Below are 57,128 nucleotides of genomic sequence, written 5' to 3'. Positions count from 1 at the left end.
GTTCCTCGGTCGGTTCGGATGGCTCGACGTGAACGTGTTCGAGCGGGAGGTCAGACATACCTGCCGCTAGGCGGTCGCGCCGCTTCAATCCACGAGTGACAGGAGGGTAACCGGGTGACAGCAGGACTGCCTAGTCTCGAACTCGGACACCCAGTGTCGCGCCGCACCCTTTGCACAGCCAGAGGTCGTTCGGTTGTCTACCGACCATCACGCTCCGTTTCCTAATCGACCGAATCTCGGGCACCGAGTCGCCGCGGACGATGTCGTCTGCACCTCTGATTGGTTCACCACAGCCGGGACACTCGGTCAACTCGATTTCGTCTGCCGGTTCGTGGCTGTGTTCATGGCTGTGTCCGTGGCTGTGTTCGTGGTGGTCTGCGGGTTCGTTGTGTCCGTAGTAGTCGTGGTGGTCGCTGCTGTCGTGTGTGTCGGTATTGTCTGCCATGGATTTCGCTAGACGCTCTCGCCGGGAAGGCACTCCGGGGCTTGGTGAGGCTGGCGCACAAGGGGCGACGGGGTAGCGATTTGAGGTGTGGAGCCGACAGTCGAAGGCCGAAAATTCGCCGCGTGTGCGGGTATGTGACGCCCAAGCGTGGGGAAGCGCCGTCGTTATACATCTCCATCGGTAAGGGTGGTCCAATGAGTCAGGACGCCTCCTCGGAGGGGGACCTTCGAAACACCGGGATGTCGCTGAAGCACGACCGGGAGTGGGACTACGAACTCGAACAAATCGTCGACGCCATCGAAGAGCGCGACGCCAAGCGCGTCGGCCTCCAGTTCCCTGAAGGCCTCAAGCGCCGCGGCCCGGCGGTCGCAGACGACCTCCGAGAACTCTGTGACGACGACGTGACGTTCATGCTCTCGGGACAGCCGTGTTACGGCGCGTGCGACCTCGACACCTACCTCATGCGCCGGACGGACGTGTTCGTCCACTTCGGTCACTCCCCGATGAAGGAGTCTGACAAAATTATCTACGTCCCGCTGTTCTCCAACGTCGACCCGTTCCCCATCATGGAGGACGCCCTCGACGAAATCGAAGGCGACGAAGTCGGACTCGTCACCACCGCCCAGCACATGAACCGCTTCGAGGACATGTGCGATTGGCTCGAAGAGCGCGGCTACACCGTCCAGACGCGGAAGGGTGACGACCGTCTCACCTACGAGGGGCAGGTCCTCGGCTGCAACTACGCCTCCGCGGACATTCCTGCCGACAACGTCCTCTACGTCGGCGGCGGCAAATTCCACCCGCTCGGCCTCGCGATGGAGCACCCCGAAAAGAACGTCATCATCGCCGACCCCGTCAACAACGTCGTCACGCTGGCCGACACGCGCAAGTTCATGAAACAGCGCTACGCCTCGGTTCACAAGGCGATGGACGCCGAGAAATGGGGCGTCATCTTCTGTACCAAAATCGGGCAGGGACGCATGGAAATCGCCGAGAAGATTCTCGAAGACAACGAGAACGCCTATCTCATCACCATGGACGAGGTGACGCCGGACCGCCTGCGCAACTTCGACATGGACGCGTTCGTCAACACCGGCTGTCCGCGCATCACGACCGACGACGGCCCGCGCTTCCACAAGCCGATGCTCACGCCGCAGGAGTACCGCATCGCCGTCGGCGACGAACCCCTCGACTCGCTCTCGTTCGACACCTTCCACGGAACCTGGTAACGCGCCGCCGACTCCCCACTCTCGAACTCTCTTCTCTTCACTCTCGAACTCTCTCTTCGCGACACCACGCGGGTGGCGTCTCTCTTTGCGTACTCGTTTTAGGTACGTTTGCAGACTCGTTTTACTACGTCTCTGGCCGGAACGCTGCCGCCCGCAATCCGAGAACTGTCGTTCAGAAAACCTTTGTCGCCTGAATCTGCTAGGCTACCTATGGTCCCCCCTCGAAAATCGACCTCGATAGGGCTGACGCTCCTCAGCGTGCTCGCCCTCTCAGGTGTCGCCTCCGCACAGTCCGTCGAATCGACCCCACAGTTCTCTCCTGTGGTTCAAGCGGCCGGGTCGTTCGCCTTCAACCTCGTCGTCGGCGGCCTGCTCGTCGCTGCGGCCCCAAAGTTCACGCGAAACATCATCGACGAGATACGGTCTGACCCCGGTGAGTCGTTCATCTGGGGGCTCCTCGTCGGAATTGGCGGCCTCATCGTGCTCCTCATCCTCGCCGTTACCATCATCGGTCTCATCGTGGCGATTCCGGGATTCATCGCGTTCTTCATCCTCGCAATCGTCGCTGGGGGCATCGCGACAGTGCTCATCGGGTCGCTCGTGGTCGGCATGACGACCAGTGATTCGCCGTCACTCGGCATCTCGCTCGTAGTCGGCGCACTCATCACCGGCGTGTTGTCCGCTATCCCGTTCCTCGGTGGACTCGTGCTTTTCATCGCGAACACCCTCGGACTGGGCGTTCTCGGTCAGAAAATCTACGAATCGCGGTCCTGACGCTCGCCCGGAACAATTCACCACAACATTGACGGCATCTACCGAGAATCGGTGAGACAGATGCCGACGACCCACCTCTCCATCCTCGGACGCGACGTCCAGCGGGTCGTCACCCCGCTCGAAGATGGCGACTTCGACGCTGACCGTGTTCGTCTGGTCCGTGCCGAGTCTGACCCCGAGCAGGGTCGCGACCCGGACGACTGCGCTCCCGGCACACCACAGCTACACGCTCGTGTCGCCCGCACAGCAACTGAAGCGCTCTCGACCGCGCTCGACGCTCCCATAGACGAGGTCAGACTCCCGTTCGACTCGTCGTTCCCAGCGTTGTACGCCGCGACGACAGACCTCCTCCGTGAACTGGCGGCTGACGGCACTGTCGACGTGAACCTGTCGAGTGCCTCGCCGCACGTCGCGGCCGCGTTCTATGCGGCCCGAACCGCCCTCGTCGACGCTGGCGACGTCGAGACAGACGCGATTACGCTCTTTCACGTCCCGGCGACCGAGTCGCTCGACCTCGACGTAGTCTCTGACCTTCGGGCTGTCGTCGCCGACGTTGAGATGACTCGCTCGGCGCTCGACGGGTTCGAGCGCGTTGCTGACGGCCCCGGAGCAGCCGCCGTAGTTGAACCTCTCCGAATCGCGCTCGAAGACCTCCGCATCTCTCTCGCCGACGCGAGCGGCGACACCTCGACAGCCCGCCAGCTTCGTTCTGCGCGCCCCTCACCGAGGCGGGGTCAGAAAGGATTGAACGCCGTTCTCGGCCGCGCACGCGAACAAATTGCCGACCTCGTCGAGTCCGACCAGCAGATTCCAGACCCGGCGGAGACACGCGACCCGGACGCCGTCCTCGACGCCATCGAGGCGTGGGTCGATAGCGAAATCGGACTGCTTTCGGACGTCGAAGAAGACCCGCGTGAACTGGTCACTCGGTTCCGCGAGAGCTGTGAGGCCCGTTTCGGGAAGTTCGAAGACGAAGCGACCGTCTCGCTGTTCGAGTCACTGGGCCGCTTCGAACGCCATCTCGACGCGTATCTCGACGCGCGCGAACACCTCGGTGCGGCGTACGAATCGGTTGCGACGCGGATGGCAGAACTCGACGAACGTGCCGACACGGCGTCAGACCGACTGGCCGCCCTCGACGAGTCCGGTGTCGCCCGCGGGTCGGGGACGTACACCCTAGACCGGCACACGCTCGCGCCGCTCGACGACCTCGAAGCGCTCGTCCTCAAGATACTCTCGACCGGCCCACCTCGGTCGCGCCCGCGAACACGCCGAGCGGTCGCGTCGGAACTCCGCGAGCGGGCCGAACACCACGGAATCGTCGCTGCTGCCCGTGACGGCGGGCCGAAGTCGTCCTTCGAGGCGTTCTGTGTCGGTGTCGCTCGCAACGCCACCGAAGGCGAGAGCTTCGAGAAACGACTCTCGAACGACCTTCGCGCGCGTCTCGACGTCGCGTTGGAAGCGCTGACCGCAAACGGCTACGTCACCACGGTCGAGCGTGAGGCGGGGCGCGACGCCGTCGAGCCGACCGACGCGGGCCGCCTCTGGGCGGAGACGACCGATTGGGAGACGTTCCGCGACGAAGTCGTCGACGACCTGCTTCGTGACTGCGTGGAACGGGAACTCGACTAAGGAGCTAGCTCCGACGTTCCTGTTCGACGTATGCGACCGCTTCTTCTGGTGTCGAGCAGGTCTGAAACCCGTCGAGTCCGTCGATATCGTGCGTTTCGAGACCGGCGATTGGTCGGTCGAAGACGTGGCCGAAGCCAATCTCTGAGAGCGTGCCACCCGCGCCGTCGATGGCGATGACGGCGTCGCCGTTCATCACGACGAGCGCGTTGCGCGCGTGACGGAGTCCGGTCGCGATGGGCACGTCTATATATTCGTTGGCGTCGGTTCGGTGCTCGCTGGGAAGAATGCCGATAGTCGTTCCGCCGCCGTCTTTCGCCCCGCGGCACACTGCTTCCATGACGCCACCCAACCCGCCGCAGACGACCGTGTGGCCGCGCTGAGCGAGTCGTCGCCCGACTTCGACCGCTATCTCTTCGGCATGCTCGGAGGTCGACCCGCCACCGATGACGCTTACGCGCACGACTGGCCTCCGTCCGGTGAGTGGTCACTGACTGCGTTCATGGTCGTCTGCACTTTGCGCCAGAGCATAAGCTCCCGGGCGTGAGAAAATCGAGAGAACAAGCGGGTAACGAATGCGGGGACGTGAGTCGCGTCGGTGCGGCTGTCAGTACTCGTCTCGTCCGAGAGCGTCGTCTTCGAGCGGAGACTCTGGCTCCCACGTCCCGCACGCGCGCATCGCCTGAGCCATCGACGAGAAATTCGCCGTTCGTTTGTGAGTGCCTGACATTGTGAACTACATGACGTTGGTATACGATAAATATCTTATCCGGGTAGCACCTTATATTCCAAATACCTAGGGGTAGTCTATTGTGATATACCGTATCAGGACGGATAATTGGGCAATTGTCCGCCGGATATTTGTTCGACGGCTGGGCCGGACGATACGGGGACGCAACTCGGATGCGGCGGCTTTCGGAACCTGGTGAGAGTGACGAGAGCGCAACGCTTAGCCCCCCCGCGCGAAGACTGGTGTCTATGACGGTAAGCGACTGGAGTGACTGGCTTCCGCGCGCGGTCGAGTCGGCCGACCCGGAGACAGTCGCAATCTGGTATCTCGGGTGCAACGGCTTCGTTCTCAAGGGAAGCGACGGAACGACGGTGTTCATCGACCCCTACGTCGGTCTCGGCGACCCACCGCGGACGGTTCGGATGGTCCCGGTCCCGTTCGACCCCGAAGACGTGACCGAGGCGGACGCTGTCCTCGCAACCCACGAACACACAGACCACGTCNTGCGACCCACCGCGGACGGTTCGGATGGTCCCGGTCCCGTTCGACCCCGAAGACGTGACCGAGGCGGACGCTGTCCTCGCAACCCACGAACACACAGACCACGTCCACGGCCCGAGTCAGGCCCCGATTCTGGAGAACACCGGTGCCACATTCGTTGCCCCCGACGACTCACTTACGGTCGCCTACGACGACGAAGCGTGGCTCGACGACTACGACCTCTCGGAGGACCAGTTCGAGGAAGTCTCCGAGGGCGACACCATCGAAATCGGAGAGTTCACGGTTCACGTCGAACCCGCGTACGACGCCGACGCGACCCACCCGGTGTCGTACGTCTTCGAGCACGAGTCGGGAACGTTCTTCCACGGCGGCGACACCAAACCTTCCGACGAGTTCACCGACATCGGCTCGCGCTACGACATCGACCTCGGCGTCCTCGCGTTCGGAACCGTCGGCAATATCGCCGACAAGGAGACTGGCGAACCCGTGCGGACGAAGTGGTACAACGACGAAAACCAGATTGTCGAGGCCGCGAGCGACCTCGACCTCGACCGTCTACTCCCGTCGCACTGGGACATGTGGAAGGGAATGACGTCGGACCCGAAGGTGCTGCACCACCACGCGAAGAGTTTCGCGGCCCCGCGGTCGCTCGAACTCGTCGAAATCGGCGACCGAGTCGACCTGTAACCGTCGAACCCCGACTCGCGAATCGCAAGACAGCGCCGAGGTGGGTGGTTCCTCCCCGGTTGTTTTATAATGTATGTCGCGGAAGTGGCGGCCATGAGCCGCGAGTCTGATGGGGTCGTCACAGTCTCGGACGGCGAGGTAGCTGTCGAAAAGACCTTCGCCGCCGACGAGTTCCCCGTCCCAGCTGTCAAGTTTGTCATCTCTTCTTCCCTCGACGAACCGACTCGGATTCGAATCATCGACCGAATCCCCGAGTCGTTCCCGATGGAGAGTGTGGGCTTTCACCCCGACTACGAAAGCGAGAATTGGACCGCGTACAAGGACAACCGCGTCGAGTACGAGCGAACGCTCGACCCGGACGAAGAGGTCGTGACAGTCTACGGAATCAGACTCACGAACGGCGAAGACCCCGAGTCGTTCCTCGAAGAGCCGACGCTCGAACGCATCCCGGTCGATGGCGGCATCGACCCGGGCAACATCGACGACATCCTCGGCGAAGACCGGAGCCAGCTCGTCCGCGACGTGCTCGCCGGAAACCGAAGCCCCGGCGACGAGCCCGCGGATGCTGACCAGGACGTGCCGACAGACGTCGGAGAAGGTGGACCGTCCGACGACGACCTCGCTGCCGCGTTCGACAGCGACGAGTCCGACGCCGACGACTCAGCGCCCGAGCCCACCGACGAGGACGCGGTCGTCGCGGCCGCAGCAGCCGACTCGGACGCGCAAGAAGAGCCCGAACCGGCTCCCGACGCTGACGTCCTCGACGACGATGAAACGGAGACTGAGCCGCACGCAGGAGACGAGGATGCACCCGCCGCTGTAACCGAACACGTCGACGAACCTGCTGTCGGTGACGCCGCCGAGGAAGCCGACGTTGACGCCGATTCGGACACGGCAGTCGAAGCCGAGCCAGAGCCGGAAGGCGAAGCAGAACCAGCCGAGACCGACGCAGAANGAGGGGACGGCACTCGACGACGCCGCAGTCACAGCCAGCGCCGCCGCAGCCGAAGCTGACACGCGGACTGCCCCTGACACGCCCGCAGAGGGACTCGCCGCAGCCCTCGCCGACGAAATTCGCTCGGGGTCGGTCGAGGACGACGACCTCGACGTCCTGCGCGATGCCCTCGATATCGACACTCGGCGGAGCACCGAGGTTCGTATCCGACGGCTCCAATCGCAGGTACAGGACCTCGAAGCCTACTCTGACGCGCTCGAATCGTTCATCGACGAAGAGGGAACCGGCGAGGAACTCATCGCCGACTTCCGCTCCGAAATCGAGGACGTCCACGAGGACATCGACGCGCTCGACACGATGGTCGACGACGCGGTCGAGAAAGTCGACGATACCGTCGTCCGCCTCGATTCGGCAGAAGAGACGCTGGCGACCGTCGACGACCGAAGCGACCGACTCGCAGGACGTGTCGGCGATGTCGAAGGTCGCGTCGACGACCACGGCGAACAACTCTCCGAGCAGTCCGACCGGTTCGAGGCCGTCGGCGAACGCCTCGAAGACTTCGACGGGCGACTCGAATCCGCATCGCGTAACATCGACGCGGGTGCCGCGCGCCTCGACGACGTCGAAGAGACCGTCACAGCCCACGGCGACTCGCTCGACCAAATCGACGCTCGCTTCGGCGACCTCACCGACCGACTCGACGAGATTGCCGGTCGCATCGAGAGCGTCGAGGAAGACGCGGCGGCGGCGACCCAGACCGCCTCGAACCTCGACGACGAAATCGGCGAGATTCGCGAGGACATCGCCTCGCTCGACGGCGACGTGGTCGACGTTCGCGACGCGATGGAAGCGCGACTCACCGACCTCGAAGCGAGCATCCAAGACGTCTCCGTGGAGGAGGAACTCGAACCGCTCCGGAGCGATATCGACGACCTGAACGACACCGTCGAAGAACTGGAGACCTTCCGCGACCGACTCGCCGGTGCGTTCGGAACCGGAATGGGCGGAAACGGCGGCAATGGTGGAAACGGTGGAAACGGTGGAAACGGTGGAAACGGTGGAAACGGCGGCGACGAACACGAAGAATAAGCCACCAGCCCACGGCGACCCGTTTTTATTGGCTACACGTTTTCCCGAAGCGCAACCTGTTTAGCGGCCCGCCACAACCTTCCGATGATGACAGAGACGGTGCGCGTCGCCGTTCCGCGGAAGGGACGCCCCCTCGAAGCGGTACTCGAACGATTCGCTACGGCCGCCGACTTCGCCGAGGTCGCCGACGAGATAACCTCGACCCTCAGGTTCGAGAAATCCGTGACGAAGGGCCATTCACATCCCGACCAGAACGTCTACGAGCGACTCGCCGCCTACAGCGACCTCGACGCGGCGAGCGCACCGGAATACACGCTCCTCCGAGACGACCGCGAAGGGATGCCCCGTCGAATCGTCTTCGACAGCGTCACCTTCGAAACCGACGACGTGGAAGTCCACCTCGTCGGCCGCGAAGAGCCTTTCCGGGCGCTTCGCACCCACGAGTTCGCACTCGGATTCGACAGCGCCGACCTCGTCCTCGAAGAGGTCGTCCAACTGCAACCTGACGGCCTCGGGAGTATCGAGGACGTCAACGCCCGTATCGACCCGATGGACACCGACGTTCGCGTCGTCTCGGGACTCGGCGACACGGTGTACCACACGCTCATGGCCGACCCCGAACTGCTCCCACCGGGTGCCGACCTCGACCGCGACTTCGTCGCCGACTACGCAGGCGACCTGTGTATCTCGCCGCGATACGAGCGACTGGTCGAAGCCGTCCTCGGGACGCGCTGTCTCGACGACGTGACGTTCGCCTATCCCACCGAAGGCCCAGAAGAGGAAGCCGCAATCGCGGACACCGGACTCGGCGTCTATCTCACGATGACCGGGTCGACAGCCCGCGAACACGGCCTCGTACTCGGTGAGCACCTCTTCCCGAGCGAGACGGTGCTCATGGAGAACGTCGCGGAGACACAACCCGCCGCAGAGGCGGTCAAGGACATCGTCGCGTCGCCGGACCTCGAAACCGAACTTCGCGTCTGACTGGGCCTTCGGGCTCACGCCGACGACATTCGTTCCTTTTGTACCCCGTACTCTCTCACTGTTTCCGACACACCCAACGACGTTCTCGAAGTGTGAAATGTGTAGATACGTTGATGATTGTTCAGTGATAAATGTTAGCACATGGACTTCGGCGAATTCACTGGACAGGTGACGCACCGACTCGAACTCCCTGGTACCGGGAAATCAGTCCGGGCGATTCGCGCGACGCTGATGACGCTCGGCCAGCGAATTCAGAAAGACGAGGCCAAGGACCTCGCAAGTTCGCTCCCGATGGAAATCGACTGGTACCTGACGGGCGCGGTCCGAGAACACGGCGAGCGCTTCGACTGGCACGAGTTCATCGACCGCGTCAGCGAAATCGAGGGAATAGACCGGTCGAAAGCGGCGTATCACGCACGAGTCATCATCGACCTCGTCGCCAGCATCGTTCCCGAATCGGAGATTCAGCAGGTTCGAAATCAACTCCCCGAGGGTGACGACGGTGAGAACTGGGACCAACTGTTCTCTCTCGTCGACAGCGGCGGGTGGGGAGACGCACAGGAAGCACAGACCGGCGGCGGCCCGCAACCGACCGACGAGAGCGGAGGCGACGCGAGCGCCTGAGACGCCGTCAGTCGGGAGCGCGGTCGAACCTACTCCGGTTTTTGACAGGCCATCAGCGTCGAGGCCGTCGCCGACGTGAGACCGCCGGTGTCGTCGAGTGAGATGGTAGTCTTCGAATTGTTGCAGTCGAACACCGACTGGTCGAGAGAGACCGTCTCCTCGGTGTCGCTATCGAGTCGCACCACTCGTGCGACCAGTGCGCTCTGTTCTGTCACCCGAACGTCGACTCGGGCGTCCGATTCGAGTCGGTAGCGACCACCGAAGGCGACTCGACCCTCGTCAGTCTCTATCGCCACGTCGACCAGCGTCGTCTCGTCGGTCGCGTTTCCGACCGACACCGCGTGGGGCTTCGTGTACGACTCACCGGAGAGCGAGCCATCACCGACTGTCACCGAGAGCGCGTCGTCTCCGGCGATTGTCGGCGGCGCGCAGGCCATCCGCGTCGATGCACTTGCGACAGCGATGTCGTCGCCGTCGGGCGAGAACGCGGTCCACGACTGGTTGCAGTCGAAGTCGTCCGGCGACAGCGATTTCGTCGCCGTCGCGCCGCTCTGTTCGTCCGTGACACGCACGTCGTAGTCTGCTGGCACTCGGAGCACGACCGACACCTCGGCGTCAGGGGCGAGTTTGTACGTTCCCGCGTGGGGGTGTGCGAGCGTCGGCGTCACTTCGATTCGGGCGACCCACGGCTCTTCGCTGTCGTTCGTGAGTCGGAGTCGGTGCGGAACGAACCCACTGTCGCCGTCCGGTTCTGTTCCGACGACCGCAGTCACCTGTTCGCCCGCGTCGACCGCCACGGAGTCGTCCGAGCCGTCGGTGTCTGGCTCGTCGGTCGTGGGCGGCGCGTCAGTCGTCTCGTCGTCACCGGTAGAGCCACCGTCGTCGGCGCTTGCCAGACAGCCAGTGACCGATGTGAGTCCGATTCCAACAGCAGAGAGGAAGGCTCTTCGTTGCACACAGTACCCGACGGACTACCGTATCATCTCCCTATGGTTGGCTCAAGCGCGTCTTTGAGTCCATACCATCGCAAGGGTCACTGCGAGGACGAGGGCCGCGCCGACTGCGAGAACGACAAGTCCCGGCCCGTCCAGATATGCCGAGAGGAACGTCGGCGGCGTCGGTTTGGGCTCGGCCCGGGCAACGAACGTCCGCACCGGTGGCTGCCGGGTCATCCAGACTGCTTGTACGGCGAGACTCGCGACGACGGTCCCGGCGAGTCCACCGACGAGCGTTCGCAGCCCAGACGAGAGTCGAGGCTCGGTCTTCTCGGCCCCAGCAAACAGCACGACAGCCGTGTTCGTCGGCCCGTAGACCGCCATCTCGCGCCCCTGCGCGGAGAGCCACGTCGTCACCTCCTCGACCAAGTCGGCGTCTTCGAGGCGTTCGAGGTGATAGCTCACGGTCTGAAGCGTGGTGTCGAGCGCGGACGCTAACTCGGAGGCCGGACGCGGTTTCTCGTAGATGGTGGTGAGGATAGTTCTCGCAGTCGACGACGAGAGTGCCGAGAGGATGTCGTCGGCGGCGGGGTCGTCGAGTGCGACGAGAAGCGGGTCTATCTCCCGGTCGTGAATCGATTCGGCGGCGGGTTTCAACGGTAGCAACGAACTCACGGTCTCGCGCCACGTTCTCGCCCGATTAATAAAGGGCTGTGCAAGAGTCAAATGGTCGTTGTAGTTCTCTGGTGGTCCCCCGTGGTGTACACAGCTTTGCCGCCCAGAGTCGTCTCACTCCTCATGGGAACTGTTCCCGACGAGGCGGCGAGACTCGTCACGAGCGAACCGCTGATGGCGCATCTGGCGACGTGTCGCGACGGCCGCCCACACGTCGCGCCGGTGTGGTACGTCTACGACGAGTCCAACGCGGTTGTCGAACTCGTCACTACCGGCCGAAAGCTTGCGAACGTCCGGCAGAATCCGCGTGTCGCCCTCTCGATTCAGAAGGACGTAGCGGGGCAGGCACAGTGGATGGTCTCGATGCTCGGCACGGCGACTGTTGTGGACGACGACGACGCGACACGTGACGCGACGAGACGAATCAACGAGAAATACGGTGCTTTGGAGTCAGCGTGGTCGGAAAACGTGCTGGTCAGCGTCGCTATCGGGTCGGTCTCGTTCCGAACGTATTGAACGAGGTGGGCTGTGAACGAAGGAGGATGCGAACGAGGTGAACTGTGAACGGAGGAGACCGACTGGCCGCCCAGTTACTTGCTGCCACCTCGTCCGAAGAGGACGTAGATGGAGACCCCTGCGAGCGCGACGAGCAGGAGCAGCATGACGAGTGGTCCGCTTCCGCCGTTGTTCTCACCGGGTGCGTCCGGGTTTTCGACAGTCGTCGCTGCGGCCTGCTCTTCGGCCTGCTCGGTCACGATACGCAGTTTCCCGACGGACTCTCCGTCGACAGTTAGTTCGTACGTTCCAGCTGATTCGAACGCTGCACCGAGTGAGACGGTGCGTTCTTCGCCAGCATCGAGCGTCACGGTCTCGGTGGCAATCGTCGTTCCATCGCTGCGCAGTTCGAGCGTGTGCGTGCCCGCTGCACCGCCGAGGTTCGAGAGCGTCACGTCGACGATTGCATCGTCGCCGACGACCACTTCGTCGTTCGACAGCGCCGTCTCCGTCACTTCGAATGTCGGGGCCGTCGCGCCGATGACGAACTCTGAGAGGCCGGGCGATTTGGCCTCGAAGACGTACTCCGTCTCCGTCTCGCCAACGAGCGTTGTCGACAGTTTGTTCCATCGGACCGTCTCGTTGCGGTACAGTGCAACCGAGTCAGCTGTCACCCGGGTCGAGTCGAGGTACGCCTTACTCACGCGGAACGTGAACGTCACGTCGTCGATGCTGTCGTCAGAGAGGTCGTCGTGGTCGACGATGACGTACCCTGCTGGTCGCGCACCGGTCTCTTCGAGGAATTTGCGGTCGGTGTCGGACATGCCGCGCGTCGTGTTCGACGGTCCTGTCGAGTCGGCTTGAGCCGTCGTCTCTTGTGCGCTGCCATCCGCTTCCGAGTTGGACGCAACCTCTCTCGTCGTGACGTTCAACGAGAAGTCTCCAGACCGGCTGACGTTCATCCTCATGTTCGCCACGGAGATGTTCGACGGACGCTGGCGGTCGGTCGCGTTCGCGGTTTCGTTCCCGACGTCGGAGGCCGTCTCGTTGCCAGTACTCGTCTGGTTGATCGTGGCTGTGCTGTTTTCGAGGTCGGTACTCGACGTGTTGTTCGCGCGGTCTCCAGTGTCAGAGTCCGCTGTCTCATCAAACGTGATTTCGACGGTGACGCCGGGCGTCACGTTCTCGACTTTCACGTCTGCGGATTCGCTCTTTTCTTCGTTCGAACCGGACTTGCGTTCGACACTTACCTTCGTTCCGCTGCTCTCACCGGCCGGTTCGTCGTTCGAATCGTCCGTTTCCGGTGCGGTAGTGTCCGAGCGTTCTGATTCCGAGTCATCGTCGTCGGAATCGCTGCTCCCAGAGCTGCCACTGCCAGACCGATTCTTGTCCGGGTCGACGACGGTCACGACGAGGGTGTCGTTTTCGCTGTTTCCGGCGGCGTCAGTGGTGGTGAGCGTGACGGTGTAGGTCCCGGGATTATTGTATGCGTGTGCGGCGCTCTCGCCGATTGCGCTGTTTCCATCGCCGTAGTCCCATTGGTAGCTGACGATACCGACATTGTCGGTGGAGTCACTCGCATTGAACTGCACAGGTCTGTTCTTGCTTATCGTCTGGTCGGTCCCGGCGTCCGCAGTCGGGTCGGTCGTGTCGTTGACGGTGACCACGAGGGTGTCGGTGTCGTTGTGGCCAGCGGCGTCGGTGGTCTCGACGGTTGCGGTGTAGGTGCCGGGCTGCGTGTAGGTGTGCGAGACGTTTTCGCCGGTGGCGTTGGAGCCATCGCCGAAGTTCCACTCGTATGAGTCGACGCCGACGTTGTCGGTGGAATTACTCGCGTTGAACTGCACGACTGTGTCTTCGTCGACAGTCTGGTTCGAGCCAGCGTCGGCGACGGGAGCAGTCGTGTCGTTGACCGTGACGACGAGGGTGTCGGTGTCGGAGTTCCCAGCCGCGTCCGTGGCGGTCACCGTCACGGTGTAGGTGCCGGGCTGGGCGTAGGTGTGCGAGACGTTTTCGCCGGTGGTGCTGTTTCCGTCGCCGAAGCTCCACTGGTAGGAATCCACGCCGACGTTGTCGGTGGAGGAACTTCCATTGAACTGGACGGCGGTATCTTCGTCGACAGTCTGGTTCGACCCAGCGGCCGCAGTCGGGTCAGTCGCGTCCTCGACGGTCACGACCATCGTGTCTGTGTCGTTGTTTCCGGCTGCGTCAGTGACGTTCAGCGTGACAGTGTACGAACCGGGTTCCGTGTAGGTGTGCGAGACGTTTTCGCCAGTTGCGTTGGTGCCATCACCGAAGTCCCATTCGTAGGAGTCGATGCCGACGTTGTCGGTCGAGTTGGTGCCGTTGAACTGGGCTGTCGTGTCTTCGTCGACTGTCTGGTCCGCCCCGGCATCTGCCGTGGGTGCGATGCTGTCGACAGTGACTGCGGCATCGCCCTCGGAGTAGTGGATGTCGAACTCGACGTACGCGCCACCGCCCGAGACGGCTGTGATGGTCGTCGCCCGAGAGGCACCGTTCAGTTCACCGGCGAGTTGGTTCGCACTCACGCCCCAGTCGTCGAGGAGTTGCTGCGGCAGGAAGGCCTCGAAGAAGCCGGTGTTGTTCGCGCCGCTTGTCGTGAAGTGCGGTGCCTTCACGCGCAGTTCGACCTTGTCGTTCGTCCCAGAGGTGTTGTACTGCGGCGACCCGAACTCCTGTGCGTCAGTCACCATGACCGAGCCGTTGAGTCGCTCGCGGTGCGTACTCGATAGCACGCCGAGGTCGTCGACGGCGAAGGTGAGTGCGGCCGTCTGCGACTCGTTCGCCTGAATGGTCCCCGGCCACGAACTCGGCGAGGAGCCGTTCGCGTAGAAGAACGACTGCACTTCGGCTGGCGTGCCGGTAATCGAGAGCGTCCACGTGCCGTTTTGGTTCTGGGTCCGCGTCCAGTTCACGTCGTGGGCGCTCCCGATGAGTGCCCGCGGGGTGTATCCCTGCACGGTCACGTTCGTCCGAAGGACTGTCGTCGAGTCGGCTCCGAGTCCGGCGAGTTCGTAGTCAGCTTCGGTGCTGAAGTCCGAGATGTTCGCCGTGGCGTTCTTCGCTTGCAGTTGGAGCAGGCCACTGCTGAACCACGCGTCTAACGTGACGTTGCTCATGTCGGGTTGCGACCCCGAAACGTACTCGATGCTGCTCGAAACGACTGCGGTCCCAATCGAGGCGCTCGCCGACTCACTGGACGCACCGTCGTTGTTGAAGGCGTCCATCGCCGAATCGAGCGTCGCAGTGTAGGTCCCGTTGCTAGAGCCGTCGTATGTGGCTGTGTAGGTGTACGGGCCACTACCGGTCTCAGTGAAGTTTTCGAGCGAGAGCGTCGTCAACTCTGGCCCGCTGAGAGAGACCTGCGTACTTCCCAGTTGCTCGCTCGAATTGAACGAGATAGTCACGTTCTGCCCCGACGACTCCGTGGCACTGAAGTTCGTAATCGTCGGCGGCGTGGTGTCGACGACGACGCTGTCGGAGTTTCCTGACGCCTTGTTGTCGCCACTGCTGTCGTTTGCGACGGTGAGCGTCGCGGTGTAGGTGCCGTCGGAACTCCCCACGTAGCTTGCGCCGTAGGTGTAGGTTCCGTCGCCGTTGTTCATCTCCGTGAAGTCGTTCTCGGTGAGCGTTGCCGACTCGGCACCGCTGAGTGTCATCGATATATCGACGATTTGGTCGTGGGTGTCGAACGTGATGGTCACGTTCTGACTCGATGGGTTCGAGACGGCGAAGTTCGACACGCCCGGCTCTTTGAGGGCGTGGAAGTGGCTGCCAGAGCCGTAGTAGAGGGTTCCGTTCCACGCGAGGGGTGTCGGGTAGAGGACTGATATCGGCGAGTCGTACTGCCACAGTTCGGTCCCGTCGGTCGCGTTGAAGGCATGAACGGTCCCATTTCCGTAGTCGGAGATGTAGAGAACGTCGCTGGCGACGACGGGGGCACCGCGGAAGCTGGCCCCCGAAACGTTCCAGATTTTGGTCCCATCTGCGGCGTTCAGGGCGACGAGGTCGCCGCCGCGACTACCAGCGTAGAGTGTGCCATCGGCGTAGACCGGGCTGCCGTCGACATCGCCAGTCAGGGTGTAGTTCCATCGCAGCGACCCATCAGTCGCGTTCAGGGCGTAGACCTGCCCGTCTCCGCTTGTCTCCCCTGCTGTGCTGTCGCTGCCGACGAAGACGGTGTTGTTGGCGACCGTCGGGTCCGACTGGCTCTCGTCGATTAGCGTGTAGTTCCAGAGTTTCTGGCCGGTCGTCGCGTTCAGCGCCGTCACGTTGTCGTCATCCCCTGTGATGTAGACGACGCCATCGACGACTGCGGGATTCGATTCGACGAGAACAGGCTGATGCATCGTGTAGTACCAGAGTTCCTCGCCGGTGGTGGCGTTCAGCGCGGTCACGTTCCCGTCGTTGCTGCCGAAGTAGACGACGCCGTCGACGACTGCGGGAGCAGAGCGGACGTTAGTCTGCGTGGAGTAGTTCCAGAGTTCGGTTCCGTCGGTCGCGTTGATGGCATGGAGTTTGTGGTCGTTCGAGCCGAGGAAGAGAACTCCATTGGCGTAGGCGGGTGTCGTCCACGTCGACCCGGAGATTCCACCCGGTGTCGCGTTCCATTTTTCCTCGCCGGTCACGGGGTCGACCGCGTAGAGTTTTCCGCCATCGTGGAAGGCGAAATAGAGCGTATCGCCGACGATTGTCGGTTGCATCACCATCGGCGTCCCGCCCGAGATGTTCCACGCCTCGACGGGTGCAGACGTTGGGCCCGTCTCGTTCGGGTAATACCCGAGGTTCGACAGGCTTCCGTGGAAGTTCGCGTTCGCCGATTGGACAGTCACGACGACTGTGTCCGTGTCTGTGTTCCCGCTTTGGTCGGTGACAGTGACGGTTGCCGTGTAGGTCCCGACCGCCCGGTAGGTGTGGTTGTGAACTGCGCCAGACGCGGTGGTTCCGTCACCGAAATTCCACGCGTAGCTCGACACGGTGTTCGCGTCAGTCGAACTGCTCGCATCGAGTGTCGCCCAGCTTCCGAGATACAGTGTCTGATTCGTTCCGGCGTCGGCAGTCGGGTCGGTGGTATCGACGAGGACGCTGTCAGACTCTCCGTTCGCGCCGTCCTGTGCCTTCGTGTTCGCCGCGGTGTCGACCGTCGCCGTGTAGGTCCCGTCTGAGCTTCCTTCGTAGGTGGCAGTGTAGGTGTACGGCCCGCTGCCGGTCTCTGTGAAGTCGCTCTCAGTGAGCGTCGCGGACTCCGGCCCGCTGAGCGAAACCGCGATGTCGAACAATGATTCGCTCGAATTGAACGTAATCGTCACGTTCTGGCCCGACGGGTTGGTCGCGTTCACGTTCGAAACCGTCGGTGCGGGCTCCTTGATTGCGTAGAAGTGGCTTCCAGAGCCGTAATAGAGGATATCGTTCCACGCGAGAGGCGTCGGGTAGAGGCTCGCTACCGGCGAGTCGTACTGCCACAGTTCGCTTCCATCGTTGGTATTGAACGCGTAGACCGTTCCGCTTCCGAAATCGGAGATGTAGAGGACGTTGCCAGCGACGACAGGCGCACCGCGGAAGCTGGCCCCCGAAACGTTCCATACCTTCGTTCCGTCAGCCGCATTCAGTGCGACGAGGTCACCACCGCGACTGCCAGCGTAGAGAGTGCCATCGGCGTAGACCGGGCTGCCGTCGACGTCGCCAGTCAGGGTGTAGTTCCAACGCTCGGTGCCGTCGGTGGCGTTCAACGCATACACCTTGCCGTCTCCGCTTGTCGTCCCTGCCGTGCTGTCACTCCCGATGAAGACGGTGTTGTTGGCGACTGTCGCGTCGGACTCGATTTGGTCGATAACGGTGTAGTTCCAGAGTTTCTGGCCGGTGGTGGCGTTCAGCGCCGTGACGTTGTTGTCGTACGCACCGAAGTAGACGACACCATCGACCACCGCCGGGTTTGATTCGACGAGAACAGGCTGATGCATCGTGTAGTACCAGAGTTCCTCGCCGGTGGTGGCGTTCAGCGCGGTCATGTTGCCGTCGTTGCTACCGAAGTAGACGACGCCGTCGACGACTGCGGGAGCAGACCGGACGTTAGTCTGCGTGGAGTAGTTCCAGAGTTCGGAGCCATCTGTCGCGTTGATGGCGTGGAGTTTGTAGTCGTTCGAGCCGAGGAAGAGCACTCCATTGGCGTACGCGGGCGTCGTCCACGTCGACCCGGAGATTCCACCCGGTGTTGCGTTCCACTTCTCCTCACCAGTCATTGGGTCGACCGCGTAGAGCTTTCCGCCATCGTGGAAGGCGAAGTAGAGGGTGTCGCCGACGATTGTCGGTTGCATCACCATCGGCGTCCCGCCCGAGATGTTCCAGAGTTCAGTGGGTGTCGAGGTCGGTCCCGACTGGTCTGGGTAGTACCCGAGATTCCCCGGCCCACCGTGGAAGTTCGCGTTCGCCGATTGGACTGTCACCGTTTGGCTGGCGAGTCCTCCAACCGAGACGTCGCGGCCGCCGGTGTCCCAGAGCGTCTTCGTGAACGAAACGGTCGTCGTCTCGCCTGCGCTCAGACTCCCTGTCTTGGAGGCGACGACCGACCCGTCGACAGCCACAGTTGCGTTGTAGTCCTGTTGGGAACTCCCCGTGTTCTCGACGGTGACGGTGGCGTTGATAGCACTCCCAGTGTACAGTGTGTCGGGTGTCACGGACGCGGAACTGTATACGATATCCGGTCCGTCCACCACGGCGAGCCGCGCAAGCCCCGCGAGTGACTCTGTTTCTTGTATATCCCCGCCCGCGATTCGATGCTGATACTCTGGCGTTGCGCCGACTGCGGTCGGATAAAAACCAGCAAAAGTAGCTGTGGACGAAACGACTATCAATAACGTGAAAATGAGCTTCCAATTTATCTGATTATCATCATTCATGACGTATCAACTGACGAACCATATACCGTTGTCTAGAATATAATTTGACCGGTTGGTATGTGCTGGTGGTATTCTGAAACAACCTCTCCTGTCTGTAGTGTGGATATATCCAATATTCGGTTGTGTAGACGGGAAAGCCTCTATTACCCACTGTGTGGATGTCCGGGTGAGTGGCTACTAGCCGACGGTTACCAGACCCCACAAGCTTTGAAAATATATTGGTATGTACGTCTTCAAAAATAACCAAATACCTTGACACATAGGTCACCGCCGTGTCTCGGTTTCGAATGGACAGTCACCAACTCCCGCGAGGCGCTCGTCCGTTGTTCGAGCCAGGTTCTGATTTCGTCGATGTTGTGGTACTCCGACACCGGGCCGAGGACGAGTAATACGTCCGGGTCGGCTTCGAGAAGGAGTTCGTAACCCAGTGTGATGTTCCGGCCATCGTCCTCGTCCCCCGGACCGACGGCAGTTGGGCAGTAAGTCACCGCGGTGCGCCACAGTGCGGACACATCGGCGGCCCGGATTCCGGCAACGCGACGCCACAATGAGGGCATTCCTCGTCACTCTTGGGTGAACTAATCGCATCGACGGCTTCACTCGTCGTCCTTCGTACGGACTCGATGGTTCCGAACTCGTCACAGTCACTCTCCAGCGTCCCACTTCTCTCCTGCGCCCCACTTTCTCGTACCGCGTCGAGAGCGAACTGTACGCGGTCGCTGACGAACGAGCCATCGTCGCCGTCGGGTGCTTCGAGCGTCGCCTCCAGCGACGACTCCTCGTAGACTCCCTCACGAGCAAGCACACCGAGAGCTTCGGCGGCCCGGCCTCTGACGTGAGCGTTCTCGTCACCCAGTCGCTCCGCGAGCGCGGCTGTGACACCGCTGAGGCGCTCTGGGTGTTCGTTTCCGACTGCGACGAGTGCTGTCGTGAGATGGTATCGAACGAGTTCGTTCTCGTTGTCGAGGTGCTCGCTGAGCCTCGATGCGTGGTGGCGAAGTCGCTCTGGTTTCCCCACGGCGACGTATTCTATCGCTTTCGCCAGTTTCTCTTTGACTTCGGACTTGTCGAACGACAGGCCGACGCGAAGGTTGGCGAGGACTTCCGGTGAACTGACCTCGTCGGGGTATTCGAGTGCAACGTATCCGAGAACCTCGGCAGCACGGGCCCGTACGTAGTAGAACTCGTCTTCGTCCGCGAGACGGGCTGCAACTGACTCGACGACCGGGACGACTGCGTTCGGGTTCGATTCTGCGATAGTGACGAGTAGCCTCGCGGTCGTCAACCTGATAGACCGCTCGGAATCGGTCAGAAATGGAGTGAGTGCCGGAACGACGCCGTCGAACACGCCCATCTGCTCCTCTGCAAGGCTTCGGAGTTCCCGGAGAGTACGCTTTCGGGCCTCAGGTGCTGCGGCTTCTAACTCCTCCAGTGACTTGACCACCCGACCGTACTCACCAGCGGTGATGAGCGAAGTGAGGGAATCAACTGAAGATGACTGGCTGGCGTCTTCCATCGGCAGTTCAGTATGTCAGGAATGTTTCTCGTCTACAATGAATCCGGTGGTTTGTGGTGTGCTGTCGCACACCTGTTTCATTCTTGGATATCGATGTAACTTCCCCTGACAATCACTGAGACAGTAGACTAGTTTGTACAACGCAGAGTGAGATATCGACCCGAAAAGCAATATTTTCGCGGTCTACGACGTGTCTACTCGGCGAACATCTTCAACACACCCTGCGGCAGTAATTACTGCAGAGACGGTCTCTTCGTCCATTGAAAACTGGACCTCCACTTCCAGTGGGTTCTCTGAGGTCGTCCGAACCTCTGACGAATCGAGAGCACGCCATACCTGCGTTGGGTGTTGATTGTGGGTCTCAAGCCCATATTCACGAAAGAATCCCTCAACGACCGGGTGAAACGTCACTAATGTCGCTCCAGACACCGTCGCGCTGGCACCGCAGCGGCGACAGTCAAACCGAACGACCGACGGCGTCGGCGCATCGGCTTCGGGGTCGACTCCCTCGACGAGTCGGCGGTCTGTTTGGCTCGAACAGCGGTGACAGAACCCAGCACGGAGCTGTTGTATTCGACTCCGATACCATTGGATAAGGGTTGTGGGGAGGTTCTCTTTCGAGGTCGAATCCACTGCACTGGGTGGAACCGAGATGGTACTCCCAGACTCGCAGGTATCGCACCGGAGATGAGCGCGCGTATCGACACACCTCACAGTAAAGTCCCCTCCACATTGGAGACACTCCCAATTGGTTGGAATCGGTTCTATCGAGAGGTCAGCATCGAAGGTCCCCGCCACCAGTGCGCCGAGGATTGCCGTGCCAGTTGGTGTGATTTTGTAAACCCCATCGTGCTTCTGTACGAACGACCCGGTCAATTGGGTGAGATGGTAGTTGAAATTCCCTGTATCGTCGATAGGGACGGCTTCGTACAGTTGCGAAAACGATAGTCCGACGGGCGCATCTGCGAGTACATCGAGGATGGTGAGTCGAGTCTCGTTGGCGAGCGAACTAAACGTTGAGACAGCCGACTGCCGATCAACTGTCGGCATGTCACAACCTGTCGAATTAGAGCTGTCCATGTGTCATCCCGTTGCCTGATGAGCACCGCGCAAAGAAAACTCACAGTGTCTCCCGCACAGCCATCCAAGAGACGTTAGCTTGACTACTGTAATCGATTGCTGAAAAATCATTTCTGTCGACTGGGCCACAGTGTTGTTATGTTAGACGATAGCAGTGACGAGGAACAAGCACGGACCTGGTGGAATGCGTGGTCTGAGGATTTTCAGGAAGCAGGCGGTCATTCGATTGCGGTCGCGTTTGGGCCTGGTGCCCCGGAAGGAGATGACTTAGGATTGCTCGGTGACGTATCGGGACGAGACGCTATCGAACTCGGCTGTGGCGGTGGGCAGTTCGGTATTGCTCTCGCACAGCAGGGAGTGACCGTCACGGGGGTCGACATCTCCGAGGAGCAACTCGACTATGCCCGAACCCTCGCTGAGAAACACGATGTTGATGTCGAGTATCTCCACCGGAGCGTGACGGACTTATTCGACATTCCAGACGACGCCTTCGACCTCGCTTTCTCTGCGTTCGCGTTCCAGTGGGTCGAAGACTTGGGAGCCTGCTTCACCGAGGCGGCGCGAGTTCTCCGAGATGGTGGCCGACTAGTGTTCAGTGTTGACCATCCGTACTACAAGATTGTCGACACCGATAGCCACGAGGTCATGCGGAGCTACTTCAGCGACGAACCACGTCGAGAGTACAGTGAGTCGCTCAACGCTGAGATGGTGGTATACTCCCGAGGAATCGGGGAGACGGTTCAATTGTTGACCGAAGCAGGATTCACCGTCGAAACGATTCGGGAGCCGGGATACGAACAGCCTGAGAACTACGAGTCGGAGTTCGGTAGTTTCGATGCAGACCTCATGGCGAAGGTCCCTCCGACGGTTGTGTACGCTGCCCGGCTCTAAAGACGCGCATCCGATATTGGGCCTTGAGGGAGGGTGACCGCGCGGAAACTCTCCAAATGGACGTATTCAGAATAACCCCTGCCGTCTCGTGCATCCTAGTGGTCTATCACCTGCGTCGTCGCACCTCGGCAACCACTGATTGAATATAGCGATATACAATTTATGAGTTGGCGCTCGGACAGAGTATTCACAACTCAGAGTAGTGAATAGATATTCGATTCGTACGTTTTGCGCACTCTATCGCCCCAATTGTGGGTGTAGGTGTCGATGATGTCGCCGCCGACGTCGCCACGGAGGTACTTGACGATACCTCTGTCACCGGTTCGGTCTCGGAGGTGTGTCGTGAAGAAGTGCCGAAAGTAGTGGGGCGTGACGTTCTCTTCTCGGTCGCCACCCTTGCGGTACCACCCGAAATCGGCGGCGTGAGCGGTGACGACGTGGTGGACTGCGTCCGGCGTCAGTCGCTTTCCCCACCCGGACGCAGTGCCGAGGAACAGTGGTTCCGCAGGCGAGGTCGTATCGGGGCGAATCGCCAGCCAGCGTAGCAGCACAGTCTCTAACTCGCCGTCGACGGGGACGACTGTCGAGCGCTTCCGTTTGTTGGAGGCCGTTCGCTCTTCACCGTTCGAGGTAGCTCCAACACTCGGTTCTGCCGAGACGTATATCGACGGGCCGCGACCGTCGAGTGCCGCCCGAGTCGATACATCGGCGAGTGGTTCATCGACTGAGAGTGAGATGTCACGAAGGTCGAGGTTACAGAGTTCGCCGACACGCATCCCTGTCTTGAGCAGTGTGACGACCAGTGCGTGGTCCAGTGGATGCCGTATCTGGTGGACGAACCCCCGCATCTCGGGCACCGAAACCTCCCTTCGCGCCGGGTTGGTATCGATTCGCTCGTCCATCTCCTCGACGACGAGGCTCATCGGATTCGAGTCGAAGACACCGATTTGGGCCATGTAGGCGTAGAACCGGTGCAGGTAGGAGGCGTACGTCGCGACCGTGCTGGGTGCGACGTCACGATTTCGGAGGGTGTGAACCCACGCCATACAGTCGCGATGGCTCGCGTCTTCGACCGCCGTCGCCGACCCGGTGGGATTCTGCGATGGGTTCCCGAGGAATGCTTCGAATTCCCGGAGGACGCGCTCGTACGCATCGCGGGTTCGGTCGGACTTTCCGTGATAGGTCATATCTTGGAGGAAGTACCCGACGGCGTCCTCGACTTCGGACGGTTGCTCAGCGGCCATCGTCCTCCGCTAACGTGTACCCGCCATGGCGGCCACTGTACACGACTCTCCCCGACGACTGGAGCTCTTGGAGGGTCGATTCGAGTCGGTCTTCGATGTTCTCGGTGAGCGTCGAAACGAGGTCGTCCCACGACTGATACGATTGGGCTTCTAACGCGTCGACGACGCGGTCCGAGAGCCCACTATTATTTCCGCTACTCTCTTCCTGATTTGAACTACCGTTCTGAAGGGGTGTTTTCGCCCCATCAACCCCAGGGGTTGCGGCCGCTTCATCGCCTCTCTCAGGAACGTCGAAATTCGCCCGGCCAGCCTGTACCATGGTTCTGACAAATTCGCTCTGACTCATCCCGAGTTGGTCGGCGTGCTCCTTCCAAATGTCCTTCTGGTGAGACGGTACGTAGGTTTGGACGGTCGTTCGGTCGCCCTCGTCGCTCATAGTCGGGTCGACTCGGGGGGTGATATTCAATTTACCGGCACTGTCGCGGATAAGGGAATTTATCTGAATATGTGCTAGTGCAAACCGCAGCGAAATATCGGATTATGCTGAATTATGGGGGCGTCAAAATCGGTATCTGATTGCACTATCCAGGATATATAAAATCGCTCGAAACGCCTGAATTCGGCGTTTTCGAGAGGTTTGATTTGAGAGGGAAATTGGATTGCTCCAGAAACAACAAATTAATTCGAAATGATCCTCATATCTGGTATGCAACTCACATTTTGGATGGTGGTGTTGTGTGCGTTTACCCTTGGAGTTTAGATGCGAAAATGTCCTTTCACGGGGTTCGTTTTTCCACAGAAAGTATTTCTGAACTATTATACGTTGGCTAACGATGCCTACTCCGGCCGTGATTAATTTCGAAACGGAGACTTGCGAATAGTATTTGGTTAATTTCTGTCCTGATATAATTGTTATTCATAGGGTTGTGGTTGCACATAACTGGTAAAAACCGATGGATATATTCAATCTATGTGGTGTGAAAATAGTAAATAGAATGTAGTTTTGTCTTCTCTGAAATTATGTTAGTAGTTGTCTTTTGTTCCGATATGACTGTTTCAAAATAATATTCGCCAGTCACGTCCTAATTAATGGGGAGAGCGTTGTCGATTCAAGACACAATATGCCGGTGGACGCCGATTAGATTTCTCAGAATACATCTCCAAATATAGCGATTTCTAGTGAAAAATTACTATCTGATTTCCATTGGGTGATCAACTCACCAATCAAAAAAGAAATGGTCTACGTCGATGCCGACTCATCGACCGTCACGCTACTGGAGTCGTCGGAGTTCGAATTGCTTCGCCACCGAAGGAACGCGGCACCGACGAGGAGTCCCCCGCCGGCAATGAGCAAAAACGGCTCGGCTCCGAGGACGATTCGAGTCACGCCGCCGTCGTGAGTCGGGACCTCGGTGTAGAGCTCCGGGCTGCTCGTCCACTGAACGATTGCTCGGAGGGGGTAAAACAGGACGATAGCCCCAGTCACGGCTGGAACAACTGCCAGATGTCGCCACCGAAGTGCGGCAACACTCCCGACTGCACCGAGAGCACCGAGTCGTGCCAGCAATCGCTCTTCGTGATTGAGGCTGCCGCCCCATCCCGTCTCGATTGTTCCGTCGTACATCTGGGCAACGTGCAGTGCGTCTTGGTATATCCCGAATACAATCGCTCCGAACCCGGTCACGGCGAGGGCCGCAGCGACGACGTGCTGTCGATTCATACTCTCTATTTCGTTGACGAATTGAATAAATCTCTTGACGGCGTGCTGGCTCGGGAGATGATTCCTCGCCAGAGGCGTTGCTGTGCCACTCTATACTTCGAGTACACCAAACTCTCCTCGGTCCTACTCGGTGACGAACGAGCGCTCAGACGCCGTCTGCGGCGCTTGAGTCCCTTCGATAAGAGTTCGATGGGAACGGTGTAATTGTCCTTCAGAGCGCCGTGTGGCGCGCAGGACTACCAGTGGTGAAGTAGTTTGCCGCGTGTTGCTCCGACCAGCCGGAGTAGTTCAGTCTCAACAGTGTGAACTCTCGCCAAAACTCGCTAAGAGTGGTGTTTTCGTGGGTATTCGGTACTCTCTGGTGTCTCTTCGCCCTGTTCGACACCGTTCGGTGCCAAACTCGTAAATCACATGCTGCTATACACAACTGGTGGTACTGAGATGTGGCCCGAAACGAATCTGTTGGTGAGTCTCACTCGGCAAGCACGACGACGCGCGGGGAATCGAGTGACACGTCTCTGCCAGCGAACCCACCGAACAGCGAGATATCTTCGAATCCGGCTCGTTCACACATCTCCCGGAGTTCGACGGGCGCGTACAGTCGTGGCTGGAATTCTATCGTGTCGAGATAGTCGTACTCGGAGCCCTCGGACTCGAACACGTTGACTGTGGTCTCGAATCGCCCCGTCTCCACGTCGAAGTGCTTTCGTTCGGCGTGGAGTTTGTCGCCCACTTCTTGGACGTTCGAGGCCTCGAAGTCGCGCACGTAGAACTCCTTGTTGCTCGTCTCGATTGCTAACACGCCGTCTTCCGAGAGAAGACGCTGTATCTCTGACAGCATCTCAACGTCGGTCTGTTTGTCGTAGTACCCGAGGGAGTTCCAAATGATAGTGACGAGGTCGAACGGCCCCTCGAACTCCTCTAACTCCCGCATGTCGTGGACGTGGAACTCGGCCTGTCCGGTGAGCTCTTCGTCACTGGCTCGCTCTTGGGCTTCCCGAATAAACTCCGGGGAGAAATCCAGCCCCTCGGCGTTGCACCCCTCCTCGGCGAGTGCCAAGACGTGTCTTCCGACGCCACAGGCGACGTCCAGGGTTCGCTCCGGGCGCACTCCTCGCTGGTCTTCGACGAGTCGGAGAAGCTGTTCGACTTCCTCCGATGCCTGTTCGAATCGTCGTTCGAGTATCTCACCGAACGTCTCTGCGTTCTCGATAAAGAGCTGCTCTGTCCAGTGTGTCATCCCGATATTGAAATATAATTGTCAACATCTGGGAAAAGTATAGTGGCTGTTACAGCGAGGGATTCTGTTTCGGGTGCAAAAATGACCGGTCGCTCGCGTGCTCGGCTATTCGCGCACTCGAATGCCGGGCCGCGAGGTGTGTTCTGTCTGGCTTCCTTCCGGCGTCGGCAGTTGCGGCTCGACAGGCTCTCGTTCGCGTAGGAGGTCGTTCAGCGTGTATTCGCTGAAGCTCCCCGACTCGCAGACGAGACACTCTTCCGGTGGTGTCGAAGACGCGGTCCCGTGGACGACCCCACAATGTCGACACACGTGCAAGTGATTTCTATCCCCCATCGCGTCTTCCTAGTCGAGCGAGAGACGCTTGGGTATAGTCCGTGATACGGCTGATTGTGTTGATTAAGCTGATTTAGACGACGACCATCCCAGATTGTCGTTTGTCTCGAATCCCGGTGGGTCGAAATTCTATTTCTGCTCGCGTCTCCCGGTTTCACACGTCGACTGGTTCGATGAGGTCTCGGCCGTCGTTTGCAGGGCTGTTCACCCGCGTCGAGACGGGATAGGCAGTCATCTCGTCGCCGGGATACGTATCGAGCAACGGCTCGACCTCGTTGATGTCGCCGTGGAGCCACGTCTCTTCTTCTTCGGGTGCGAGGACGACAGCCATGCGGTTGTGGAGGTCGGAGATGAGGTCGTTTGGCTCGGTCGTGATGACGGTGAACGTCTCCAGCGGTTCTTGCTCGCGGGATGGGCCGATCTCCCCGAAATCACCGAGTCCCGTCTGCTTCGTCTCCGGCGTCCACCGCTCCCACAGGCCAGCCATCGCAAACGGGCGGTCGTCCTCGAAGGCGACGCGATACGGTTGTTTGGAACCGTCGCGGTCGACCCACTCGTAGAACCCGTCGGTGGGCACGAGACAGCGGCGCGACTCGTACGCGTCGGCGAAACTCCGCTTTCGGTCGACCGTCTCGGCGCGGGCGTTGATGCGGTCGTTGCCGACGCTCGCGCTGTCGGCCCACGACGGAACGAGGCCCCACTTCAGGAAGTGAAACTCGTCGGGGGCGTCGTTCGTCACCACGGGGAGTTCTTGACCGGGCGCGCAGTTGTACCGGGGTTCCATCGGCCGCGTTGCGGTCGCCCCGAATCGTTCGCGGAGGTCCTCGGGCGACGTAAAGAGCGTATACCGGCCACACATGTCCCTGCGTTCGTGCTGTGTGGGTAAAACGCCGACGGCGGCGGCCCTCGCCGACACATGTGTCGAAACCGACACTCCCCCACGACGACGGATTTAGGGTTGCCACCGCCTCCACCTCTGTATATGCGAATCGAGAACAGTTTCATTCCCGTTCGCGGTGTGGGTCCGCAGACGGAGCGAAATCTGTGGTCGTCGGGCGTTACTCACTGGAACGAGTTTGACCCCTCATTCGTCGGCGAGAAGACGGCCGACCGAATCGAGTCGTACGTTGCCGAGGCCGCCGAGCACCTTGACGACGGGAACTCGCGGTTCTTCGACGACTCGTTTCCGTCGGGCGAGCGCTGGCGTCTCTACGAGAACTTCCGCGACGAGACGTGTTATTTCGACATCGAGACGACAGGCCTGTCGCCCGAGCGCGACCAAGTAACGACGGTCTCGTTCTACCAAGGGGGCGAGACGACGACGCTCGTCAGTGGCGAGGACTTGACTGCTGATGCGCTCCGAGAGCAGTTCGTGGACGCAAAACTCGTCGCGACGTTCAACGGGGCAAGATTCGACATTCCGTTTCTCGAAACGTCGTTCGACCTCGATATCGACGTTCCGCACGTCGACCTCATGTATCCCTGCAAGAAACTCGACTTGACTGGTGGGCTGAAGCAAATCGAGCAGGACGTCGGCATCGACCGGGACCGCCCGGATATCTCTGGCCGCGATGCGGTTCGCCTCTGGCGCGAGTACGAACGCGGCGACGACGACGCCCTCGACACGCTCGTATCGTACAACCGCGAAGACACCGTAAATCTGGAACGCCTCATGGAGACTGTGACCGGCAGCCTGCACGACCGAGTCTGTGACGGCCTCGACGCTGACTTCGCTTGAATCGACGACGGAACCACCTTCTTTTTCACCCCCGAAAGCGACGCGCCGCACATGGCCGACGACTCCGAGGCCGATGCCGACGCGACGCTTGAGGGTGAGATGGACGAACCGACTGACGACGAGGTGGAAGATTCGACCGCTGATGCTGAGCATCTCGAAAACGGCCAGCAGGCCGCCGCAGGGGAGGGACCAGACCACGCACGCGGTGACGAGACAGTTCCGCACGTCGAACTCGAACTGTACGAACTCTCTGTTCGTGTGAGTGGACAGTCCACCGACGGCCTCGACGAGGTCGAGGAATCGGCGACTCGACTCATGGACGTGCTTATCGAACACGCCAGACAACTCGAAGACGAACCCGACACGCGCGGCCTGGGCTAAGGCTTCATTTCGGCGAATTGGCACTGTTTTTGGCAAACCTAAAAGCTCAAGGGCAGCGGTCGACAACCCCGCGCAATGAGTTCGTACACGTTCGACGACCTCGCGGTCGTAATGGGCACCTACAACGAGGAGCAGGCTATCGGGTCTGTCATCGCAGATATCGACCGCATCACCGACGGTCGGGCCGAAGTCGTCTGTATCGACGGTTCTGACGACCGAACGCCCGAGATTGCCCGGAAGATGGGCGCACGAGTTATCGAACAGGAGCCACAGGGCTACGGTGTCGCGGTCGAGGAAGCCGTCCTCACGCCCGACCGTCCGGTCGTCGTCACCACCGACTGCGACGACACCTATCCAATGGAGTACCTCCCGAAGTTCCTCGACCTCATCAACGATGGATACGATGTCGTCTCCGGCGACCGAATCTCGAAGGGGGCCGAGACGATGCCGACGCTCAACCGCTTCGGAAACAAGGCGTTCGCCCGGATAGCGAGTTCCCTGATGGGCGCGACCGTCCACGACACGACCACGGGGATGCGAGCCTACCGACGCGAACTCCTCCACGACATCGACTGGACGGAGAACACGGGCCTGTCGGCCGAACTGCTTATCCGCCCCGCGATGCGCGGGTACAAAATCGCAGAAGTTCCCATCCCGTACCGCGAGCGCGCGGGCGAGACTAAACTTGACCCCTTCGCTGGCGGCGCTGCCATCGCGAAGTCCATCGTGAAAGTCTGCCTCGAAGAGCGCGCGCGCTGGTAGGCGACTGTCACACGAAACCGGGATTGTACACTTCCGGCACCGGTCGTGCACCACGCCACCAGACCGCATGGAGTTCATGCGTCGGTCGAACGAATCACTGCTATGGACCGACGCCGCTTCCTCGTCGCACTCGGGGGTGTCAGTGCGCTTTCCGGCTGTCTGGAGGGTGGCCCACCCACGGCGGACGGAAACACACGGGGGGACACAGACGACGCTGGAGGCTCGACAGCCGGCGGCACGACGACTCCGTCGCGAGCGTCGGCGTTCGACCTCCCGATTCCGAAAGACGAACTCCGGCGCGGGGCACCAAAAGACGCCATCCCGGCTATCACCGCGCCTGTCTTCTCCGACGACTGGACCGGATTCGACGAGGTGAACGTCACCCTCGAAGACTCCTTTGAGGTCGTCGGCGTCGAAATCGACGGTATCGCCCGGGCGTACCCACTCGCCATCCTGAACTGGCACGAAATCGTCAACGACACGTTCGACGGTCGGCCTGTCGTCGTCACCTACTGCCCACTCTGCGGGAGCGCCGTCACCGCCGACAGACTCGTGCAGGGCGAACCGACGTACTTCGGCGTCTCGGGATTCCTCTGGATGTCCGACCTCGTGATGTACGACGACCGCACAGAGTCGCTGTGGAGTCAGGTGCTCGCCACCGCCATCCGTGGTGAACTGACCGGCGACACGCTCTCGCTTATCCCTTCGACTATTTCGACGTGGGGCGAGTGGAAAGCGTCGCATCCAGAGACAGAGGTACTGGTACCGCCACCGGTCTCCGGGACGATTAAAGGACGACAGACCCGCCGGTACGGCGTCAACCCCTACAGAGGCTACCAGCAGTCCGGCGCTATCGGCATCGGATTCAACGAGGAAGTCGACGAGCGACTCCACCCGAAAACCTCTGTCATCGGCATCACGTCCGGCGGTGTCGCGCGGGCGTACACGCTCTCGACTGTCAACGACGAGGGCGTCGTCAACGACGAGGTCGGCGGGCTTCCGGTCGTCGTCGCGTCGTCGAAAGACGGGACACTCGTCGCCTACGTCCGCCGGGTCGATGGCGAAGTCGTCGAGTTCGAGCGCGACGGCGGCGACCTCGAAGCGGCCGGGTCGAAGTGGGACCTCGTCACCGGGCGCGCACTCGACGGCCCACACGAAGGGACCACGCTGACGCGCGCGAACGACCGCTCACCGATGTTCTGGTTCGCGTGGGCCGACTTCAACCCGGAGACGGAGATTTACGGGCGATAGACCCCGTGGGGCTTCGTTTCCGGCGCTCCGGTGACGGACTCTACTGAGTGGCACTGTTTGACAAGAGACTTATCGCAGCACCTGCGACCTCTGCGCTACAGTGTCTTCGCAATCACGTGCCCTCCTCGTGTTTCTCCTCCTGATTGGAACACTCGGAACCGTCGCCTCCTATGGGTGGGCGTACGACTCGCACCTCGGCCAGCACACCGTCAGCGTGATGTTCGAACCGGCCGACTCGACGCCGAACGCCGAGGTCGAGACGTTGGACGACCTCCCACCGGAAGCGGCTGAAGCAGTCCGAACTGGCGTCGAAGACGGCTCTGTCACCGTCCACAGAGACGACCAAGACGAAGTAACCGATGCCCTCGAATCGCTTTCGGGGGCCGTCCGCGTCGATGGCGAAACCTACCGCGTCTTCCAGGTCGCCGACGAGAACATGACGCTTCTCGGGGCGCTCCCGCAACTCACAGCCGTATTCCTCTCGCTGGGCGTTCTCGGTATCGGCGTCGCAGCACTCCGAAACGGGGCACTCAAACCGCTTTCTATCACTGCCTCGATGACGATTCCGGGCGTGGCGCTCGCCGTCGATGTCGCCGTCACACTCTTCAGTTCGATGGTGACGTTCTCGGGCGGTGCCGACCTCCCAGTGGTTCCGGCTGCGACCGGGTTCGCCGTCGTCGGCGTCGCTGCGCGGAAGCGCGACTGGCCGCTCGCGGTCGGTGGTGCTGTTTTCGTGTTGCTCGCCGCGCAGTTCGCGTCCGTCCTCGATGGAACCTCGCTCGGTCCGCTCGCGTCGCTCGTTCCCGGCGTCCCACTGTTTGCACTCGGCTATCTGTTGGGTGGCGGACGCCCGCACGACGTGAACGCGGGTGCGACCCCGTCGGCAGTCGCGTCCGAGTAGTTGCGGGGTCGTTGCGGGCGACGACTTCCAGTTGCGGAGTCGCGGAGGTTTACGACGACTTCAGAATGTCGCGGACGCGACGCGGTTCCCCGTTGAGGGAGGGCTGCTTTTCGACGATTTTCAGCACTTCGTGGTCGGTCACGTCAGGGTACGATTTCCCGATAGCCTCCTCAATGAGCGCCTTTTCGAGGCGGAACTCCGTGCCGTCGTAGACAACGTCGACGCCGTCTTCGTCGAAGGAAAGAACCGTCATAGCTGTCCATCGACGCCACGGCTATTTAAACGCACGCCGTCGCCCTCGAAATCACAAGCCAGCGTCACGTCAGACACCCGTCTTGCGGACGGTTTATTATCGCCGAGGTGGTGGTTCGGAGCGTGTCACTGGGCACAGACCCACTCGAGGCGCTCGAAGTCCCCGACGGGACGACGGTCGAGGAACACGACCTCGTAACCGACGGCGACGTGGTCGTCGGCGGCCAGAGCACCGTCGAGTTCGGCGTTCGCGGACGGAACGTCGTAGCCGGCGAGCGCGTCTCGTTTGGCGGCGACATCGAGGCGGAAGGCGACTGCCGTCTCGACCTCATGAGTGACGTGTCCGGAAACGTCCTCGTCGGTAAGGACGCCTACCTCGGCGAGCGCGTCCATATCGCCGGTCGGCTCATGGTCTCGGGCGACCTCGACATCGGCGACGACGTAGATATCGAAGAGGGATTCGAGGCAAACGGCTGGATTGTCATCCGCAACCCCGTGCCGACGCTCGTCTTTTATTTCATCATCCTCTCGCAACTGCTTCGACTCGGCGAGGAGGACGCTGCGGGCGAACTCGCGGAGTCGCTGAGCGGCGAGTCACCCAAAGACCCGCTTGTCATCCCGCGAAACGCGACCGTCTCGGACGACGCGTGGCGGGTTTCGACGCCCGCGTTCATCGGGTCGGAGTGCCGCATCCACGGGAACATCCGCGCCCGCGAAATCGAGTTCGAGTCCGACAACAACGTCTTCGGCAGCCTTCGCGCCCGCGACGACGTCGTCGTTGGCTCGGGAACTCGAATCCACGGCGACGTGACGACGCGAAACGGAGAAGTTCGTATCGAAGAAGGCGCACGCGTCCTCGGCGACGTCTCTTGTCATGACCTCGTTCTCGAAGAGGGAGCCCTCGTCGACGGGACGATGCGCGCCCGCGGCGAGATGCGTATCCATCGAGACAACCTTTCGCGCGACGCCGAGTAGGAAGCCGAAGTCGTCGTTCGTTCTCGCCGCTCCCGACACTGCGAGAAAGGCACAAATCAGCCTTTGTGTCAACCCAATCATTAACCCTCGACGTGGCGAGTGTCAGCTATGGACAGAAGATTGAAGCTTCTCTCTGTCGCCCTCCTCGTCGTCCTCGCCGGGTGTACCGGCGCGAGTAGTGGCGGTGGCGGCGACGCTGCAGCCGGTGAGAGCGTGACGCTCGACGCGGGCAGTGGCGCTGCCGAAGAGGCACAGGCGTCCGATGGAGACGACCTTGCTCAAATCCAGAACCGGCAAATCATCAAGACTGGTCGCGTTCGGTTGAGCGTCGACGAATTCAACTCCTCGCGCGATGCTGTCGAATCCACTGCCGAGTCCTACGGCGGGTTCGTCAGCGATTCGAACGAGCGGGTCAACCGCCGCGGTGGGTCGACCTACCGGTCCGGCGAACTCGTCGTTCGCGTCCCCTCGGAGAACTTCTCGGCGTTCATCTCCGAGACGAAGACGCTCGGACAGGTCGAGAACGTCGAGACCAACTCGCAAGACGTGACCGACCAGTTGGTCGATATCGAAGCCCGGTTGGAGAACCTCCGCGCGCAGCGCGACCGACTTCGCGACCTCTACGAGTCGGCCAACACGACCGAAGACGTGCTCGCGGTCGAAGAGCGACTCACCGACGTTCAGACGGAAATCGAGCGTCTCGAAGCCAAACAGGCCTCGCTCGAAAACCGGGTTGCGCTCTCGACGGTTCGTGTCTCCCTGTCTGAAGAACCGCCGAGCCCCGCCCAGTGGTACGACGTGCCTGTCTTGCAGGCGTTCTTCGACTCCGTCAGTGGGGTCTTCGTCGCCCTCAGAGCCATGGTGGTCGCACTCGCGTACGCGCTGCCGTACATCGTCGTCTTCGGCGGGTTGGTGACGCTCATCGGCGGTGGCGTCGTCGTCGCGGGTCGCGCCGCACTCAACCGACTGTCGTAGCGTCCACCTGACTGTCGTCGCGTCCCACGTTTGCGGGAATTTTTCGGCCGCCTTCCGCCCGCCTTCCGGCTAGTCCTTTTCAGCATCGCCACCATTCGTACAGTCATGCTCTCTCTTGCACTCGCCGGCAAGCCGAACGCCGGGAAGTCGACTTTCTACACTGCGGCGACGCTCGCGGACGTCGACGTGGCGAACTACCCGTTTACGACCATCGACGCGAACCGCGGCGTGACACACGCCCGAACCGAGTGTCCCTGTCTCGAATTAGACGAGCGATGCGGTAACTGCGAAGACGGGGTTCGGTACGTTCCGGTCGAACTCGTCGACGTGGCGGGTCTCGTCCCCGGTGCGCACGAGGGACGCGGCCTCGGCAATCAGTTCCTCGACCAGTTGACGAACGCCGACGCGATTATCAACATCGTCGACGCCTCCGGGGGGACGAACGAAGAAGGTGAACCCGTAGAAGTCGGCACCTACGACCCAGTCGAGGAGGTCGATTTCATCGAAGCGGAACTCGAACAGTGGCTCGCGGGCATCGTCCACGACAACTGGGAGACTGTGGTCCGAAAGTCGCGCTCGCCGGATTTCGACCTCGACGACGCGCTCACGGACCTGCTGACGGGTGTCGGTGCCAGCGAACACGACATCGCGGCAGTGCTTCGGGACGTCGAATACCCGCCGAACCCCCGCGAGTGGAGCGACGACGACCGACTGCGGCTTGCCACCGCGATTCGCCAGCGGACCAAGCCCATCATCCTCGTCGCGAACAAGATGGACATCGCGCCGACGGAGAACCTCGAACGACTCGCGGAGACTGGCAAGCCCGTTATCCCCGCGACCGCCGACGGCGAACTGGCCCTTCGTCGGGCTACGGAAGCCGGTCTCGTCACGTACCATCCCGGCAACGAAGACTTCGACCTCGTCGGCGACGTGAGCAGCAGCCAGCGCAATGGTCTCGAACAGATTCGAGAACTGATGACGACCTACGGCGGCACCGGAATGCAGGAGGCTATCAACACCGCCGTCTACGACCTCTTGGACCACATCACCGTTTACCCGGTCCAAAACGAGTCGAAGTGGACTGACGGGACGGGGAACGTGCTGCCCGATGCCTTCCTCCTTCCTGAGGGGTCGACGCCGCGTGACCTCGCGTACGCCGTCCACTCCGATATCGGCGACGGCTATCTCCACGCCGTCGATGCGAAGTCGAAACGCCGCATCGCCGAAGACCACGAACTCAGCGAAGGCGACGTCATCAAAATCGTCTCGACGGCGAAGTAATTGATTTCTGGCTGATAGCTTTTGACTCTGTGTTTTATTTCAGGGGACAGAATCTCGTCGCGTCTGCCACAAATAAACTATATTTTGCTATACAAAATGGTGGTGCTGAAGGACCGGTACATCAGAGATAGCTTGGACTGTGCAGCCCCCAGCCGTACTACTTCGAGGCGTTAATCCCGGTTTACGACCCCGGCAACGTGAACAATCCACTCATCGTATCCAGTACTATCGTCCAGAATTGACTGCCAACTTGTCAATGAATATTCACATTGGCACCGTTTACAAGAAATACCTCATGCCTTGGTCACGGCGGCACATTCTCGGACTTGGTGGGTTATCTGTCCTCTCTGGATTCGCTGGCTGCACGTCAGTCCCGTTCGTCGGGACAATCGGACTTGTCCTCCGAAACTATACAGAGAACGCCCACGACGCTCGAATCGAAATTCGAGTCGCTAATCGAGTCGCGTTCGAACAGACGTATCAACTCCCAACTGCGAGCGAGGCGAAACCATACGTGGTCACAGAGGCCGACGCTGTCTCCAACATTCCGAAGGGGATGACGTACACCGTCTTCCTGTTCCTCGATGGGACGGAGGTTGACACCCTCGAAGCGACCATGGACTGTACCAAGAGAGACTCACACTCGGTAGAAGAAGAAGTTAGCATCGACATCGGATTCCCCGGGGAGAAGACTGTGGATATGGCCGACTCTCAGTGTTAATTCCGAATGCGCTTCTGATTTGATGATTCGTGGCGATGATGAGAGAGATAAGCCACGCACCAAAATCATCCTCCGTGGTCGTGTACTGGTCTCAGAGAAATCTGACCGACAACTATCACGGCGCGCATATGTGAGCGGAGCTGAGATTTCGAGCAATGAGCGACGAACGCGACGATACCGACGACGCGAAACAACTCCAAGACGCGCTCGAAAAGGTCGATTTCGACGAATTGACTGACTCACTCGCAGAAGGAATCCACCGGGCCATCGAGATGGACGAAGACGTTGAATCCGGTCCCAAGGGACCAGCCAACGAGAGCGAGTACGTCCTCCATCAAGACCGTCTGCCGTCCGACCGATATCACGAGTTGGCCCGAATCGTCACCAAAGAAGTCCTGAGTGTGAGTCCCCGAGCGGTGGCCGAAGTCGAGGTCGGTGGCATCGCAGATTTTCTCCGGAACCGGGACGAAACAGCCGTCGAAACGCTCCTCGAAAACGGTGCCTCGTACGTCGAGTCCGCGACTAACGACGGGACTATCGAAGGGCGGTGTAGTGCGAACCCGGGTGTCGTCGAGGCGGTACTCACAGTCTACATGCCCGGACTTTGGCAGGCACACTTTCTCGATGCAGAAGGGGAGGCGATTGCGGCGCGGTACGACGATAGAGTTCAACATTACTGGCTCCCGGAACCAGCGTATGCCGAGTTGGGTGAGCGTCTCGACTCGGACCTGTTTTCGGCGGTCGTTCCCCGAGACAGGTAGCCCGTTCACCGCCGCTTTCTCCGCTCTCTCCGCTCTCTCCACTCCTGACTCTGTGCTAGTCATTCACAGTGTTCGCTGCACTAGCTCTCGACATGAAGCACCTCGTTCGACTCTGGGGGTGGTGGAGCGGATGACCGAGACGATTCGACTCGGGTTCACGGGCGACGTGATGCTCGGTCGCCTCGTCAACGAGCGACAGCAACACCGGCCCCCACACGCAGTCTGGGGGTCGATGCGGGAGCCACTGCAATCGCTCGACGGCCTGTTCGTCAACCTCGAATGCTGTCTCTCGACGCGGGGACAGCAGTGGCAACGCACCCATCGTCCGTTTCACTTCCGCGCCGACCCCAAATGGGCGATTCCGGCGCTACAGGACGTGGGCGTGGCGTGGGTCACGCTGGCCAATAATCACGTGCTGGACTACGAGGAAGTCGCGCTCGAAGACACCTTCGACGCGTTAGAGAACGGAGAGATTCCGTACGCTGGCGCGGGACGAACTGAAGCGGATGCGTGGGAACCCTCGCACGTTCAGGTCGCCGGACTCGACGTGGCACTCGTCGCCTTCACCGACAACACGCCCGAGTACGCGGCCGACGGCGAGAGTCCGGGGACGGCGCACGTCCCAATCGACCCTGATGACGACGCGGTTCTGGAGCAGGTCGAGGCTGTACTCGATTCTGCACGCAAGGCCGACCCGGACGTGCTCGTCGCCTCGCTGCATTGGGGGCCGAACATGCGAGAACACCCGCCGCAATCGTTTCAGGACTTCGCGCACTGGCTGGTCGAACGCGGCGTCGATATCCTCCACGGCCACAGCGCCCACGTGTTTCAGGGCGTCGAGGTGTACGACGACTCGGTGATTCTCTACGATACGGGCGACTTCGTGGACGATTACGCCGTCGACGAATCGTTGCGAAACGACCGGGGTTTCCTGTTCGAGATTCGCGTGTCGCCGACGGGTTCTATCCACGACTTGCACCTCCACCCGACTGAGATTGGGGAGCTTGCGGTCCATCGTGCGTCGCAACCCGCCGCACAGTGGTGCCGGACGCAACTCCGAGAGCGTTCTTCCTCATTCGGAACGAGGTTCGAGCGAGTCGACGACGGACTCCGTGTCGAGATTCGGGAGTGACCACCCCGGCGACAATTATGCCCGTGGCGAGCGTATGGCTCGTATGGCCACCGAATCGCGGACTGTTCCGGCACGGGGACTGACGTTCGACGAGTCACGCCTGCTGTTGGGGTTGGGGCTGTCGATTGCCCTCGTCGCCGGGGTAGTGTTCCGTGTCGTCGGGCATCTCGTGTTAGACCCGTCGAACCCGGCTGTCGTCGCCGCCGTCTTCGTCGTGACAGTGCCGACCATGTGGGTGCTCGCGGCCGGCATCTTCCGCTGGCGCGGTCATACTGATGGCGCTCGGCGGGAGGCGGCAGCGGTGCTCGTCGTGCCCGGAATGCTCGTCGACGCCGCCTCGACGGCACTGTTTCAGGTCGTCTACCCGAACATGGTGGTGAGTGCGGCCGGGCTCTTCGGTGGTCTCCTGTTGCTGGCGTACGCGACAATTCTCGTCGCGGGGTTCGTCGAACTCCCGCTCGGGAATCGGAAGACTGGGGCGGCGGCCGAGCCGTGACATATCGGTTTTGTACTTCCACTCACAGGAGAACGTATGGACTACCGTCTCGACGAGATTGACCGCCTAATCTTGCACGCGTTGATGAGCGACGCGCGCGGAACGTCCGCGCCGATGATTGCAGACGAGGTGAGCGTCTCGCCGGGAACGATTCGGAACCGCATCCACCAACTCGAAGATCACGGCATCATCACCGGCTACCACGCTAACGTCGATTTCGAACAGACGGGCCACCGATTTACGAACCTCTTTATCTGCACTGCGCCGGTCCCCGAACGCGAGCGCCTCTCGAAACTCGTCCGGGAGATTCCGGGTGTCGTCAACGTCCGTGAACTTCTCTCGGGGCGCGGCAACCTCCACGTCCTCACCGTCGGCGAAGACATGAACGACGTGACTCGCATCGGGCGCGAACTGTCGAACCTCGGACTCGACATCGAAGACGAAAATCTCGTCCGTCGGGAGTCGTTCGAACCGTACAGTCCGTTCAACCCGAACGACCGGCCCGGATTCGGTGCGCTCGCCGACGCGGTGAGTCTCGCCAGTGGCTCGGAGATGGTCGAACTCGTCGTCTCGACCGACACGCCAATCGTCGGGAAGACGCTCGGCGAAATCGGTGACGACGACCTGCTCGACGACGACGTTCTCGTGGTCTCTATCGAACGCGACGACGACATTCACACGCCGCGCGGGGAGACGACCATCGAACCCGACGACGTGGTCACGTTGCTCTCGCGTGGCGGCGTCAGCGAGGAGACGATTCGGCTCTTCGCGTCGCCCGAGACTGACGACGCCGACGTAACTGTGGCGTCCGACGAGAACGACGAGGAGTGAGGCAGGGGCTCTCGCGGCCGATGTTTGCGCACAGCCATGCCTGTCTTGGGGAGTCAGGCTTCGAAAGAAGGGGTGTTCGTCTTCGCCGCGTTAGTCCGACGACGAGCCGAACGTAGTTGGGACGCTCACGTCTGCGTGCTCGGAGAGGTAGTACGCGACACCGAAGAGCGCGACGACGCCAACCGGCAGGAGCAGGAGCGGGCTCAGGCCGTATCCACTCGCGAGGAACAGGCCAGTTGCGACCACACCGCAGAGAAGCGCGTACGGAATCTGCGTGTTCACGTGGTCGACGTGGTCTGCACCGGCGAACATCGACGACATAACGGTCGTGTCGCTGATGGGCGAACAGTGGTCACCGAAGAGCGACCCGGTGAGGATTGCGCCGGTTGCGCCCGCAAGCGGTGCGCCGAGTTGGACCGCAAGCGGCACTGCGACGGGGAACATGATACTCATCGTCCCCCACGACGTCCCGATAGCGAACGAGATAATCGCCGCCGTGACGAACACGACTGCTGGCAGTATCGGTGCGGTGATGATGCCCTGCGAAACACCGACGACGAATTCTCCAACCTTGAGTGATTGGCTGACAGAGCCGATGGTCCACGCCAGCGAGAGGACGGCGACCGGGAACATGACCATCTTGAATCCCTCGAAGATGGAGTCACTGATGGCGTCGAGCTTGACGCGGGCGTGACCCACGAGGATTGCGAGAAGCAGTGCACACGCCGAGAACACACCCCAGAGAATCGCGTCTGCGGTGGCGGCTCCCTTCAGTGCCTCGACGGGGGCCTTCGATGGCCAGCCGCCGGAGTACAGGAGACCGAATCCGGTGATGGCGACGAGTGCGACGATGGGGGCCGCGAAGTACCACCAGCGGGCGTCGACGTGGTCGGGCGTGATGATGTCTTCTTCGCGCGTCTCGATGAGGGGGTCCGCGTCGTCCTTCAGGACCTTCCCTTCCGTCCTCGCGCGTTCTTCTGCTTCCTTCATCGGACCGAAGTCCCATTCCATCACGATGAGGATGAAGACGAGCGCAATCGCCAGCAGGCTGTAGAAGCGGAACGGGATGCTCTCGAGGAACACCACGAACGCGCTCTTGTCCACACTGGCGATTTGGTTGAGCTGGTCTCGAATCAGGCCGACTTCGAAGCCGACCCACGTGGAGACGACTGCGACACTCACGACCGGCGAAGTCGTCGAGTCGAGCAGGTACGAGAGTTTCTCACGGCTGATGTCGAACTTGTCCGTGATGGGGCGCATGACCGACCCCGTAATCATCGTACTCGCGTAGGAGTCGACGAAGATGAGCATCCCGAGGATGCCCGTTCCGATTTCGGCCTGTTTCCGGGTCTTGATGCGAGCGATGATGCGCTGTGCCAGCGCGTTCATCCCACCCGAGAGGAAAATCATCCCGAGCATCGCACCCGAGAGGAACGTAAACAGGAGCAGTTTGCTGTTAAACGGTGACGTTACGCTGTTGATTACCAGTTGGAGCGAGTGCGCCCCCCCTGCGATTGGGTTCCATCCCACCAGGATGGTCGCACCGATCCAGATGCCGGTAAACAGTGACAAGAGTACCTGTCTGGTGACCAGCGTCAGAAGGATTGCGAAGAGCGCTGGAAACAGACTGATAATCCCGTACGATTCTGCTGGCATGACAAGAGTTATCTATCATCTTCCCATGTTAAAAGTTTCCAATTTAGACTAAAATAATAATACAAATTAAATAATGAGGTATGCCTAAAAACAGTGATGTAATCGAAAGATGGCGTCGGGATTAGCCGATTATATCACTGCATCGTACGCTTGGTGCATGATAGCAATTGCCTCTTTCAGCGATTCGGTGTCAGTCGCGTACGAGAGGCGGGCGTAGCCCTCACCGTGCTCACCGAACGCTTCGCCCGGGACGATGATGACGCCGCGGTCGAGACACTCGTCGACGAAGCCTTCGGGGACCTCAGGCATGGCGTAGAACGCGCCTTTCGGCGAGGGAACACGAAGGCCGATGTCTTCGAGGCCATCGACGACGATATCGCGGCGCTCGCGGAACGTTTCGGTCATCTCGTCGATGCGGTCCTGTGGTCCAGTGAGCGCTGCTTCGGCGGCGAACTGCGCGGGAGCCGAGGCGCACGCTTGCACGTACTGGTGGACCCGAACCATGCGCTCGACGCGACGCGACGAGCCGTAGACCCAGCCGAGTCGCCAGCCGGTCATCGAGAAGAGCTTCGACGCGGAGTTGACGACGACGACGTTGTCGGTCTCCGCGAACTCGATGGGCGACCGGTGTTCGCCCTCGAAGACGGTGTATTCGTACACTTCGTCGGAGATACAGAGCACGTCGTGTTTGTCGGCGATGCGGGCGAATTCTTCCATGTCCTCCGGCGGCGAGACTGCGCCCGTCGGGTTGCCGGGGCTGTTCACGATGAACGCCGCCGTGTCCTCGGTGATGGCCTCCTCGACTGCGGCGGGGTCCAGCGTCAAGTCGTCGCGGAGTGGGACTGGAACCGGCTCACCGCCTGCGAGCTTCGTCAGCGCGTCGTAGGAGACGAATCCCGGGTCGGGGATGATGACCTCGTCGCCTTCGTTCACGTGGGCTTCGATGGCGAGGTGGAGCGCTTCGCTCCCGCCCGCGGTGGCGATGACGTTGTCTGGGTCGAGGTCGACGCCTTGGTCGCGGTGGTGCTTCTCCGCAATCGCCTCTCGGAGGCTCAGAAGCCCCTTGTTCTCGGTGTAGCCATCGGCTTCGCCGGATTCGATTGCCTCGATTGCCGCCTGCCGCGCGTGGGCTGGCGCGGGAAAGTCTGGCTGGCCGAGACCGAGGTTGATAGCGTCTTCACTCGCTGCTTCGAACACCTTGCGAATCCCGCTGATGGAGATGCGCTCGACTCGGTCGGAGAAGTGCGTCATAGTCTACCCGGCGTTGGCATCCGGGATAGTTCTTCCCACGCATGCCCGGACAACACTGCCCGACTCTGTCGTGTGTTCTCAGCTCGCACTCATCGTTGTTCGCGTGTCGTTGGCGTCGCGTGCAACGCAGACGCTATCTGAAACTGTAACGCTGGCTATTCGCGCGCTTCACGCAACTCTTCGACGTGCGAGTCGATGACCGACAGCGTCGCGTCGGCGTCGACGTAGCCTTTGTCGTACTCGCTCATCGCGCTGTTGTAGTCGCTGAGGAACTTCGCTACGGCGTCTTCGAGGTCGTCGCTCATACCGAGTCGTTGTTCGGCCATGTGATTTGAACCTTCGGACGGCTGGCGGTCGGCCGGTCCCAAGCACGTCACCGAGGCCCCAATCGGACCGTCGATTTATCACCACGCCTCGCCAACCCGCCGGTAGTGACGACACTGCGTTTCGAAGACGGGACCGTCCACGTCGCCGCCGACGAGTCCCTTCCCGTCGGTATCGACCTCCCGGGCGTGGAATCCGACCCCCGAAGCGGCGGCTTTCGAGCGCCTGCGATGCGATACGCTGAGATTCGAGACGCACTCGACGAGGCTGGTGTCGCATACGACGACCATATTGCGACCGGTTCCTCCTCGCTCTCCCTCTCGACTACCTACGACCTCCGCGAGTACCAGCAGGCCGCGTTGGATGCATGGGTCGACACCGACAGCCGCGGTGTTGTTGAACTCCCCACCGGCGCGGGGAAGACGGTCCTCGCGGTCGCCGCGATAGCCCACCACTCGGTTCCGACGCTCGTGGTCGTTCCGACCATCGACCTGCAGGACCAGTGGATACGCGAGTTAGAGACCGAATTCGACGTGCCAGTCGGCCGCTTCGGCGGTGGCGAGCAACGACAGGAGGCGATTACGGTCTCGACGTACGACTCGGCGTTTCTCCGCGCCGACGACGTTGGCGGCGACTTCGGCCTCGTCGTCTTCGACGAAGTGCACCACCTCGGTGGCGAAGGATACCGCGACATCCCGCGGTTTCTCACCGCCCCCGCTCGCCTCGGCTTGACGGCGACGTTCGAAAGACCAGACGGCGCACACGAACACGTCGAATCGCTCGTCGGGCCGCGCGTGTACCACCTCGACGTAGACGACTTGGCGGGCGAGCACCTCGCCGACTACGAGATTCGGCGGGTCGAAGTCGAACTCACGGCCGACGAGCGCGACGCCTACGAGGAGGCACAGGAGACGTTCGTGAACTACCTTCGAACCTCGGGGCTGTCGATGAACTCGGGCAGCGACTACCAAAAGCTCGTCATGCGCTCCGGGAACGACCCGAGAGCGCGGGAGGCCCTACTGGCCAAGCAGCGCGCCCGCGACGTGATGATGAACTCCGACGCGAAGGTGGACAAACTCGGTCGCCTCCTCGACCGCCACCGCGACGACCGCGTCATCATCTTCACCGCGTCGACCGACCTCGTCTACACCATCGCCCAGCGGTTCCTCGTGCCGCCAATCACGAGCGAGACGGGGACCAAAGAGCGCCGCGAGATTCTGTCGCGATTCCGCGATGGGACCTACGACACCGTGGTCGCGGCGAACGTCCTCGACGAGGGCGTGGACGTTCCAGACGCGAACGTGGCGATTCTCCTCTCGGGGTCGGGTTCGGAACGCGAGTTCACCCAGCGATTGGGTCGCGTCCTCCGGCCGAAGACCGACCGCTCGAACGCGATTCTTTACGAACTCGTGAGCGTCGAGACGGCAGAAGAACGGGTTGCGGACCGGCGGCGGTAGGAAACCTGCGTTTTCAGGTGAGCGTCACGTCTAAGTTGCCGCCCTTGACGAACGCGTCGAACGAAATATCGAACTCGACCGCGAATGGAACCGTCTCGCCGGAGGGAACCGTTACGCCGACGGTTCGAGTCGATTCCGTTTCGCCCGCCTTGACGCGAGCCTCGACAGTGACGACACGTTCTGTTTCGGAGTCGTTGACGACTTCGCCGACCACGCGGAGACGGCCGTCGTCGGTCTCTTTGGCGTCGAACGTCGCGATTCTGACGGGGGGTGTCTCCGGCGTGTAGCGCTGCTCGCCAGCGGGGGCTGAAGGCGGAGTTCGCGGGCCAGTCGAGTCGGGGAGGGAGCCGAGACACCCCGACGACAGGCCGACGGCGAGCAGTCCGAGGAGACGGCGGCGCTCCATATCTTCGCCTCCGTCGCCGGTGGCATGAACTTTGCCGTCCGGTCCGCGACCGCCGCCCCGTGGTGCTTTTGTCGCCGCCGCGCCTCGTGTCGCTCGTGCTGACGAAAGACCTCCTGCGCGTCTCGCGGGCGGGCGGCGGCTATCACCCGCAGTTTGCGACTCGCGAGGACCGCCCGCTGGCCGCCAAGGCACTCGGCGTCTTTCAGCGACACGTCGGCGAGCGGCGGGCCGATTTGGACGAGGCGCTGTCTGCCCTCGAATCCGAGGCGGACGACTTCAAACTCGCCCGCGGGTTCGCGTCACTTCTCGACCGCGACGCCGTCTTCGAGACGCAGGCGCCGCTGCCGCCCGCCCGTGCTCGACGCGCCGCGTTCGAGGCGGCGATGGAGGTCGGCGGTGTGACGACCCGCGAGGAGCGACAGGCGGCCCTCGACAGCGCAGCTGATGCGCTCGGTTCGACCCCAGAAGCCGTAGACGACTCGCTCGTCGCCGACCGGGAGGTCGAACAGGTTCTCGCCGCATTCGACCCGCGGTGGACGCCCGACGAGTTGCTGGCACAGTACAATCTCTCCTTGGCGCAGACGGCCCTGTTCGACGCGACCGAGGTCCGAGTACGGAGTTCCGACCCGAAGGCGCTCGTCTCGGCCGTCAAACGGCTTCGGCTGATGTACGAAATCGAGAAGACTCCGAACGGCCGGGAAGTGGTCGTCACCGGGCCGGACGCGCTTTTTCAGCGAACTCGGCGGTACGGAACCGCCTTCGCACGCCTGCTTCGAACGGTCGCCACTGCCGGGGACTGGACGCTGACGGCGACTATCGACGACCGGGGCCGCGAGCGCGAGATGACGCTGACGAGTGACGACGTGGCCGTTCCGGGCGTCGAACCGATGGCCGAACCCGGATTCGACAGCGACGTCGAGGCCGACTTCGCGGCCCGGTTCCGCGGTCTCGACCTCGATTGGACGCTCGTCAGGGAGCCGGAACCGCTGGAGACTGGGACGAGTGTGATGATACCGGACTTCGCTTTCGAGTACCGACACGCCGACGCTCGAATCTTCTTCGAGATTATGGGCTTTTGGACCCCGGAATACGTCGAGAAGAAACTGGGTCAACTCGCGGACGTAGAGGACGTGGAACTGGTCGTCGCCGTCGACGAGTCACTAGGCGTGGGCGAAGAGATTACCGCCCGCGACCACCGCGTCGTCCCCTACACCGGGTCGGTTCGGGTAAAAGACGTGGTGGACGTTCTGCGAGAGTACGAATCGGACCTCGTCGCCGACGCGGCCGCGACGCTTCCTGACGCCCTCGCGCCCGACGAAGCCGTGCTTTCGCTGGCCGCCGTCGCCGAGTCGAACGGGGTCGCAGTCGATGCTCTTGACGGCGTCTCCTTCCCCGACCACGAACTCGTCGGCCGGACGTTGGTTCGACCGCCCGTCCTCGACGAACTCGGCGAGGAAATCGAGGCGGGGATGTCGCTCTCGGAGGTTGAGTCGGTCCTCGACGAATGGGGTCTCGACGACGCCAGTGCGGTTCTCTCGCACCTCGGCTATCGCGTCGAGTGGGAGGGACTGACCGGCGGGACAGTCAGAGAGAAATAAGGTCCGAGAGAGTCGCTTAGTCGAGTTCGACGAGGTCTTCCTGTCGTCCTTTGGGAACCGTCGAGCGCAGTTCGCCGTGAAGATACAGACCGACACCGAGCGGTTCGCGCTCGCCCGCAATCTCGTGGGCGGCGACGAGGTAGCCCCAGTCGCCGTCCCACCAATCGAGTTGTTGGTCGTGACCCGCGACGAACGCCTTCGCCTCGCCCGGACTGAGTTCGATGACGTTCTTCGTGGCATCGCGGCAGAAGCGCTGCACTGCGTTCGTCGAGGGCTTCCAGTGTCGCTGGCGAGTTCGGAGGATGCGCATTCCGAGGCCTTCGATTTGAATCGGGTCGACGACCTCGCCGTGGAAGGCCCAAATCTTCCCCGCTCCTTTCTCCCAGAAGGTGTAGCCCTCGAACAACTCGGGGTCGATATCGAATCGCTCGACCCACCAGTCGATGACTTCTTCTCGGGACGGTCGTCCCTCGACGACGCGGTCGTCGGGCGTCGCCGGGAGACGGTCGAACTGCTGGCCCCAGTTTTCGTCTTCGGCGGTCTCGTCTTTCATGCCTCTACCTCCAGTTTCGCGGTGAAGAACCCGCCCGTGTCGTTCTGGTGGGGGTAGACGCGGCGCGCCTTGGCGACCGAGGGGTCGTATTCGGCGTCTTCCCACTCGGTGACGCCGGACGACGTTTCGAAGCCGTCGGGAACGTCCCACTCGACGAGTTCGCAGTCCTCGCGTTCGAGGACGAAGTCGAGGACCGCTTCGTTCTCCTCGGGCGCGAAGGTACAGGTGGAGTAGACCACGGTGCCGCCGGGTTTCGTCACCTGCACGGCGCGGCGGAGGATGCCCTTCTGGATGCCTGCGACGCTCTCGACGTGACCCATGTGCCACTCGTCGAGCACGTCGGGGTTCTTCCGGCAGGTCCCTTCACAGGAACACGGCGCGTCCACGAGGACGCGGTCAAACTCCTCGAACGCGCCGGATTCGTCGAGGTTGCGTTCGCCGAATGGCTTCATCGAGAAGTTGCGAGCGTCCTGATTCGTGACCGCGAGGTTGGTCACGCCCAGTCGCTCGGCGTTGTGGCGGAGCGCCGAGAGGCGGCCGAGATTGTTGTCGTTGCCGACGAGGACGCCTTCGTCGTCCATCATCGCCGCAATCTGGGTCGTCTTCGACCCCGGTGCCGCGCAGGTGTCCCACACCTTCTCGCCCGGTTGCGGGTCGAGCGCGATAGCGGGAAGCGCGGAGACTTCTTCTTGGCCGTGGAGCCAGCCGTGGAAGTACGGCCAGTTCGTCCCCGGACTGCTGTCTTCGAGTTTCAGAATACCTGGATGCCAGTCGGTCGGTTCGTACGCGACGCCCTCGTCGTCGAGGGCCTCACGGGCACGCGCCACGGTGGTCTTGATGGTGTTGACGCGAACCACCGACGGAAGCGGGCGCTCGCAGGCTTCGAAAAACGCCTCCTCGTCGTCTACGAGGGGCGCGTACCGCTGGAGCGGGTTCATACCACGTCGATTTGATGGGGGCGTGTTTGTCGGTTTCGGAGTGCGCGGCGAGCGCCGAGAGCCGTGCCTCGGGGATGCTTCCGTGACGCCGAGAACCGCGCTTCCAGGCCACCCTTGCGACGTGGATGGCTGGGTGTGACCGGCCCACCACCCCGGCGGTTTTACTTTCACTGGGTGTCCATGTTCACCTATGGCACGACTTTCCGTTCTCGAAGACGAACTCACCGACCAACTCGAGTCGCCGACGCTCATCGAGGGGCTACCGGGTGTCGGACTCGTCGGGAAGATTGCGGCCGACCACATCGTAGACGTGTTCGACATGGTCCACTATGCGGACGTGTACTGTGATGGCGTCCCGGACGTCGCGGTCTACATGGAAGGCGACCCCACACTCCACCCGCCGGTTCGCCTGTACGCCGACGCGGAACACGATTTGCTCGTGTTGCAGAGCGACGTCCCAATCCGCCCGGACGCGGCGACTGAACTCGCGGTCTGTCTCGAACCGTGGTTCGACGACCTCGACGTGATGCCGGTGTTCCTCTCGGGCATCGCTCGTGAGAAATCCGATGCGCCACCGGCGCTCTACGGCGTCGGCTGTCACGACGCCCTGTCTCGACTGGACGACGTTGACATCGGAAAGCCGACTGAATCCGGTCTCGTCTCGGGGCCGACGGGTGCACTCCTGAGCAACGCTGTCAAATCCGGCCTCCCGGCACTCGGGCTCATCGTCGAGTCTGACCCGCAGTTCCCGGACCCTGAGGCAGCCCGCATCATCATCAAGAAGGGCATCGAGCCCTTGACGGGTATCGAGGTCCCGGTCGACGACCTCATCGACCGAGCAGCCGAGATACGGCAGGCCAAAGAGCAGTTCGCCCGGCAGATGCAGCAGGCCGACGAAGAAAGTTCACAGGCACGGCCGCTCGGGATGTATCAGTAATCACCGCTTGCGAGAACGCGGGGGCGAACTCCCGTATCTGGTGCGCCCCGGTGAGAATGTTTCGGCCGCCTCGCAGTCTACACTCTTAAGCCCTATCGGACACTTCACCCGTCCATGAGCGACGACCCTGCCGAGTCGGTGACGGAACCGACTGCAGAATCCGACGACGAGACGGCCGCGAGCACGGACTCGCAGTCGAACGACGAGGACGCGTTCGACTTCGACGACGAGGTCGTAGACGAGAACTCGGGTGCCGACGAGGGGGCCACCGGGTCGAAGGACGCCGGCGAGACGGCCGCTGACGACGCGGAAGCGACAGGCGAAGTCGAGACGCTCGCCGACCGCGTCTCGGAGTACGACGACGACCTCGCCGCCAAGGTCGCCGACCTCGAATCCCGTGTCGAAGCACTCGAATCCGAACGCGACGAGGCCACAGAACGAGCCTCTGAACTCGAAAGTCGTCTCAAGCGGACGCAGGCAGACTTCCAGAACTACAAGAAGCGCGCGAAGAAGCGCCAACAGCAAATCAAAGACCGCGCGACCGAGGACTTCGTCGAGCGCGTCGTCACCGTTCGCGACAACCTCGTCCGCGCGCTGAGTCAGGACGAAGACGCCGACATCCGCGACGGCGTCGAATCGACGCTCAAAGAGTTCGACCGCATCCTCGAAGACGAGAACGTGTCGGTCATCGACCCCGAACCGGGGACCGAGGTCGACCCGAACCGCCACGAAGTGATGATGCGCGTCGAGAGCGACCAACCGGCAGACACCATCGCTGACGTGTTCCAACCCGGCTACGAGATGGCCGACAAGGTCATCCGCGCCGCACAGATTACGGTCAGTAAGGACGAGTAACGAACACGGCGAGTCGCAACCGACACCGACGCGTCTGACGCCAGCGAGGACTTTTCTTTGTACCGCCCGTCAGTCGTGATATGCGACTCCGTCCCCGTCGCCGACGCCCGACGGTCCGCGTCACGCAACACGGCGACCCCCTCGACGACGACCTGCTTTTCGTCCTCGGGTGGGGGAACAAGCCCGACCACCGAAGCGTCGAGTGGCTCGTCGACCGTCTCACGCACGCCGGCTACCACGTCCACGCAGTCGAACTCCCGACGAACGGCTGGGACTTCGACAGCCAGTACGTCGACCCCGTCAGGGCGTACGTCCTCGACCGGGGCATCGACCTCGTACTCAGCCACAGCACTGGCGGCCTCGTCGGTGCGCACCTCGACCTCGCGGTCAGACAGGTCTTCCTCAGCCCGTGGTGGGGGATGGCACTCGACGGCTTCGACAAGATGCTGTTCCCACTGATTCGTCGACTGCCGACGACCCGGCGACTCGTCCCGTCTGGAATCACCCGGGAGTCACTGGGCGAGTTGAAACTCGCTGCCGAAGTTGCGGACGCACCCGACCGTGTCTCGCCTGCGTTCCTCCGGACGATTCGGGAGGCACAACAGACACTGCCGCCGTTTACGTCGCGGAACGTCGTGTTCTACTCGCCGACAGACAGCGTCGTGGACGTTCGAACTATCGGGGAACGAACGCCAGCGTCGAACCTCGTCCCGTACGATGGCGAACACGAGTTCTTCGCCAGCGAGGCGCGTGAACGGACGCTTTCGAAGGTCCTCGACGTACTCGACGCTGGGGTCGAGGCAGTTCGACCTGGCGCGGCGGATGGTGAGCACTCGGAGCCGCCACGGTCGGCAGACTGAGATTCGGGGCGGTCATAAGCAACCCCCGTTTTGCTGACTGATTGTTCGACAGGGCACTGTCTAGTTAACCTCCTGAGCTGGCGGTCGTCCGTCGAGCGATTGATGCGGTCGCTGAAAGTTATAGTAATGAACGAACACTGCNGGCACTGTCTAGTTAACCTCCTGAGCTGGCGGTCGTCCGTCGAGCGATTGATGCGGTCGCTGAAAGTTATAGTAATGAACGAACACTGCAAGCCACTGGCGGACGCTCAGCCGACTGCCCACCCATGAATTGTGGAAACGGTCAACTCTCATTTTGAACGTCTGAAACCACTTTTCAATCAGGTTTCGGTCTGTGTAGTCGACCCGACCGTTCAACCTTAATCGAGAGAAGGCAGTCCGATACCCAAAGGCATCAGCCAGAAACACCGTCTCTGAACAGTCGTGTTTCTCACAGACTCCGTGGAGAAACGCAGCTGCTGGATCGGTTCCATGACGCTTGAACAGCGCAACGTCAAGAATCACTTTTGTGTCGAGATCTATTGCAGCGTACAACCAAGACCATTCGCCATTGATCTTGACAGCGGTCTCGTCGACTGCAACCCGCCTCGGCGTCGCCTTCGGCGGGTCTGAAACGCTGTCAGACAGTCGATGTACCCACTGAAAAACTGCCTGAAACGAGCGTTCTACGCCGAGTAACCGAAGAATCGCTTCTGTCTCTCTAAGCGAAAGACCGGCAGCATGGAGCCGGACGGCGAACGCCCTCACGGGCGTCGCCGTCCGCTCCCGCTGCCAACATTCAAGCGTAGCTGTGTCCAAACTCTCCTTGAGCAGGTCTGAGAGTAGCATAGGAAACTAGCTCTTCGACCTGTTCATCCCTTAACTAGACGGTGCCTTNGCTCCCGCTGCCAACATTCAAGCGTAGCTGTGTCCAAACTCTCCTTGAGCAGGTCTGAGAGTAGCATAGGAAACTAGCTCTTCGACCTGTTCATCCCTTAACTAGACGGTGCCTTCGACAGAGATACGTCAGGCGGTTCTACATAAATTCCCCGACCTGTTCTCGGTGTCGTTCGTCTAATCGCAAGACGGCGTCGACGTGGTTTGTGCATGTGTGTCGGAGTGTCTAGTAACCTTTAACCGGCAAAGGACGGTATCTGTGCGCAAGATGGCGAGCAATAAGATTCTGGGTATCGACCTCGGTACCACGAACAGCGCGTTCGCGGTGATGGAAGGGGGCGACCCGGAAATCATCGTCAACGCAGAGGGCGACCGAACGACACCCTCCGTCGTCGCGTTCACCGACGACGGTGAGCGATTGGTGGGCAAACCGGCGAAGAATCAGGCCATTCAGAACCCTGAGCACACGATTCGCTCCATCAAGCGCCACATGGGTGAGGACGACTACGCCGTCGAAATCGAGGGCGAAGAGTACACGCCCGAGCAGATTTCGGCGATGATTCTTCAGAAGATCAAGCGCGACGCCGAAGACTATCTCGGCGACGAAGTCGAGAAGGCGGTCATCACCGTCCCCGCGTACTTCAACGACAAGCAGCGTCAGGCGACGAAGGACGCCGGCGAAATCGCGGGTCTCGACGTCGAGCGCATCGTCAACGAGCCGACCGCCGCGTCGATGGCGTACGGTCTCGACGACGAGTCGAACCAGACGGTTCTCGTCTACGACCTCGGTGGCGGTACCTTCGACGTTTCCATCCTCGACCTCGGCGGCGGCGTCTACGAAGTCGTCGCGACGAACGGTGACAACAGCCTCGGTGGCGACGACTGGGACGAAGCCATCATCGACTGGCTCGCCGAAGAGTTCCAGAACGACCACGGTATCGACCTCCGCGAGGACCGACAGGCCCTCCAGCGCCTGAAGGACGCGGCCGAAGAGGCCAAAATCGAACTCTCCTCGCGCAAGGAGACGACCATCAACCTCCCGTTCATCACGGCGACCGACTCCGGCCCGGTCCACCTCGAATACGACCTCACGCGTGCGAAGTTCGAGTCGCTCACGTCCGACCTCATCGAGCGCACGGTCGAACCGACCGAGCAGGCTCTCGAAGACGCTGGCTACTCGAAAGACGACATCGACGAGGTCATTCTCGTCGGTGGCTCGACCCGCATGCCGCAGGTCATCGACAAGGTCGACGAAATTCTCGGCTCCGAGCCCAAGAAATCCGTCAACCCCGACGAAGCGGTCGCACTCGGTGCAGCCATTCAGGGCGGTGTCCTCGGCGGCGAAGTCGACGACATCGTCCTCCTCGACGTGACGCCGCTGTCGCTCGGTATCGAGGTCAAGGGTGGCCTCTTCGAGCGTCTCATCGAGAAGAACACGACCATCCCGACCGAAGAGTCGAAGATTTTCACCACCGCGGCCGACAACCAGACGACGGTTCAGGTCCGCGTCTTCCAGGGTGAACGCGAGATGGCCGAGGACAACGAACTCCTCGGCGAGTTCACGCTCTCGGGCATCCCGCCGGCACCCGCCGGCACCCCGCAGATTGAGGTCGGCTTCAACATCGACGAAAACGGTATCGTCAACGTCTCTGCCGAGGACAAAGGCTCCGGCAACGCCGAGTCCATCACCATCGAAGGCGGCGCTGGTCTCTCCGACGACGAAATCGACCGCATGCAGCAAGAGGCCGAACAGCACGCCGAAGAGGACAAGGAGCGCCGTCGCGCCGTCGAGGCCCGCAACGAGGCCGAAGGGGCGATTCAGCGCGCCGAAACGCTCCTCGAAGAGAACGAAGAGAACGTCGACGACGAACTGCAGGCCGACATCGAAGCGGCCATCGAGGACGTCGAAGCGACGCTCGAAGACGAAGACGCCTCGACCGAGGAGCTCGAAGACGTGACCGAGCACCTCTCGAAGGAACTGCAGGAAATCGGCAAGCGCATGTACCAGCAGCAGGCACAGGCCCAAGCAGGCGGTCCTGGCGGCGCTGGTGGCGCTGGTGGCATGGGCGGCGGTGCCGACCCTGAGGACTTCGTCGACGCCGACGCCGACTTCGACGAAGAAGACGACGAATAACGCCGCCGACGCGCGCTCGCTCGGGGTGACCCCGACGCGGGCAGGCGGAATCTCGTACATCCGGGGACTGTGAGACCGCTCGCACTCGCATCCGCCGGAGACGCATTTTTCAAATACCTTCGACGGTTACAAGGTGATAACTGATGAGCGAGGACTTCTACGACGTACTCGGGGTCTCGCGGGACGCCTCCGAAGACGAGATCAAGAACGCGTACCGCAGAAAGGCCGCCAAGTATCACCCCGACGTCTCTGACGAGGACGACGCCGAGGAGAAGTTCAAGAAGGTCCAGAAGGCCAAGGAGGTCCTCACGGACGACGAGAAGCGTCAGATGTACGACCAACTCGGCCACGAACAGTTCCAGCAGGCCCAGAAACGCGGGGCTGGTGGTGGCGGCGGCCGCGGACAGGGCAATCCCTTCGGTGGCGGCGGCAACCCCTTCGGCGGTATGGGTGGCGGCGGCTTCGAAGACATCTTCAACAATCTGTTCAACGGCGGCGGCCGTGGCCAGCAGCGCAACCGACCGCGGCAGGGCCGCGACGTCGCCCAGCGCATCTCTATCGACCTCGAAGAGGCCTACCACGGGGTCGAAAAGGACGTCACCATTCGCCGCCGCGAGGTGTGTCCCGAGTGTGACGGTGCAGGCCATCCCGACGACGCCGACGTGAACACCTGTTCGCAGTGTAACGGACAGGGCCAACAGACGACCGTCCAGCAGACGCCGTTCGGTCGCGTCCAGCAGACCCAGACCTGTCCCGCCTGTGACGGCGAGGGCAAGACCTACAGTGAGGACTGCTCGGAGTGTCGCGGCAAGGGCCGCGTTCGCCGCACCCGCGACGTGACCATCAACATCCCCGCCGGGTTCCGCGACGGCCAGCGGCTTCGGTACCGCGGCGAGGGCGAACCCGGCGAGAACGGCGGGCCGAACGGCGACCTCTTCGTCGAGGTCACCGTCCGCGGCCACGACGAGTTCGAGCGCGACGGCGACGACCTGTACTACACCCATCCCGTCTCGTTCCCGCAGGCCGTCTTCGGCGCGACCGTCGAGGTGCCGACTATCGACGGCGAAGAAGAACTGGACATTCCGGCCGGAACCCAGAGCGGAACGACGTTCACCGTCTCGGGTGCGGGGATGCCGCATCTCGACGGTCGAGGCAGCGGCGACCTGCACGTCGAGGTCCACGTCGTGACGCCCGAAGACCTCAACAGCGAGCAGCGCGAGGCGCTCAAGCAGTTCGCCGAGGCCGGTGGCGAAGAGGTCAAAGAAGGCCTCTTCCAGAAACTGAAGAACTCGCTCTAAGCTCCACTTTCGAGCCGGAACGTCGTTTTTTACGTCTCGGTTTCGCCACTACGTTCACGTTTCTTCGGCCCCGAGTTCCTAGGGATGTCCTACACGAAGGCAAACTACCGCGACGTGGACGAACTCGCCGGGGCGCTGCACTTCATGCGCGGGCCGCTGGAGTGCGACAAAGTGGGGTTCACCGTGGTCGAGTGCGACCCGAACTGGGAGGGAAAGAAACACGACCACGTCGAATTGGACCACGAAGAGGTCTACTTCCTCGTCTCGGGGAGCGCAACGATGGTTGTCGAGGGCGAGACGGTCGAACTCGAACCCGGCGATGCAATCCGCGTCTCGCCCGAAGACACCCGGCAGTTGCGAAACGGCGACGAAGAGAGTACGCTCATCATCGCTGGCGCGCCGTGAGTTGCGAACGGCTTGTCCGTGGGGCCGAGAGGCGACACCCGGGCGCGCGCGAACCTCGGCGGCTTTTTTCACACCGACTCCGTACGGCCGCCTATGGACGTTATCGGCGACCTCATGGCACGGGACCGGCGGAGCGACCGACTCGCGCTCCGGGTCGATGGCCCCGGTCGAACCTACACGTACCACGACCTCATCACGACATCGTACAAGGCCGGTAACGTACTTCGCTATCTCGGCGTCCGAAAGGGCGGCCACGTCGCTATCGAACCCACCCTGCTCCCCGAGCCGATACTGACGTTCCTCGGGGCCGCGCAACTCGGGGCTATCACGGCGTTCGACCCGCAGTTCGAGGCCCGAGCGACCGTCGTGGATGTCGAACGCGAATCTGAATTCGACGAGTTGCCCCCGGGTCAGAAACTCGCTGTCTTCGGTGGCCCGCCGACCGACTCGACAACGACGCACTGGGAGAAAGAAGTGTGGAGCGAGAACCCCGCGGTCCACCCCGAAATCGTTGATTCTGCCGACGCCGCACTCGTCGCCCACGGCCGGGAGTACACCCACGGCGACCTACTCACCGCAGCGAAACGTGTCATCGCCGACTACGACCTCGGCGAGGACGACACCGTGGCGGTTCGCGCGTCACTCTCGAACCCCGGAACCGTCGCTGCGGGGATTCTCGCGCCGCTTCTCGCCGGTGGGACGATTCGCGTTCCCGACGGCGACGACCCCGTCGATGCTGCACTCCTCGTCGCCGAGCACGGGAGCGAGCCGAACGCGCTCACGCCGGACGAGATTCTCGACGACTGAACCACATCGAACGTCAGGTTCGGACTGACTTGGACAGTACCGCCCGAGTCTGGACTGTATTCGACCTCCGCGCAGATAGTTGTCTCATGGCCAATATGTTTATCAGTATGTTGTCTACTTAGTGACAACACACGACATGTCAAACTCTGACACTAAATCGGTGTGGCAGCAGTACCGGTCTGTGAGTATCGTCTACCGAATCGGGGTGGCGTTCGTTCTGGGGTCGATTCTCGGCCTTGTCGTCGGTCAACCCGCAACCGCGCTGAAGCCAATCGGTGACTTGTTCGTTCGGTTGCTGAAGATGCTCATCGTCCCCATCGTGGTGTTCACGCTGCTGATGGGTGTTCGGCAACTCTCTCCGTCCTCACTCGGGCGGGTCGGGTTACAGGCCGTTGGCCTCTACGCGGTCACGTCGGCGCTCGCAGTAGCGATTGGACTGGGCGTGAGTAACTTCATCAGCCCCGGTTCTCGCGGGCTCGAACAACTGCTCGCACAAGCCGAAGCCCGGAGTACCGAGGCACCGAACGCGGTCGAGGTCGTCCTCAACATCGTCCCGACGAACCCGCTGGGTGCGATGGCCGAGGGCAACGTGCTCCCGACGATTTTCTTCGTCGTGGTGTTCGGACTCGGCCTCTCGTTAGTCTGGGAGGAGACAGACGACGAAGCGGTTCGCTCCGGTATCGAGACGTTCTTCGACCTCGCAGACGCGGGGGCCGAGGCGATGTACAAGGTCGTCTGGGGCGTCATGGAGTTCGGCGTCATCGGCGTCTTCGCCCTCATGGCGAACGTCTTCGGCAAGGCCGGTGTCGACGCGATTCTTCCGTTCGCACTTCTCATCGGAACGATGCTCGTGGCCGCCGTCGTCCACATCGGCGTCGTCTATCTCGGCGGTCTCGTGGTCGGATTCGCCGGTCGCTCGCCGTTTGCGTTCCTCTCGGGGTCGCGGGATGCGATGGTGACGGCGCTGAGCATTCGGTCGTCGTCGGGTACGCTCCCGGTCACGATGTCCGACGCCGACGAGAACCTCGGCATCGAAGAGCGCATCTACGGCTTTTCGCTCCCGCTCGGTGCGACCATCAACATGGACGGGACGGCGATGTATCAGGGCGTCGCGGCCATCTTCGCGGCCAACATCATGGGCGTGAGCCTCTCGCTCGCCGACCAATTCGCGGTCGTCGCGGTGGCGGTCCTCGCGAGTATCGGGACCGCAGGAGTTCCGGGGTCCGGCCTCATCATGCTCACGTTGGTCCTCACGCAACTCGGCTTCCCCCTCGAAATCGTCGGCCTCGTCGCGGGCGTCGACCCCATCCTCGACCGGATTCGGACGATGGTGAACGTCACCGGCGACCTCGCGGTGACGACGGTCGTCGCGAAGTGGAACAGTGCAGTCGACTTCACGGCCGAGGCATGGAACGACGGGGTGGTTCCGTCGATAGCTGACTGACGCGGCGCGCGTCAGGAAGCCGCGCTTTTCGGCACCCGCTCGAACATCGACTATTTGTGTCGATGCCGCATCGCCTCACCTATGAGTGACACGACAGTTATCTCGGGCGAGCGCGTCTCGCTTCGTCCCGTCGAGCGCGACGACGCGGACCTCCTCCAGCGGTCGATGACCGACCCCGA

Annotated in this window: 52 protein-coding genes and 4 pseudogenes (1 of these 56 running past the window's edge); 33 read left to right on the top strand and 23 right to left on the bottom strand. The window is 61.6% G+C overall.

Features of this window, described 5'->3' with window-relative positions:
• Positions 1-58 carry the 5' end (the start) of an alpha/beta hydrolase gene (locus tag C453_RS10440; RefSeq protein WP_008324427.1) on the bottom strand. It extends 596 nt beyond the left edge of the window, so 58 of the gene's 654 nt are visible here — the first part of the coding sequence; it begins with the start codon at positions 56-58; its stop codon lies beyond the left edge, outside the window.
• 72 nt (positions 59-130) lie between these two features.
• Positions 131-445 carry a hypothetical protein gene (locus tag C453_RS10435; protein ID WP_008324426.1) on the bottom strand — a complete coding sequence of 105 codons (315 nt, stop codon included), beginning with the start codon at positions 443-445 and terminating at the stop codon, positions 131-133.
• Between the two features lie 194 nt (positions 446-639).
• Here C453_RS10435 and dph2 point away from each other — a divergent pair, with 194 nt between their 5' ends.
• The 3 genes from dph2 (at position 640) to C453_RS10420 (ending at position 4,080) form a co-directional block, all read left to right on the top strand.
• A complete protein-coding gene (gene dph2 / locus C453_RS10430; RefSeq protein WP_008324425.1) occupies positions 640-1,674 on the top strand; it encodes a diphthamide biosynthesis enzyme Dph2 in 1,035 nt (344 codons plus the stop codon).
• Positions 1,675-1,884: 210 nt separating this feature from the next.
• Positions 1,885-2,448: a hypothetical protein gene (locus C453_RS10425; RefSeq protein ID WP_008324424.1), complete on the top strand. Its 564-nt coding sequence runs from the start codon at positions 1,885-1,887 to the stop codon at positions 2,446-2,448.
• Between the two features lie 60 nt (positions 2,449-2,508).
• Entirely contained in the window at positions 2,509-4,080 is a 1,572-nt protein-coding gene (locus tag C453_RS10420; RefSeq protein WP_008324423.1) for a hypothetical protein, read from the top strand.
• A gap of 4 nt (positions 4,081-4,084) precedes the next feature.
• Here the strand turns inward: C453_RS10420 and C453_RS10415 are convergent, their stop codons facing one another.
• Together C453_RS10415 and C453_RS20830 are read right to left on the bottom strand one after the other, a co-directional pair.
• Complete coding sequence (locus tag C453_RS10415; RefSeq protein WP_008324422.1) at positions 4,085-4,540, bottom strand: TIGR00725 family protein; 456 nt, start codon at positions 4,538-4,540, stop codon at positions 4,085-4,087.
• A 144-nt stretch (positions 4,541-4,684) separates the two neighbouring features.
• Complete coding sequence (locus C453_RS20830; protein WP_275039769.1) at positions 4,685-4,807, bottom strand: hypothetical protein; 123 nt, start codon at positions 4,805-4,807, stop codon at positions 4,685-4,687.
• 248 nt (positions 4,808-5,055) lie between these two features.
• On the opposite strand from C453_RS20830, the pseudogene C453_RS21010 reads away from it, so the two are divergent.
• The 5 genes and pseudogenes from C453_RS21010 to C453_RS10395 form a co-directional block, all read left to right on the top strand.
• Positions 5,056-5,298: pseudogene (locus C453_RS21010) on the top strand (MBL fold metallo-hydrolase); the annotation flags it as partial.
• A gap of 16 nt (positions 5,299-5,314) precedes the next feature.
• Positions 5,315-5,995: pseudogene (locus C453_RS10410) on the top strand (MBL fold metallo-hydrolase); the annotation flags it as partial.
• 93 nt (positions 5,996-6,088) lie between these two features.
• Positions 6,089-8,039, top strand: a pseudogene (locus C453_RS21005) (hypothetical protein).
• An 87-nt stretch (positions 8,040-8,126) separates the two neighbouring features.
• Entirely contained in the window at positions 8,127-9,023 is an 897-nt protein-coding gene (locus C453_RS10400) for a hypothetical protein (RefSeq protein WP_049907632.1), read from the top strand.
• A 141-nt stretch (positions 9,024-9,164) separates the two neighbouring features.
• Complete coding sequence (locus C453_RS10395) at positions 9,165-9,647, top strand: DUF2267 domain-containing protein (RefSeq protein ID WP_008324418.1); 483 nt, start codon at positions 9,165-9,167, stop codon at positions 9,645-9,647.
• Positions 9,648-9,676: 29 nt separating this feature from the next.
• Here the strand turns inward: C453_RS10395 and C453_RS10390 are convergent, their stop codons facing one another.
• Positions 9,677-10,603 (bottom strand): hypothetical protein, encoded by a 927-nt coding sequence (locus C453_RS10390; protein ID WP_008324417.1) that lies wholly within the window; start codon positions 10,601-10,603, stop codon positions 9,677-9,679.
• Between the two features lie 42 nt (positions 10,604-10,645).
• Positions 10,646-11,257, bottom strand: a complete 612-nt coding sequence (locus C453_RS10385) for an ArsR/SmtB family transcription factor (protein WP_049907631.1) — start codon at positions 11,255-11,257, stop codon at positions 10,646-10,648.
• Between the two features lie 123 nt (positions 11,258-11,380).
• Here C453_RS10385 and C453_RS10380 point away from each other — a divergent pair, with 123 nt between their 5' ends.
• Positions 11,381-11,773, top strand: coding sequence for a pyridoxamine 5'-phosphate oxidase family protein (locus C453_RS10380; protein ID WP_008324415.1), 393 nt, complete (start codon positions 11,381-11,383; stop codon positions 11,771-11,773).
• 74 nt (positions 11,774-11,847) lie between these two features.
• Here the strand turns inward: C453_RS10380 and C453_RS10375 are convergent, their stop codons facing one another.
• The 4 genes and pseudogenes from C453_RS10375 to C453_RS21115 form a co-directional block, all read right to left on the bottom strand.
• Complete coding sequence (locus tag C453_RS10375) at positions 11,848-18,447, bottom strand: PKD domain-containing protein (RefSeq protein ID WP_241430725.1); 6,600 nt, start codon at positions 18,445-18,447, stop codon at positions 11,848-11,850.
• Positions 18,448-18,977: 530 nt separating this feature from the next.
• Positions 18,978-19,139: pseudogene (locus C453_RS21000) on the bottom strand (ABC transporter substrate-binding protein); the annotation flags it as partial.
• A 14-nt stretch (positions 19,140-19,153) separates the two neighbouring features.
• Positions 19,154-20,185, bottom strand: coding sequence for a HEAT repeat domain-containing protein (locus C453_RS10365; RefSeq protein WP_049907629.1), 1,032 nt, complete (start codon positions 20,183-20,185; stop codon positions 19,154-19,156).
• 183 nt (positions 20,186-20,368) lie between these two features.
• Entirely contained in the window at positions 20,369-21,235 is an 867-nt protein-coding gene (locus tag C453_RS21115; RefSeq protein WP_008324409.1) for a winged helix-turn-helix domain-containing protein, read from the bottom strand.
• Positions 21,236-21,403: 168 nt separating this feature from the next.
• Between C453_RS21115 and C453_RS10355 the strand changes: the two genes are divergently transcribed.
• Positions 21,404-22,156 (top strand): class I SAM-dependent methyltransferase, encoded by a 753-nt coding sequence (locus C453_RS10355; protein ID WP_008324408.1) that lies wholly within the window; start codon positions 21,404-21,406, stop codon positions 22,154-22,156.
• 194 nt (positions 22,157-22,350) lie between these two features.
• Here the strand turns inward: C453_RS10355 and C453_RS10350 are convergent, their stop codons facing one another.
• The 5 genes from C453_RS10350 to C453_RS10325 all read right to left on the bottom strand — a co-directional run bounded on the left by C453_RS10350 (position 22,351) and on the right by C453_RS10325 (position 27,552).
• Positions 22,351-23,400 (bottom strand): tyrosine-type recombinase/integrase, encoded by a 1,050-nt coding sequence (locus tag C453_RS10350; RefSeq protein WP_008324407.1) that lies wholly within the window; start codon positions 23,398-23,400, stop codon positions 22,351-22,353.
• Positions 23,390-23,836, bottom strand: a complete 447-nt coding sequence (locus C453_RS10345) for a DUF5805 domain-containing protein (protein ID WP_008324406.1) — start codon at positions 23,834-23,836, stop codon at positions 23,390-23,392. Before C453_RS10345 ends, C453_RS10350 begins: the two co-directional genes overlap by 11 nt.
• Positions 23,837-24,640: 804 nt before the next feature.
• The gene (locus C453_RS10340; RefSeq protein ID WP_008324405.1) at positions 24,641-25,120 is read right to left on the bottom strand and encodes a hypothetical protein; all 480 of its coding nucleotides are present in this window, start codon (positions 25,118-25,120) and stop codon (positions 24,641-24,643) included.
• 472 nt (positions 25,121-25,592) lie between these two features.
• Positions 25,593-26,360, bottom strand: a complete 768-nt coding sequence (locus tag C453_RS10335) for a class I SAM-dependent methyltransferase (protein WP_008324404.1) — start codon at positions 26,358-26,360, stop codon at positions 25,593-25,595.
• Positions 26,361-26,847: 487 nt separating this feature from the next.
• Entirely contained in the window at positions 26,848-27,552 is a 705-nt protein-coding gene (locus C453_RS10325; protein WP_008324399.1) for an SOS response-associated peptidase, read from the bottom strand.
• Between the two features lie 123 nt (positions 27,553-27,675).
• Here C453_RS10325 and C453_RS10320 point away from each other — a divergent pair, with 123 nt between their 5' ends.
• The 5 genes from C453_RS10320 to C453_RS10300 all read left to right on the top strand — a co-directional run bounded on the left by C453_RS10320 (position 27,676) and on the right by C453_RS10300 (position 31,726).
• Complete coding sequence (locus C453_RS10320) at positions 27,676-28,431, top strand: ribonuclease H-like domain-containing protein (RefSeq protein ID WP_008324398.1); 756 nt, start codon at positions 27,676-27,678, stop codon at positions 28,429-28,431.
• Between the two features lie 51 nt (positions 28,432-28,482).
• Entirely contained in the window at positions 28,483-28,812 is a 330-nt protein-coding gene (locus C453_RS10315; RefSeq protein WP_008324397.1) for a hypothetical protein, read from the top strand.
• Positions 28,813-28,887: 75 nt separating this feature from the next.
• A complete protein-coding gene (locus C453_RS10310; protein ID WP_008324396.1) occupies positions 28,888-29,574 on the top strand; it encodes a dolichyl-phosphate hexose transferase in 687 nt (228 codons plus the stop codon).
• Positions 29,575-29,676: 102 nt separating this feature from the next.
• Entirely contained in the window at positions 29,677-30,825 is a 1,149-nt protein-coding gene (locus C453_RS10305; protein ID WP_008324395.1) for a DUF3179 domain-containing protein, read from the top strand.
• Between the two features lie 100 nt (positions 30,826-30,925).
• Positions 30,926-31,726: a hypothetical protein gene (locus tag C453_RS10300; RefSeq protein ID WP_049907628.1), complete on the top strand. Its 801-nt coding sequence runs from the start codon at positions 30,926-30,928 to the stop codon at positions 31,724-31,726.
• A gap of 49 nt (positions 31,727-31,775) precedes the next feature.
• Here C453_RS10300 and C453_RS10295 read toward each other — a convergent pair whose 3' ends face one another.
• Positions 31,776-31,979, bottom strand: coding sequence for a DUF5800 family protein (locus tag C453_RS10295; protein WP_007540393.1), 204 nt, complete (start codon positions 31,977-31,979; stop codon positions 31,776-31,778).
• A gap of 122 nt (positions 31,980-32,101) precedes the next feature.
• On the opposite strand from C453_RS10295, the gene C453_RS10290 reads away from it, so the two are divergent.
• From C453_RS10290 to C453_RS10255, 8 genes are all read left to right on the top strand, one after another.
• Complete coding sequence (locus C453_RS10290) at positions 32,102-32,953, top strand: polymer-forming cytoskeletal protein (RefSeq protein WP_008324393.1); 852 nt, start codon at positions 32,102-32,104, stop codon at positions 32,951-32,953.
• 108 nt (positions 32,954-33,061) lie between these two features.
• Positions 33,062-33,928: a DUF4349 domain-containing protein gene (locus tag C453_RS10285; protein ID WP_008324392.1), complete on the top strand. Its 867-nt coding sequence runs from the start codon at positions 33,062-33,064 to the stop codon at positions 33,926-33,928.
• Positions 33,929-34,033: 105 nt separating this feature from the next.
• Positions 34,034-35,209 (top strand): redox-regulated ATPase YchF, encoded by a 1,176-nt coding sequence (locus C453_RS10280; RefSeq protein ID WP_008324391.1) that lies wholly within the window; start codon positions 34,034-34,036, stop codon positions 35,207-35,209.
• Between the two features lie 295 nt (positions 35,210-35,504).
• Positions 35,505-35,930, top strand: coding sequence for a hypothetical protein (locus tag C453_RS10275; RefSeq protein ID WP_152418042.1), 426 nt, complete (start codon positions 35,505-35,507; stop codon positions 35,928-35,930).
• Between the two features lie 155 nt (positions 35,931-36,085).
• Positions 36,086-36,691 (top strand): hypothetical protein, encoded by a 606-nt coding sequence (locus tag C453_RS10270; protein ID WP_008324389.1) that lies wholly within the window; start codon positions 36,086-36,088, stop codon positions 36,689-36,691.
• A 130-nt stretch (positions 36,692-36,821) separates the two neighbouring features.
• Complete coding sequence (locus C453_RS10265) at positions 36,822-37,823, top strand: CapA family protein (RefSeq protein WP_008324388.1); 1,002 nt, start codon at positions 36,822-36,824, stop codon at positions 37,821-37,823.
• 43 nt (positions 37,824-37,866) lie between these two features.
• Entirely contained in the window at positions 37,867-38,319 is a 453-nt protein-coding gene (locus tag C453_RS10260) for a DUF5367 family protein (protein ID WP_049907627.1), read from the top strand.
• Positions 38,320-38,355: 36 nt separating this feature from the next.
• Positions 38,356-39,150: an Lrp/AsnC family transcriptional regulator gene (locus C453_RS10255; RefSeq protein WP_008324385.1), complete on the top strand. Its 795-nt coding sequence runs from the start codon at positions 38,356-38,358 to the stop codon at positions 39,148-39,150.
• 90 nt (positions 39,151-39,240) lie between these two features.
• On the opposite strand, the gene C453_RS10250 is transcribed toward C453_RS10255, so the two are convergent.
• From C453_RS10250 to C453_RS20430, 3 genes are all read right to left on the bottom strand, one after another.
• Positions 39,241-40,806 (bottom strand): Na+/H+ antiporter NhaC family protein, encoded by a 1,566-nt coding sequence (locus C453_RS10250; protein ID WP_008324383.1) that lies wholly within the window; start codon positions 40,804-40,806, stop codon positions 39,241-39,243.
• Between the two features lie 129 nt (positions 40,807-40,935).
• On the bottom strand, positions 40,936-42,057 hold the full coding sequence (locus tag C453_RS10245; protein ID WP_008324377.1) for a pyridoxal phosphate-dependent aminotransferase: 1,122 nt from the start codon (positions 42,055-42,057) through the stop codon (positions 40,936-40,938).
• Between the two features lie 155 nt (positions 42,058-42,212).
• Entirely contained in the window at positions 42,213-42,362 is a 150-nt protein-coding gene (locus tag C453_RS20430; protein WP_169316548.1) for a hypothetical protein, read from the bottom strand.
• Positions 42,363-42,488: 126 nt separating this feature from the next.
• On the opposite strand from C453_RS20430, the gene C453_RS10240 reads away from it, so the two are divergent.
• Positions 42,489-43,838, top strand: coding sequence for a DEAD/DEAH box helicase family protein (locus C453_RS10240; RefSeq protein WP_008324374.1), 1,350 nt, complete (start codon positions 42,489-42,491; stop codon positions 43,836-43,838).
• Between the two features lie 13 nt (positions 43,839-43,851).
• Here C453_RS10240 and C453_RS10235 read toward each other — a convergent pair whose 3' ends face one another.
• Complete coding sequence (locus C453_RS10235) at positions 43,852-44,244, bottom strand: hypothetical protein (protein ID WP_008324373.1); 393 nt, start codon at positions 44,242-44,244, stop codon at positions 43,852-43,854.
• A 95-nt stretch (positions 44,245-44,339) separates the two neighbouring features.
• Between C453_RS10235 and C453_RS10230 the strand changes: the two genes are divergently transcribed.
• Positions 44,340-45,842 carry a DUF790 family protein gene (locus tag C453_RS10230; RefSeq protein ID WP_008324371.1) on the top strand — a complete coding sequence of 501 codons (1,503 nt, stop codon included), beginning with the start codon at positions 44,340-44,342 and terminating at the stop codon, positions 45,840-45,842.
• Positions 45,843-45,858: 16 nt separating this feature from the next.
• On the opposite strand, the gene C453_RS10225 is transcribed toward C453_RS10230, so the two are convergent.
• Together C453_RS10225 and C453_RS10220 are read right to left on the bottom strand one after the other, a co-directional pair.
• Positions 45,859-46,395, bottom strand: coding sequence for a DUF7122 family protein (locus C453_RS10225; protein ID WP_008324369.1), 537 nt, complete (start codon positions 46,393-46,395; stop codon positions 45,859-45,861).
• Positions 46,392-47,333, bottom strand: a complete 942-nt coding sequence (locus C453_RS10220) for an RsmB/NOP family class I SAM-dependent RNA methyltransferase (RefSeq protein ID WP_008324367.1) — start codon at positions 47,331-47,333, stop codon at positions 46,392-46,394. Before C453_RS10220 ends, C453_RS10225 begins: the two co-directional genes overlap by 4 nt.
• A 190-nt stretch (positions 47,334-47,523) precedes the next feature.
• On the opposite strand from C453_RS10220, the gene C453_RS10215 reads away from it, so the two are divergent.
• The 3 genes from C453_RS10215 to C453_RS10205 all read left to right on the top strand — a co-directional run bounded on the left by C453_RS10215 (position 47,524) and on the right by C453_RS10205 (position 49,985).
• A complete protein-coding gene (locus tag C453_RS10215) occupies positions 47,524-48,270 on the top strand; it encodes a proteasome assembly chaperone family protein (RefSeq protein ID WP_008324366.1) in 747 nt (248 codons plus the stop codon).
• A 114-nt stretch (positions 48,271-48,384) separates the two neighbouring features.
• Entirely contained in the window at positions 48,385-49,125 is a 741-nt protein-coding gene (locus C453_RS10210; protein WP_008324365.1) for a nucleotide exchange factor GrpE, read from the top strand.
• An 80-nt stretch (positions 49,126-49,205) separates the two neighbouring features.
• Positions 49,206-49,985: an alpha/beta hydrolase gene (locus C453_RS10205; protein WP_008324363.1), complete on the top strand. Its 780-nt coding sequence runs from the start codon at positions 49,206-49,208 to the stop codon at positions 49,983-49,985.
• Between the two features lie 150 nt (positions 49,986-50,135).
• Here the strand turns inward: C453_RS10205 and C453_RS10200 are convergent, their stop codons facing one another.
• Positions 50,136-50,813, bottom strand: a complete 678-nt coding sequence (locus C453_RS10200; RefSeq protein ID WP_008324362.1) for an IS6 family transposase — start codon at positions 50,811-50,813, stop codon at positions 50,136-50,138.
• Between the two features lie 316 nt (positions 50,814-51,129).
• Between C453_RS10200 and dnaK the strand changes: the two genes are divergently transcribed.
• From dnaK to C453_RS10175, 5 genes are all read left to right on the top strand, one after another.
• Positions 51,130-52,995, top strand: a complete 1,866-nt coding sequence (gene dnaK / locus C453_RS10195) for a molecular chaperone DnaK (RefSeq protein ID WP_008324360.1) — start codon at positions 51,130-51,132, stop codon at positions 52,993-52,995.
• Positions 52,996-53,138: 143 nt separating this feature from the next.
• Positions 53,139-54,293 (top strand): molecular chaperone DnaJ, encoded by a 1,155-nt coding sequence (dnaJ, locus tag C453_RS10190; RefSeq protein ID WP_008324358.1) that lies wholly within the window; start codon positions 53,139-53,141, stop codon positions 54,291-54,293.
• Between the two features lie 84 nt (positions 54,294-54,377).
• Positions 54,378-54,698 carry a cupin domain-containing protein gene (locus C453_RS10185; protein WP_008324356.1) on the top strand — a complete coding sequence of 107 codons (321 nt, stop codon included), beginning with the start codon at positions 54,378-54,380 and terminating at the stop codon, positions 54,696-54,698.
• Between the two features lie 93 nt (positions 54,699-54,791).
• Positions 54,792-55,505: an AMP-binding protein gene (locus C453_RS10180; protein WP_008324355.1), complete on the top strand. Its 714-nt coding sequence runs from the start codon at positions 54,792-54,794 to the stop codon at positions 55,503-55,505.
• Positions 55,506-55,641: 136 nt separating this feature from the next.
• Positions 55,642-56,949, top strand: a complete 1,308-nt coding sequence (locus C453_RS10175) for a dicarboxylate/amino acid:cation symporter (protein ID WP_008324351.1) — start codon at positions 55,642-55,644, stop codon at positions 56,947-56,949.
• Positions 56,950-57,128: the final 179 nt, after the last annotated feature.

Origin of the sequence: Haloferax elongans ATCC BAA-1513, from assembly GCF_000336755.1 — an archaeon.
Classification (GTDB): domain Archaea; phylum Halobacteriota; class Halobacteria; order Halobacteriales; family Haloferacaceae; genus Haloferax; species Haloferax elongans.
Note: the sequence above shows the minus strand (reverse complement) of the source record. Positions and strands in the feature narration are given on the sequence as shown.

What these genes read in the sequence shown, in the direction of transcription:
- C453_RS10435 (WP_008324426.1), bottom strand. Translation starts at nt 445, where the DNA reads ATGGCAGACAATACCGACACACACGACAGCAGCGACCACCACGACTAC.
- dph2 (WP_008324425.1), top strand. Translation starts at nt 640, where the DNA reads ATGAGTCAGGACGCCTCCTCGGAGGGGGACCTTCGAAACACCGGGATG.
- C453_RS10425 (WP_008324424.1), top strand. Translation starts at nt 1,885, where the DNA reads ATGGTCCCCCCTCGAAAATCGACCTCGATAGGGCTGACGCTCCTCAGC.
- C453_RS10420 (WP_008324423.1), top strand. Translation starts at nt 2,509, where the DNA reads ATGCCGACGACCCACCTCTCCATCCTCGGACGCGACGTCCAGCGGGTC.
- C453_RS20830 (WP_275039769.1), bottom strand. Translation starts at nt 4,807, where the DNA reads ATGTCAGGCACTCACAAACGAACGGCGAATTTCTCGTCGATGGCTCAG.
- C453_RS10400 (WP_049907632.1), top strand. Translation starts at nt 8,127, where the DNA reads ATGACAGAGACGGTGCGCGTCGCCGTTCCGCGGAAGGGACGCCCCCTC.
- C453_RS10395 (WP_008324418.1), top strand. Translation starts at nt 9,165, where the DNA reads ATGGACTTCGGCGAATTCACTGGACAGGTGACGCACCGACTCGAACTC.
- C453_RS10380 (WP_008324415.1), top strand. Translation starts at nt 11,381, where the DNA reads ATGGGAACTGTTCCCGACGAGGCGGCGAGACTCGTCACGAGCGAACCG.
- C453_RS10365 (WP_049907629.1), bottom strand. Translation starts at nt 20,185, where the DNA reads ATGGAAGACGCCAGCCAGTCATCTTCAGTTGATTCCCTCACTTCGCTC.
- C453_RS21115 (WP_008324409.1), bottom strand. Translation starts at nt 21,235, where the DNA reads ATGCCGACAGTTGATCGGCAGTCGGCTGTCTCAACGTTTAGTTCGCTC.
- C453_RS10355 (WP_008324408.1), top strand. Translation starts at nt 21,404, where the DNA reads ATGTTAGACGATAGCAGTGACGAGGAACAAGCACGGACCTGGTGGAAT.
- C453_RS10350 (WP_008324407.1), bottom strand. Translation starts at nt 23,400, where the DNA reads ATGGCCGCTGAGCAACCGTCCGAAGTCGAGGACGCCGTCGGGTACTTC.
- C453_RS10345 (WP_008324406.1), bottom strand. Translation starts at nt 23,836, where the DNA reads ATGAGCGACGAGGGCGACCGAACGACCGTCCAAACCTACGTACCGTCT.
- C453_RS10340 (WP_008324405.1), bottom strand. Translation starts at nt 25,120, where the DNA reads ATGAATCGACAGCACGTCGTCGCTGCGGCCCTCGCCGTGACCGGGTTC.
- C453_RS10335 (WP_008324404.1), bottom strand. Translation starts at nt 26,360, where the DNA reads ATGACACACTGGACAGAGCAGCTCTTTATCGAGAACGCAGAGACGTTC.
- C453_RS10325 (WP_008324399.1), bottom strand. Translation starts at nt 27,552, where the DNA reads ATGTGTGGCCGGTATACGCTCTTTACGTCGCCCGAGGACCTCCGCGAA.
- C453_RS10320 (WP_008324398.1), top strand. Translation starts at nt 27,676, where the DNA reads ATGCGAATCGAGAACAGTTTCATTCCCGTTCGCGGTGTGGGTCCGCAG.
- C453_RS10315 (WP_008324397.1), top strand. Translation starts at nt 28,483, where the DNA reads ATGGCCGACGACTCCGAGGCCGATGCCGACGCGACGCTTGAGGGTGAG.
- C453_RS10310 (WP_008324396.1), top strand. Translation starts at nt 28,888, where the DNA reads ATGAGTTCGTACACGTTCGACGACCTCGCGGTCGTAATGGGCACCTAC.
- C453_RS10305 (WP_008324395.1), top strand. Translation starts at nt 29,677, where the DNA reads ATGGACCGACGCCGCTTCCTCGTCGCACTCGGGGGTGTCAGTGCGCTT.
- C453_RS10295 (WP_007540393.1), bottom strand. Translation starts at nt 31,979, where the DNA reads ATGACGGTTCTTTCCTTCGACGAAGACGGCGTCGACGTTGTCTACGAC.
- C453_RS10285 (WP_008324392.1), top strand. Translation starts at nt 33,062, where the DNA reads ATGGACAGAAGATTGAAGCTTCTCTCTGTCGCCCTCCTCGTCGTCCTC.
- C453_RS10280 (WP_008324391.1), top strand. Translation starts at nt 34,034, where the DNA reads ATGCTCTCTCTTGCACTCGCCGGCAAGCCGAACGCCGGGAAGTCGACT.
- C453_RS10275 (WP_152418042.1), top strand. Translation starts at nt 35,505, where the DNA reads ATGCCTTGGTCACGGCGGCACATTCTCGGACTTGGTGGGTTATCTGTC.
- C453_RS10270 (WP_008324389.1), top strand. Translation starts at nt 36,086, where the DNA reads ATGAGCGACGAACGCGACGATACCGACGACGCGAAACAACTCCAAGAC.
- C453_RS10265 (WP_008324388.1), top strand. Translation starts at nt 36,822, where the DNA reads ATGACCGAGACGATTCGACTCGGGTTCACGGGCGACGTGATGCTCGGT.
- C453_RS10260 (WP_049907627.1), top strand. Translation starts at nt 37,867, where the DNA reads ATGGCCACCGAATCGCGGACTGTTCCGGCACGGGGACTGACGTTCGAC.
- C453_RS10255 (WP_008324385.1), top strand. Translation starts at nt 38,356, where the DNA reads ATGGACTACCGTCTCGACGAGATTGACCGCCTAATCTTGCACGCGTTG.
- C453_RS10250 (WP_008324383.1), bottom strand. Translation starts at nt 40,806, where the DNA reads ATGCCAGCAGAATCGTACGGGATTATCAGTCTGTTTCCAGCGCTCTTC.
- C453_RS10245 (WP_008324377.1), bottom strand. Translation starts at nt 42,057, where the DNA reads ATGACGCACTTCTCCGACCGAGTCGAGCGCATCTCCATCAGCGGGATT.
- C453_RS20430 (WP_169316548.1), bottom strand. Translation starts at nt 42,362, where the DNA reads ATGAGCGACGACCTCGAAGACGCCGTAGCGAAGTTCCTCAGCGACTAC.
- C453_RS10235 (WP_008324373.1), bottom strand. Translation starts at nt 44,244, where the DNA reads ATGGAGCGCCGCCGTCTCCTCGGACTGCTCGCCGTCGGCCTGTCGTCG.
- C453_RS10225 (WP_008324369.1), bottom strand. Translation starts at nt 46,395, where the DNA reads ATGAAAGACGAGACCGCCGAAGACGAAAACTGGGGCCAGCAGTTCGAC.
- C453_RS10220 (WP_008324367.1), bottom strand. Translation starts at nt 47,333, where the DNA reads ATGAACCCGCTCCAGCGGTACGCGCCCCTCGTAGACGACGAGGAGGCG.
- C453_RS10215 (WP_008324366.1), top strand. Translation starts at nt 47,524, where the DNA reads ATGGCACGACTTTCCGTTCTCGAAGACGAACTCACCGACCAACTCGAG.
- C453_RS10210 (WP_008324365.1), top strand. Translation starts at nt 48,385, where the DNA reads ATGAGCGACGACCCTGCCGAGTCGGTGACGGAACCGACTGCAGAATCC.
- C453_RS10205 (WP_008324363.1), top strand. Translation starts at nt 49,206, where the DNA reads ATGCGACTCCGTCCCCGTCGCCGACGCCCGACGGTCCGCGTCACGCAA.
- C453_RS10200 (WP_008324362.1), bottom strand. Translation starts at nt 50,813, where the DNA reads ATGCTACTCTCAGACCTGCTCAAGGAGAGTTTGGACACAGCTACGCTT.
- dnaK (WP_008324360.1), top strand. Translation starts at nt 51,130, where the DNA reads ATGGCGAGCAATAAGATTCTGGGTATCGACCTCGGTACCACGAACAGC.
- dnaJ (WP_008324358.1), top strand. Translation starts at nt 53,139, where the DNA reads ATGAGCGAGGACTTCTACGACGTACTCGGGGTCTCGCGGGACGCCTCC.
- C453_RS10185 (WP_008324356.1), top strand. Translation starts at nt 54,378, where the DNA reads ATGTCCTACACGAAGGCAAACTACCGCGACGTGGACGAACTCGCCGGG.
- C453_RS10180 (WP_008324355.1), top strand. Translation starts at nt 54,792, where the DNA reads ATGGACGTTATCGGCGACCTCATGGCACGGGACCGGCGGAGCGACCGA.
- C453_RS10175 (WP_008324351.1), top strand. Translation starts at nt 55,642, where the DNA reads ATGTCAAACTCTGACACTAAATCGGTGTGGCAGCAGTACCGGTCTGTG.